This is a genomic window from Microbacterium sp. ZKA21 (assembly GCF_050434165.1).
GTDB lineage: Bacteria > Actinomycetota > Actinomycetes > Actinomycetales > Microbacteriaceae > Microbacterium.
The window spans coordinates 228,576-286,246 of record NZ_JBNPVV010000002.1; the positions used below are offsets into that span (position 1 = coordinate 228,576).

45 protein-coding genes (2 of these 45 cut by a window edge) are annotated in these 57,671 nt (G+C 69.6%); 25 read left to right on the top strand and 20 right to left on the bottom strand.

From position 1 onward, the window contains the following. The 4 genes in view from M2317_RS05340 to M2317_RS05355 are tightly spaced (at most 1 nt apart) and all read right to left on the bottom strand, a layout consistent with a single transcriptional unit that may run on beyond the window. On the bottom strand, positions 1–1,191 hold the 5' portion of the coding sequence (locus M2317_RS05340) for an extracellular solute-binding protein (protein WP_429458035.1). The gene continues 327 nt to the left of window position 1, outside the view; 1,191 of the gene's 1,518 nt are visible here — the first part of the coding sequence; it begins with the start codon at positions 1,189–1,191; its stop codon lies beyond the left edge, outside the window. A 1-nt stretch (position 1,192) separates the two neighbouring features. Continuing rightward, positions 1,193–2,719, bottom strand: coding sequence for an extracellular solute-binding protein (locus M2317_RS05345; RefSeq protein WP_429458036.1), 1,527 nt, complete (start codon positions 2,717–2,719; stop codon positions 1,193–1,195). Next, complete coding sequence (locus M2317_RS05350; RefSeq protein WP_429458038.1) at positions 2,716–3,405, bottom strand: YesL family protein; 690 nt, start codon at positions 3,403–3,405, stop codon at positions 2,716–2,718. The genes M2317_RS05345 and M2317_RS05350 overlap by 4 nt, the downstream gene beginning before the upstream one ends. Further along, a complete protein-coding gene (locus tag M2317_RS05355) occupies positions 3,405–4,388 on the bottom strand; it encodes an ABC transporter permease (protein ID WP_429458040.1) in 984 nt (327 codons plus the stop codon). The genes M2317_RS05350 and M2317_RS05355 overlap by 1 nt, the downstream gene beginning before the upstream one ends. A gap of 231 nt (positions 4,389–4,619) precedes the next feature. On the opposite strand from M2317_RS05355, the gene M2317_RS05360 reads away from it, so the two are divergent. From M2317_RS05360 to M2317_RS05375, 4 genes are all read left to right on the top strand, one after another. After that, positions 4,620–5,360: a copper homeostasis protein CutC gene (locus M2317_RS05360; RefSeq protein ID WP_429458043.1), complete on the top strand. Its 741-nt coding sequence runs from the start codon at positions 4,620–4,622 to the stop codon at positions 5,358–5,360. 45 nt (positions 5,361–5,405) lie between these two features. Continuing rightward, positions 5,406–6,284 (top strand): alpha/beta fold hydrolase, encoded by an 879-nt coding sequence (locus tag M2317_RS05365; RefSeq protein WP_429458046.1) that lies wholly within the window; start codon positions 5,406–5,408, stop codon positions 6,282–6,284. 37 nt (positions 6,285–6,321) lie between these two features. After that, entirely contained in the window at positions 6,322–7,371 is a 1,050-nt protein-coding gene (locus M2317_RS05370) for a lipoate--protein ligase family protein (RefSeq protein WP_429458048.1), read from the top strand. A 65-nt stretch (positions 7,372–7,436) separates the two neighbouring features. Further along, positions 7,437–8,348, top strand: a complete 912-nt coding sequence (locus tag M2317_RS05375) for a DNA-methyltransferase (RefSeq protein ID WP_429458713.1) — start codon at positions 7,437–7,439, stop codon at positions 8,346–8,348. On the opposite strand, the gene aztA is transcribed toward M2317_RS05375, so the two are convergent. Next, positions 8,335–9,009: a zinc ABC transporter ATP-binding protein AztA gene (gene aztA / locus M2317_RS05380; RefSeq protein ID WP_429458051.1), complete on the bottom strand. Its 675-nt coding sequence runs from the start codon at positions 9,007–9,009 to the stop codon at positions 8,335–8,337. The genes M2317_RS05375 and aztA overlap by 14 nt on opposite strands. Positions 9,010–9,063: 54 nt before the next feature. Between aztA and aztB the strand changes: the two genes are divergently transcribed. From aztB to aztD, 4 genes are all read left to right on the top strand, one after another. Continuing rightward, positions 9,064–9,918: a zinc ABC transporter permease AztB gene (gene aztB, locus M2317_RS05385; RefSeq protein ID WP_429458053.1), complete on the top strand. Its 855-nt coding sequence runs from the start codon at positions 9,064–9,066 to the stop codon at positions 9,916–9,918. Beyond that, positions 9,915–11,120: a hypothetical protein gene (locus M2317_RS05390; RefSeq protein WP_429458054.1), complete on the top strand. Its 1,206-nt coding sequence runs from the start codon at positions 9,915–9,917 to the stop codon at positions 11,118–11,120. The genes aztB and M2317_RS05390 overlap by 4 nt, the downstream gene beginning before the upstream one ends. Next, on the top strand, positions 11,117–12,025 hold the full coding sequence (locus tag M2317_RS05395; protein ID WP_429458056.1) for a metal ABC transporter solute-binding protein, Zn/Mn family: 909 nt from the start codon (positions 11,117–11,119) through the stop codon (positions 12,023–12,025). Before M2317_RS05390 ends, M2317_RS05395 begins: the two co-directional genes overlap by 4 nt. A 71-nt stretch (positions 12,026–12,096) precedes the next feature. Further along, positions 12,097–13,287, top strand: a complete 1,191-nt coding sequence (gene aztD / locus M2317_RS05400; protein WP_429458059.1) for a zinc metallochaperone AztD — start codon at positions 12,097–12,099, stop codon at positions 13,285–13,287. A gap of 1 nt (position 13,288) precedes the next feature. Here aztD and M2317_RS05405 read toward each other — a convergent pair whose 3' ends face one another. Then, complete coding sequence (locus tag M2317_RS05405; RefSeq protein ID WP_429458061.1) at positions 13,289–14,755, bottom strand: carboxylesterase/lipase family protein; 1,467 nt, start codon at positions 14,753–14,755, stop codon at positions 13,289–13,291. Continuing rightward, the gene (locus tag M2317_RS05410) at positions 14,752–15,342 is read right to left on the bottom strand and encodes a TetR/AcrR family transcriptional regulator (RefSeq protein ID WP_429458063.1); all 591 of its coding nucleotides are present in this window, start codon (positions 15,340–15,342) and stop codon (positions 14,752–14,754) included. Before M2317_RS05410 ends, M2317_RS05405 begins: the two co-directional genes overlap by 4 nt. 124 nt (positions 15,343–15,466) lie before the next feature. On the opposite strand from M2317_RS05410, the gene M2317_RS05415 reads away from it, so the two are divergent. The 4 genes from M2317_RS05415 to M2317_RS05430 all read left to right on the top strand — a co-directional run bounded on the left by M2317_RS05415 (position 15,467) and on the right by M2317_RS05430 (position 21,356). Then, on the top strand, positions 15,467–17,731 hold the full coding sequence (locus tag M2317_RS05415) for a glycoside hydrolase family 3 C-terminal domain-containing protein (RefSeq protein WP_429458066.1): 2,265 nt from the start codon (positions 15,467–15,469) through the stop codon (positions 17,729–17,731). A gap of 96 nt (positions 17,732–17,827) precedes the next feature. Continuing rightward, a complete protein-coding gene (locus M2317_RS05420; protein ID WP_429458068.1) occupies positions 17,828–18,976 on the top strand; it encodes an ROK family transcriptional regulator in 1,149 nt (382 codons plus the stop codon). Then, positions 18,973–19,905 (top strand): ChbG/HpnK family deacetylase, encoded by a 933-nt coding sequence (locus tag M2317_RS05425; RefSeq protein WP_429458071.1) that lies wholly within the window; start codon positions 18,973–18,975, stop codon positions 19,903–19,905. Before M2317_RS05420 ends, M2317_RS05425 begins: the two co-directional genes overlap by 4 nt. 98 nt (positions 19,906–20,003) lie before the next feature. Beyond that, the gene (locus M2317_RS05430; protein ID WP_429458074.1) at positions 20,004–21,356 is read left to right on the top strand and encodes an MFS transporter; all 1,353 of its coding nucleotides are present in this window, start codon (positions 20,004–20,006) and stop codon (positions 21,354–21,356) included. 107 nt (positions 21,357–21,463) lie between these two features. On the opposite strand, the gene galE is transcribed toward M2317_RS05430, so the two are convergent. The 3 genes from galE to galT form a co-directional block, all read right to left on the bottom strand. Next, positions 21,464–22,441: a UDP-glucose 4-epimerase GalE gene (gene galE / locus M2317_RS05435; protein ID WP_429458076.1), complete on the bottom strand. Its 978-nt coding sequence runs from the start codon at positions 22,439–22,441 to the stop codon at positions 21,464–21,466. Between the two features lie 137 nt (positions 22,442–22,578). Then, positions 22,579–23,760, bottom strand: coding sequence for a galactokinase (gene galK / locus M2317_RS05440; RefSeq protein ID WP_429458078.1), 1,182 nt, complete (start codon positions 23,758–23,760; stop codon positions 22,579–22,581). 22 nt (positions 23,761–23,782) lie between these two features. After that, entirely contained in the window at positions 23,783–24,961 is a 1,179-nt protein-coding gene (gene galT / locus M2317_RS05445; RefSeq protein ID WP_429458715.1) for a galactose-1-phosphate uridylyltransferase, read from the bottom strand. Positions 24,962–25,027: 66 nt separating this feature from the next. Here galT and M2317_RS05450 point away from each other — a divergent pair, with 66 nt between their 5' ends. Next, positions 25,028–26,041, top strand: a complete 1,014-nt coding sequence (locus tag M2317_RS05450) for a LacI family DNA-binding transcriptional regulator (protein WP_429458080.1) — start codon at positions 25,028–25,030, stop codon at positions 26,039–26,041. A 113-nt stretch (positions 26,042–26,154) separates the two neighbouring features. On the opposite strand, the gene M2317_RS05455 is transcribed toward M2317_RS05450, so the two are convergent. The 8 genes from M2317_RS05455 to M2317_RS05490 form a co-directional block, all read right to left on the bottom strand. Next, positions 26,155–28,428: a beta-galactosidase gene (locus M2317_RS05455; protein ID WP_429458082.1), complete on the bottom strand. Its 2,274-nt coding sequence runs from the start codon at positions 28,426–28,428 to the stop codon at positions 26,155–26,157. A 97-nt stretch (positions 28,429–28,525) separates the two neighbouring features. Beyond that, positions 28,526–29,812 (bottom strand): ABC transporter substrate-binding protein, encoded by a 1,287-nt coding sequence (locus M2317_RS05460; protein ID WP_429458084.1) that lies wholly within the window; start codon positions 29,810–29,812, stop codon positions 28,526–28,528. 44 nt (positions 29,813–29,856) lie between these two features. Further along, positions 29,857–31,932, bottom strand: coding sequence for a beta-galactosidase (locus tag M2317_RS05465; protein ID WP_429458087.1), 2,076 nt, complete (start codon positions 31,930–31,932; stop codon positions 29,857–29,859). A gap of 32 nt (positions 31,933–31,964) precedes the next feature. After that, complete coding sequence (locus M2317_RS05470; protein ID WP_429458089.1) at positions 31,965–32,630, bottom strand: DUF624 domain-containing protein; 666 nt, start codon at positions 32,628–32,630, stop codon at positions 31,965–31,967. Between the two features lie 3 nt (positions 32,631–32,633). Beyond that, complete coding sequence (locus M2317_RS05475) at positions 32,634–33,569, bottom strand: carbohydrate ABC transporter permease (protein ID WP_429458092.1); 936 nt, start codon at positions 33,567–33,569, stop codon at positions 32,634–32,636. Further along, positions 33,566–34,561 carry a carbohydrate ABC transporter permease gene (locus M2317_RS05480; RefSeq protein WP_429458094.1) on the bottom strand — a complete coding sequence of 332 codons (996 nt, stop codon included), beginning with the start codon at positions 34,559–34,561 and terminating at the stop codon, positions 33,566–33,568. Before M2317_RS05480 ends, M2317_RS05475 begins: the two co-directional genes overlap by 4 nt. A 79-nt stretch (positions 34,562–34,640) precedes the next feature. Further along, positions 34,641–35,936, bottom strand: a complete 1,296-nt coding sequence (locus M2317_RS05485) for an ABC transporter substrate-binding protein (RefSeq protein WP_429458097.1) — start codon at positions 35,934–35,936, stop codon at positions 34,641–34,643. 307 nt (positions 35,937–36,243) lie between these two features. Beyond that, positions 36,244–37,245, bottom strand: a complete 1,002-nt coding sequence (locus M2317_RS05490) for a LacI family DNA-binding transcriptional regulator (protein WP_429458100.1) — start codon at positions 37,243–37,245, stop codon at positions 36,244–36,246. Positions 37,246–37,349: 104 nt separating this feature from the next. On the opposite strand from M2317_RS05490, the gene M2317_RS05495 reads away from it, so the two are divergent. The 3 genes from M2317_RS05495 to M2317_RS05505 are packed head-to-tail and all read left to right on the top strand — an operon-like array spanning position 37,350 to position 40,808. Continuing rightward, entirely contained in the window at positions 37,350–38,870 is a 1,521-nt protein-coding gene (locus tag M2317_RS05495) for an alpha-N-arabinofuranosidase (protein ID WP_429458102.1), read from the top strand. Next, positions 38,867–39,865 (top strand): glycoside hydrolase family 43 protein, encoded by a 999-nt coding sequence (locus M2317_RS05500; protein WP_429458105.1) that lies wholly within the window; start codon positions 38,867–38,869, stop codon positions 39,863–39,865. The genes M2317_RS05495 and M2317_RS05500 overlap by 4 nt, the downstream gene beginning before the upstream one ends. After that, positions 39,858–40,808 carry a glycoside hydrolase family 43 protein gene (locus M2317_RS05505; protein WP_429458108.1) on the top strand — a complete coding sequence of 317 codons (951 nt, stop codon included), beginning with the start codon at positions 39,858–39,860 and terminating at the stop codon, positions 40,806–40,808. The genes M2317_RS05500 and M2317_RS05505 overlap by 8 nt, the downstream gene beginning before the upstream one ends. Positions 40,809–40,910: 102 nt before the next feature. Here M2317_RS05505 and M2317_RS05510 read toward each other — a convergent pair whose 3' ends face one another. Further along, a complete protein-coding gene (locus tag M2317_RS05510; protein ID WP_429458110.1) occupies positions 40,911–41,927 on the bottom strand; it encodes a LacI family DNA-binding transcriptional regulator in 1,017 nt (338 codons plus the stop codon). Between the two features lie 197 nt (positions 41,928–42,124). Between M2317_RS05510 and M2317_RS05515 the strand changes: the two genes are divergently transcribed. From M2317_RS05515 to M2317_RS05555, 9 genes are all read left to right on the top strand, one after another. After that, positions 42,125–48,427 carry a fibronectin type III domain-containing protein gene (locus tag M2317_RS05515; protein ID WP_429458112.1) on the top strand — a complete coding sequence of 2,101 codons (6,303 nt, stop codon included), beginning with the start codon at positions 42,125–42,127 and terminating at the stop codon, positions 48,425–48,427. Between the two features lie 92 nt (positions 48,428–48,519). Then, complete coding sequence (locus M2317_RS05520) at positions 48,520–48,939, top strand: DUF4383 domain-containing protein (RefSeq protein ID WP_429458114.1); 420 nt, start codon at positions 48,520–48,522, stop codon at positions 48,937–48,939. A gap of 25 nt (positions 48,940–48,964) precedes the next feature. Then, on the top strand, positions 48,965–49,534 hold the full coding sequence (locus M2317_RS05525) for a hypothetical protein (RefSeq protein WP_429458115.1): 570 nt from the start codon (positions 48,965–48,967) through the stop codon (positions 49,532–49,534). Between the two features lie 166 nt (positions 49,535–49,700). Beyond that, complete coding sequence (locus tag M2317_RS05530) at positions 49,701–50,861, top strand: Gfo/Idh/MocA family protein (protein ID WP_429458116.1); 1,161 nt, start codon at positions 49,701–49,703, stop codon at positions 50,859–50,861. Beyond that, positions 50,861–52,030: a dihydrodipicolinate synthase family protein gene (locus tag M2317_RS05535; protein ID WP_429458118.1), complete on the top strand. Its 1,170-nt coding sequence runs from the start codon at positions 50,861–50,863 to the stop codon at positions 52,028–52,030. The genes M2317_RS05530 and M2317_RS05535 overlap by 1 nt, the downstream gene beginning before the upstream one ends. Next, the gene (locus tag M2317_RS05540; protein ID WP_429458120.1) at positions 52,027–52,884 is read left to right on the top strand and encodes a sugar phosphate isomerase/epimerase family protein; all 858 of its coding nucleotides are present in this window, start codon (positions 52,027–52,029) and stop codon (positions 52,882–52,884) included. Before M2317_RS05535 ends, M2317_RS05540 begins: the two co-directional genes overlap by 4 nt. Positions 52,885–52,961: 77 nt before the next feature. Beyond that, a complete protein-coding gene (locus M2317_RS05545) occupies positions 52,962–53,720 on the top strand; it encodes a sugar phosphate isomerase/epimerase family protein (RefSeq protein ID WP_429458122.1) in 759 nt (252 codons plus the stop codon). Between the two features lie 21 nt (positions 53,721–53,741). Beyond that, positions 53,742–54,764 (top strand): LacI family DNA-binding transcriptional regulator, encoded by a 1,023-nt coding sequence (locus tag M2317_RS05550; protein WP_429458123.1) that lies wholly within the window; start codon positions 53,742–53,744, stop codon positions 54,762–54,764. 524 nt (positions 54,765–55,288) lie between these two features. Next, a complete protein-coding gene (locus M2317_RS05555; protein WP_429458717.1) occupies positions 55,289–56,383 on the top strand; it encodes a glycerate kinase in 1,095 nt (364 codons plus the stop codon). 317 nt (positions 56,384–56,700) lie between these two features. Here M2317_RS05555 and pgm read toward each other — a convergent pair whose 3' ends face one another. Next, a protein-coding gene (pgm, locus tag M2317_RS05560) for a phosphoglucomutase (alpha-D-glucose-1,6-bisphosphate-dependent) (protein WP_429458125.1) crosses the window boundary here: on the bottom strand, positions 56,701–57,671 show its 3' portion. 673 nt of this gene lie beyond the right edge of the window; only the last 971 of its 1,644 coding nucleotides appear in the window; the start codon falls outside the window, past its right edge — the gene reads right to left on this strand; the stop codon is at positions 56,701–56,703.

Consider the following 57,671-nt stretch of genomic DNA (forward strand, 5'->3'; position numbering starts at 1 on the left):
CCACTTGGGCTGGTCGGCGATCGTCACGACGCCGTCGGCGTCGACCGTGTAGTGCTCGTCTTCGATGCCGTTCGTCATGAGCGTGAACGCCTCTTCATCGAGCAGCTTGTCGATGAATGCGAGCATGCCTCGGAGCTCGTCCTCCGTCTCGACCTGGCTCTTCGACATGGCCAGCCAGCCGCCGAAGCCGCCGTTGGTGTCGGAGATGATGCGTCGCGGCACATCCTCGAAGGTGATGTCGTTGATCAGCGCCCATGACATCGGCGTGTTCGGGTCGGAGCTCACTGCGAGGTTCATGTAGCCCTTCGGCTCGAACAGTCCGGTCACGACGATGCCGCCCTTGCCCTGGGCGATCGCGTCGATCTGGTTCTGCTTCTGCATCGTGACGAACTCGCCGTTGACCGCGCCCTGCTCGTACAGGCCGCGGTACCACTCCATGGCCTGTTTGAACTCGTCGGTCTGGAAGGTCGGGATGACCTCGTCGTCCTCGACGACGAAGTTGTTCCCTGCGCCGAAGTAGCCGGCGAGGCTCTTGAACCCGAGCTTGAAGCTCTCCAGGCGGTCGAGGAATCCCGTGGTGTCATCCTTGCCGTTGCCGTCCGGGTCCTGCGTCGCGAAGGCCACAGCGACCTCGCCGAGCTCTTCGATCGTGTGCGGGACGTCCAGGCCGAGGTTGTCCAGCCAGTCCTGACGGACGATCACGCCGTACCGCGCGATCGGCTTCTGGAACGGCACACCGTAGAGGTGCCCGTCCACGCGAGCGGACGCGATCGTCTGGTCGTCGATCTTGGACAGGTTCGGGTAATCGTCGAGGTACGGTTCGACGTCCCAGAACTGGCCGGACTTCAGCGCCTGGCGCACCGAGGTGTTCGAGATGTTGGTCAGTGATGTGATGTCGGCGAGCGAGTCCGACGCCAGTGCGGCATTGATCTTCTCGTCGGCGGAGGCGGCAGGAACCCATTGGAAGTCCAGTTCGGCTCCGGTGGTCTCCTCCAAAGCGGTCTGGATGGGGCCGTCCGCGTCCGGAGTCGTCGGCGTGTGCAGAATCGCCATCCAGGAGATCTCCTCGGGGATCTCGGCGGCTCCACCACCGTCGGCGGATGCGTCGCCCGATGCGCCGCATCCGACGAGCGCGAGTGCGACGACGGCAGCCGAGGCGGTGGCGAGCGTCAGTCGGGAACGGTTGCGCATCTCAGTTGTTCTCCGCGTAGGAGGCGCTGAGCTCTTCGATGATGGTGTCGAGGCCCTGGCCGTCGAGCTTCTCGATCGCGTCCTCGTAGCCGGCCATGTCGAGCTGGCCGACCATGTACTTGTTGTACGCGTCGTTGGCGGCCTGCTGGATCGTGGACCAGCTCTGGTCGAACGCGTCGGACGACAGCGGTGCAGAGGGATCGACCACCGCGAACTCGGCGTTCTCGGCCATCTTCTCGTTGCCCTCGTCGACGTACGGCGTGGAGCTCTTGAACGTCGTCACGATGTCGGACGGCCGGGACGAGTTGTACGGCTGCACCTCCTGCTCCCACTTCGGCTGATCGCTGATCGTCACGACGCCGTCGGCGTCGATCGTGTAGTGCTCGTCCTCGATGCCGTTGGTCATCAGGGCGAACGCCTCTTCATCGAGCAGCTTGTCGATGAACGCGAGGATGCCCTTCAGTTCGGCCTCGTCCTTGACCTCGCTGGTCGACATGGCCAGCCAGCCGCCGAAGCCGCCGTTGGTGTCGGAGATGATGCGTCGCGGCACGTCCTCGAAGGTGATGTCGTTGATCAGCGCCCAGGCCATCGGGGTGTTCGGGTCGGCGCTCGTGGCCAGGTTCATGTAGTTCTTGGCCTCGAACAGACCCGTCACGATGATGCCGCCCTTGCCCTGGGCGATGGCATCCTGCTGGTTCTGCTTCTGCATGGTGACGAACTCGCCGTTGATCGCGCCCTGCTCGTACAGGCCGCGGTACCACTCCATGGCCTCCTTGAACTCGTCGGTCTGGAAGGTCGGGATGACCTTGTCGTCCTCGACGACGAAGTTGTTGCCAGCGCCGAAGTAGCCCGCCAGCGTCTTGAATCCGAGCTTGAAGCTCTCCAGACGGTCGATGAAACCCGTGGTGTCGTTCTGGCCGTTGCCGTCGGGGTCCTGAGTGGCGAAGGCCACGGCGACTTCGCTGAGCTCTTCGATCGTGTGCGGGGTCTCGAGCCCGAGGTTGTCGAGCCAGTCCTGACGCACGAGGACGCCGTAGCGGGCGATGGGCTTCTGCACCGGAACGCCGTACAGGTGACCGTCGACGCGTGCCGAGGCGATCGTCTTCTCGTCGATCTTGGAGAGATTCTCGTAGTCCTTCAGGTACGGTTCGACGTCCCAGAACTGGCCGGACTTCAGAGCCTGGCGGACAGAGGTGTTCGTGGTGTTCGACAGCGAGGTGATGTCGGCGAGCGAGTCCGACGCCAGTGCGGCGTTGATCTTCTCATCCTTGGAGGCATCCGGCACCCACTGGAAGTTGATCTCGGTGCCCGTGTACTCCGCGAGCGCGGTCGCGATCGGCCCGTCGGCCTCGGGCGTGGTGGGGGTGTGGAGCATCGCCATCCAGGTGATGCTCTCCGGGGCGGTGACTTCTCCGCTGCTGCCTTCGTTGCTGTTCGCGGGTGCGTCGGACGCTCCGCACGCGGTGAGCGCGAGCGATGCGATGGCGACGGAAGCGACGGCGATTCCGAGCCTTGAGTGATTCCTCATTCTGATGTTCCTCTCGCAAGGTGGAGACGGGCCGGCGCGGTCGCGCGGGCCCTGGGGGGTGAGGTCTGAGTGGCGGTGCCGTCGGCATCCGCGGCGAGCTGCCCGAAGACGATGCGCGTGACGAAGCCGATGGCGGCCGCCGGGATGCCGATGCCGAACAGCACCAGCAGTGGAAGGGCGAACGTCGTCAGCAGCCACACCGTGACGCCGACCGCGGTGGCCGCGAGGATCGTCCAGTGCAGGGAGCCGACGCCGAGCATGAGCGCGGCGGCGATCTGGCGGTGGAGGCCGCGGACGTCGGTCGCGGCCATCACGGGGAAGACGTAGCCCGCGATGACGGCGATCACGGCCAGGGCGGCGACGTTGCCGAACTGCAGCAGCCACGTCGAGGCGGCGAAGATGTTGGTGATGACGATCGCCGCAGCAGCACTGAGGATCCAGCCCATCGCCGCCGAACGCCAGTAGTGCGTGCGCAGGTGGCCGATGAAGGCGCGCGTGACCGGCGGCGTCTCGCCGAACCGGAACCAGCGGTCGATGTAGGCCGCCACGGCGTAGGACGCAGGGCCGATGCCGAACACCACGAGGCCGAGCAGAGTCGTCGCCATCCACAGCAGGTTCAGGTAGGCGATCCGGTACACGCCGCGCAGGAACAGGTTGATGCGCATGAAGCCCTCGAACGAGAACATCAGAACACGCCTTCCTCGCCGAACTTCTTCGCCAGCCGGTTGGCCATGATCACGAGGACGAGACCGACCAGGCCCTTGAAGAGGCCGACGGCGGTGGCGTAGCTGAGCTGCCCGTTCTGGATACCGGCCGTGTACACGTAGGTGTCGAAGATCTCGCCGACCTCGCGGTTGAGCGAGTTCAGCATGAGGAACATGTGCTCGAAGCCGAGCTCGAGGAAGTCGCCGATCGACAGGATGAACATGACGATGATGGTGGGGCGGATCGCCGGCAGCGTGATGTGCCAGGTCTGCCGCCAGCGGCCTGCGCCATCGATCTCAGCGGCTTCGTACAGCTGAAGGTCGACGGCGGTCATCGCCGCGAGGTAGATGATCGTTCCCCAGCCGGCGCTCTTCCAGATCTCCTGGACCGTGTAGAGGGGCCGCAGCCAGTTCGGATCCGTCAGGAAGGGCACCTCGTCGAAGCCCCAGGAGACGAGCAGGTTGTTGATGCCGCCGCCGTCCGTGGTCAGCAGCACGTAGAACAGCGAGACGACGATCACCCACGACATGAAGTGCGGTAGATAGATGACGGTCTGGATGCTGCGCTGGAACACCCGTGTGCGCACCTCGTTCAGAAGGAGCGCGAGGATGATCGGCACGGGGAACGCGAACACCAGCAGCAGCAGCGAGATGATCACCGTGTTGGTGAGCAGCATGATGAAGGTGTCTTCGGTGAAGAACCGGATGAAGTGCTCGAACCCGACCCAGGGGCTGCCGCCGATGCCGCGGAACGGCGAGTAGTCCTGGAAGGCGATCACCAGCCCGCCCATGGGCACGTACTTGAAGACGATGAAGTACACGATGCCGGGCAGCGCCATGAGGTACAGCGCCTTGTGCCGCCAGATCTGCTGCCACCATGGGCGAGCACGGTAGGTGGGAGGCGGTGCGTCTGTCACGTCGGGAACGTCCGGCTCCGCGGTCTGGGGAGCAGACAGCACGGTCATGCCTGCGTCCGCATCATCGCCAGTTCGGTCCACATTCGAGGCCTCTTCCTGCGCTCATCATCGAGTTCGGGTGCCGGTCGCCGCGAGAGAAAACGCTTCTTCGGTAACCGGTTTCCCGAGACTAGCACGGGACGCCGTCGGCAACAACCGTTCGTTTCGACCGTGATCGAAGCGATTGCCTACAACGTTAGAGGCGGTGCGGAAACGAGTCGGGCCGTGTGGCACGGGAGAATGGATGCCGTGACCCTCGCTCTCGAACTCGCCGTCCAGGACATCGCCGGAGTGCGCATCGCTCGGGAGGTGGGCGCCGCGCGTGTCGAGCTCACTCAGGCGCTCGCGCTCGGCGGGCTGACCCCGTCGCCTGCAACGCTCGAGCGCGCGCTCGCCGAAGCGACCGCCGGTGGTCCGGAGGTGCACGTGCTCGTGCGCCCGCGGGCTGGTGGCTTCCACTACGACGCGGACGAATTGGACGTGATCGAGCGGGACGTGCGCTTCGCCGTCTCCGCCGGTGCGGTCGGTGTCGTGGTCGGCTGCCTCGACGCGGCCGGCCGACTCGATCGGGATGCGATGGCCCGGCTGGTGGATGCCGCGGGTGGTGCCGCGGTGACGCTGCACCGCGCGATCGACGTCACGGCGGATCCCGTCACCACGATGCACACTGCCCGCGAGTTGGGGTTGACCCGGATCCTCACCTCCGGTGGCGCCTCGGCCGCGATCGACGGCATCGATGTGCTCCGTCGCCTGGTCGAGGAGGCGGCCGGTGGAATCCAGATCATGGCGGGGAGCGGAGTGGATGCGGCATCCGTCGCGGAGATCGTCGCGACCGGCGTCGATGCCGTGCACTTCTCCGCCAAGCGCACCGTCGCCGCATCCGGCGGTGTGCGCATGGGGTCGGCCGCCGACGGTGTCGGAGGCCACGAGGTCACCGACCGGCTCGCCGCCTTCGCTGTGCTCGAGGCGCTGGGGCTCTGACGAGGGGTGCGGACAGCGAGCGGTCGCGTCCGTAGACTCTCTGCCATGGCCGACCCCCGCAATGCCGCGTCCCGTACAGCCGAGTACACGGATGCCCACGGCATCACGATCGTCTACGACGTCCATCCGGCCGAGGGCGCGGCGCGCGGGGTCGTGCAGCTGCTGCACGGCGTCGGCGAGCACGCCGGCCGCTACGGCGAACTCATCGGGGCGCTGACCCGCGAGGGCTTCACCGTCTACGCCGACGATCATCGGGGGCACGGTCGTACCGGCATGCGCCAGCACGGGGACGCTGCGAAGCTCGGCCGTCTCGGCAAGGGAGGTCTGCACGCCGCGAAGAACGCGATCTGGCAGCTCACCGGCATCATCCGCGACGAGAACCCCGATTTGCCGCTCGTGCTCTTCGGTCACTCGTGGGGATCGTTCCTCGCGCAGATGCTCGTGAATGATCATCCAGAGGCGTGGGATGCCGTCGTGCTGTCCGGCTCGGCGCTGCGGACGCCGCTGATGCTCAACGCCGCGCCGCTCAACGCGCGCTGGGAGGGCGAGAACGCCACCGGCTACGAATGGCTCAGCCGGGACGCCGCGGTGTGGGAGGAGTTCGACACGGACCCGCTCACGACCAACGTGCCGCTGCTGAAGCTGTTCGGCCCGGTCGAGGCGCTCAAGCTGTACGGTCGACCGAAGAAGCGCCTGGGGCGCGACATCCCGATGCTGCTCATGGTGGGGCGAGACGACGCCGTCGGCGGTCCGCGGAGCGTGCATCGCCTCGCCGACGAGTACCGGGAGCGGTCCGGGCTCACCGACGTGACGACGCTCGTCTACCCCGACGCCCGCCACGAGATCTTCAACGAGCTGCAGCAGGGCGCCGTGCGCGCCGACCTGCTGGCCTGGCTCGACAAGCACATCCCCTCCCGCGGCTGAGCGGCACAGGTCACGCCGCCCGGCGTAGGCTGGGACCGTGCATGGTGAGTACAAGGTCCCGGGTGGAAAGCTCGTCGTCGTCGACCTCGAGGTCAAGGACGGGCGGATCGAGGGATTCCGGCTCGCCGGAGACTTCTTCCTCGAGCCCGACACCGCTCTCGACGACATCGATGCGGCCGTCAACGGCCTGATGGTGGAGTCGGATGCCACGGCGATCGCCGCAGCGGTCCGCGGTGCCCTCCCCGACGGTGCCCAGCTGCTCGGCTTCACGCCCGAAGCGGTCGGCACCGCCGTCCGGCGAGCTCTGGTCACCGCCCCCGGCTGGCAGGACTTCGACTGGGAGATCGTGCACGAGAAGGCCGTGTCCCCCCGCATGAATCTCGCGCTCGACGAGGTGCTCACCTCGCGTGTGGGCGAGGGGCGCCGCCGTCCGACGCTGCGCATCTGGGAGTGGAACGAATCCGCCGTCGTGATCGGCTCGTTCCAGTCGTACCGCAACGAGGTCGACCCTGACGGCGCCGCCCGCCACGGGTTCGACGTCGTCCGCCGCATCTCCGGCGGAGGGGCGATGCTCATGGCGGCGGGTCAGATCATCACGTACTCGCTGTACGTCCCGGCATCCCTCGTCCAAGGTCTGACGTTCGCCGACTCCTACGCCTTCCTCGACGACTGGGTGCTGCAGGCGCTGCGCTCGCTCGGCATCGACGCGACCTACCAGCCCCTCAACGACATCGCCTCACCCACGGGCAAGATCGGCGGGGCCGCCCAGAAGCGCCTCGCCAACGGCGGCGTGCTGCACCACGCGACCCTGTCGTACGACATCGACGGTCAGGTGATGACCGAGGTGCTGCGCATCGGCCGCGAGAAGCTCAGCGACAAGGGCACCACGTCGGCGGCGAAGCGCGTTGATCCGCTGCGCAGCCAGACCGGGCTCTCCCGTGCCGAGATCATCGAACGGTTCAAGGACACGTTCCGCTCGCTGACCCACGCCGAGGATGGTGCGATCACGGCCGACGAGTACGCGGATGCCGAGGCCCTCGTCGAGTCGAAGTTCTCGACCGACGCGTGGCTCCAGCGGGTTCCGTGACCCCCACGCACCCCTCGGAGAACCGCTCCGCGCTTCCCGGAGCATCCGGGGCGCGCGGCCCCTCCGTGGATCCTGCGCCGCGGCACGCCGACGCCCTCGGCTCCGTCTCGATCGTCCACGGAGACAGCCTCGACGTCGCGAAGACGCTGCCGACGGCATCCTTCGCGCTGGTCTATCTCGACCCGCCGTTCAACACCGGCCGTGCCCAGGAACGGCAGGTCGTCACGTCCCGGCGGTTCACCGAGCAGCCGGAGCTCGAGATCGAGCAGCCGGGCGAGGAAGAGGCCTCCGAGAAGGAGATCAGGCACGGCTTCCACGGGCACGCCTACGAGCGCGTCCGCGGGATGCTGCGCACGTACGACGACCGCTTCGACGACTACGGTGCGTTCCTCATGCCGAGGCTCGAGGAGGCCTGGCGGCTGCTCACCGATGACGGCACGCTCTATCTGCACCTCGACTACCGTGAGGCGCACTACGCCAAGGTCATGATGGATGCCGTCTTCGGCCGCGAGTGCTTCCTCAACGAGCTCATCTGGGCGTACGACTACGGCGGGAAGTCGCGCAGGCGCTGGCCGACCAAGCACGACACGATCCTCGTGTACGTCAAGAATCCGGGTGCGTACTACTTCGATTCGGAAGCCGTCGATCGCGAGCCGTACATGGCGCCTGGGCTCGTGACGCCCGAGAAGGCGGCGAGGGGAAAGCTCCCCACGGACGTCTGGTGGCACACGATCGTGCCCACCACAGGGCGGGAGAAGACGGGGTACCCGACCCAGAAGCCGGAAGGGATCCTCCGGCGCATCGTCCAGGCGTCGAGCCGGCCAGGCGATCGCGTGCTCGATCTCTTCGCGGGCAGCGGCACCACCGGAGCCGTCGCGGCAGTATTCGGGCGCGATGCCGTGCTCGTCGACGACAACCCCGAGGCGATCCGCGTCATGCAGACCCGGATGCCGGGCGCCGAGGTCACCTCGCTCTGACAGTTGCCGCGACCAGGCCGTCCTCGAGCTCGAGCCGGTCGTCGATCCGGCGGAACTCTCCGGGGTCGTGCGTGACGGCCACGACCGCGGCGCCGGTCGAGGCGAGAAGATCGACCGCATCCGCGATGATCGCCCTCGAGTGCGCATCCAGCGCCGCCATCGGCTCGTCCAGCAGCACGAGGTCGGCCCGCTGGACGAGCGCCTGCGCCAGCAGCGCTCGCTGACGCTGGCCGCCGGAGAGCGCCCCGATCCGGCGCCGCGTCAGGTGCGTGAGCCCGACGGTCTCGATGGCGTCGGCCATGGCGGCGCGATCCGCCTTGCGAGCCGGTCGCCAGGAGCCCAGCCGCCCCCAGGTTCCCATCGCGACCAGATCGTGCACCGTCAGCGGCAGGCGCGGCGGCAGCGGCGTCGACTGCGGGACGAGAGCGATACGGGTGCCCGGCCGGACCTCGACCGACCCCCGCTGCGGTACGACGAGCCCGGCCGCCGCGCCCAGCAGCGTCGACTTGCCCGACCCGTTCGGCCCTGAGACCACCAGCAGCCGTCCGGCGTGCGCGTCCACGTCGATGCCGCGAAGCGCCGGATGCCCCTCGTGATCGACGGCGACACCGCGCATCGACAGCATGTGGGTCGTGGGCAGGAGGAGAGATGACGAGAACACGCCTTCATTATTGCAAATGAAAATCATTCTCAATAACTGATACAGTCGCTCCCTGTGACCCTTCTCGACCCGTTCACCATCGCCTTCGTGCAGCGTGCCCTGCTCACCGGCATGCTCGTCGCCGTGATCTGCGGTGTCGTCGGCACCTGGGTGGTGCTGCGAGGCATGGCCTTCCTCGGTGAGGCCATGGCGCACGGCATGCTCCCGGGAATCGCCGTCGCGACTCTGATCGGGATCCCGGGCATCCTCGGTGCGGCCGGCAGCGCCGCCGGCATGTCCGTCGGAATCGGCGTGCTGCAGCGCCGAGGGCGGCTGTCGGCGGACACGAGCATCGGGCTGCTGTTCGTCGCGAGCCTCGCGCTCGGAGTCATCATCATCTCCGCCTCGCGCAGTTTCGCGACCGACGCCACCGCGATCCTGTTCGGCGACATCCTCGCCGCCTCCCTCGAGGACGTCGCGATGCTCGCTGCCGTCGCGATCATCACGCTCGCCGTCGCGGCGCTCGGCCACCGGGCGTTCGTCGCGCTCACGGTGGACCCTCGGCAGGCGCAGCTGCTGGGACTGCGTCCGAAGCTCGCCCACGTGCTGCTGGTCGGGCTCATCACTCTCGCCGTCGTGGCCGCCTATCAGGCGGTCGGATCCCTGCTCGTGGTCGGCATGCTGCTCGGCCCGGCGGTCGCTGCCGGTCGCTGGGCGACGCGCATCCCCACGACCATGGCGCTCGCCGCTGTCATCGGCTGCGCCGCCGTCGCGGTGGGTCTCCTCGTCTCCTGGTACGCCGGCACCGCGGCCGGAGCGACGATCGCGTTCGTCTCGATCCTCGCCGCCGGTCTCTCCGCCGCACTGCACCGGTTCGCCCGGTTCGCCACCGTCGGGCGCCGCCGCGCCCTCTCCGAAAGGACCCCATGAGACTCCGTTTCGCCGCAGCATCCGGCATCCTCCTCCTGACGCTCGCAGGGTGCGCCGCACCTGCCGCGCCGGCACCCGAACCGACGTCATCGACGACGACGGAGGGCGACGGACACGGCCGGATCGAAGGGGCTCGCGAGCTCGCGGAGCCGGCGCTGCACCTCACGACGATCGATGTCGACGGCGTCGTGCATCACCTCGATCTCCTCGACGAGGAGACGTCCGTGCTGGCCGAGATCGAGCCGGTCGAGGACGTCGTGACGGACGGTCGATACCTCTTCGGCATCCGCGAAGGATCGGTCACCGTGATCGACAGCGGGGTGTGGACGTGGAGCCACATAGACCACTTCCACTACTACGAGGCTCCCGCACAGGTGCTCGGCGAGGTCACGGGGCAGGGCGTCGCCTCGGTCGCCACCGGCGACGTCGGCATCGGCATCCGGTTCGACGACGAGGCTGTTCTCCTCGACGCCCCGGCGCTCGCCGACGGGCAGCTCGAGGAGGCCTTCCGGATTCCGGCCGCCCGCGGCGGGCTGGTCGTGCCGCTGACGTCCGGGGCTGTGATGACGGATGCCGGAGGCGGCGCATCCCCGTCGCTGCGCGTGGTCGCAGCCGACGGCAGCACGGTCGGCGACGGCATCCCGTGCGAGAACGCCAGCGGGACGATCACGACGGTCGTCGGCGTCGTGATCGGCTGCGCGGACGGAGCCGTGATGTTCACCGGTGGCGACCCCGCCGCGGTCGAGCGCATCCCGTACCCCGAGGGGGCCGCGCCCGCTGCGATGGGCTTCGCCGCACGGGAGGCGCGCGCCCGCGTGGCGGCGGTCGCCGGCAGCACAGGGGTGTGGATCCTCGACACCCGGCAGCGGTCGTGGACCATCCAGGACGTCGGGGAGCCGATCGTGCAGGCCGCCGCGATCGATGATGCGGACGGGCGGGTGCTGGCGCTCACGGCGGACGGCGCCGTGCTCGTTCTCGCGGACGGGCAGGTCGTCGCGCGCACGGAGCCGCTCGCGACGGCATCCCTTGCGGATGCCGAGGCGGCCGACGGCGTGAAGTTCGTCGTCGACCAGAACCGGGCCTATCTGAACGGCCCGATCGAGCAGACGATGTGGGAGATCGATGCCGCCGACGGCGCGCGCGTCGCCCGGACGTTCGAGACGGCCTACGCGCCGCTGCATCTCGCGGGGACCGGACGATGAGTGGGGTACGTCGTATTGCGGCCGTCGTCGCCGCTGTCGGAGTGCTCGCCGGTCTGACCGGGTGCTCCGCCTCGGCATCCGACCGTCCGAGCGTCTACGTGACCACGAACATCCTCGGTGACGTCGTGTCCGAGATCGCCGGAGACCACCTGGATGTCGTGACGCTGATGGCCCCCGGCGCCGACCCGCACTCGTTCGAGCTCTCCGCCCAGCAGGCCGCAGGCATGCGTGCCGCCGACCTCGTCGTGGCGAACGGGCTCGGGCTCGAGGAGGGCCTGACCCAGCACGTCGAGGCGGCGGCCGACGAAGGCGTCGATGTGCTCCTCGCGGGCGACCACGTCGAGACGGTCGAGTACGCCGACGGCGCGGGCCCCGACCCGCACTTCTGGACGGACCCCGTGCAGATGCTCCTCGTCGTTGATGCTCTCGAGCTGGCGCTCGCGGAACTCGCCGGCAGCGGTGCGGCCGATGTCCGTGCGGCCGCGGACGCGTATCGGACAGAGCTCGCGCAGCTCGACGACGAGATGGCGACCGCGTTCGGAGCCATCCCGGCAGAGCATCGCGCGCTCGTCACGAATCATCACGTCTTCGGTTATCTGGCCCGCCGCTTCGATGTGACGCTGCTCGGCGCCGCCATTCCGGGCGGAACGACGCTTGCCGCGCCCAGCCTCGCCGACCTGCAGGAGCTCGTCGACGCGATCGATCGGGCCGGCGTGCGGACGATCTTCGCGGAGTCGTCCTCGCCCGCCCGCCTCGTGCAGGTGCTCGCCGACGAGGCCGATCGCGAGGTGGCGGTCGTCGAACTCATCACGGAGTCCCTCGCCGCGACGGGAGAACCCGGCGACACGTACCTCGACATGATGCGCGTCAACACCGATCGCATCGCCGAAGGACTCGCCCCCTGACCCCTGCCCGACAGGGCACCCCGCCCGAGAGGGCACCCACCCCGCCCGCGAGGGCGACGAAAGGAAGAACGATGACACAGCTCACGCGAACGGCGCGCTTCGTCGCAGGCGTCGCAGGCGCCGCCCTGCTCCTCGCCGGATGCGCCGGCCAACCAGCCGCCGAGGCGCCCGCCGACGAGCCCACTAGCACGGATGCCGCGAGCACCGGTCCGCGGATCGCGGTCGCCTACGAGGGCGGGGTGCTCGTCGTCGACGGCGAGACGCTCGACGTGATCGACGACCTGCCGTCCGAGGAGTTCGTCCGCCTCAACGCGGCCGGCGACGACCGCCATGTGTTCGTGACCACCTCGGAGGGCTTCCGGCTGCTCGACGTGCGCGAGCCGGAGCTCACCGATCAGGTCGTCGAGGCCGCGGCCGCCGGTCACGTGGTGCGCCACGGGGGCAGGACCGTGCTCTACGACGACGCCACCAGCGACACGACGATCTTCGACACGGCCGCGCTCGCCGAGGCGGACGGCGTGCTGCCGGATGCCGAGGTCATCGAGGGCGTCGACGCGCACCACGGCGTCTCGGTCGTCCTCGAGGACGGCACGTTCGTGACCACGGTCGGCGATGCGAGCGGGCGCACCGGCATCCGTGCGGTGGACGCCGACGGCGCCGAGATCGCGGTGAACGACCAGTGCCCCAACGTGCACGGCGAGGGCGCGGCCGCGGACGAGGCCCTCGTGTTCGGCTGCGAGGACGGCGCGCTCGTCTACGCCGACGGTGCGATCACCAAGCTCACCTCGCCCGACGAGTTCGGCCGCATCGGCAACGCCTACGCCACCGAGCACAGCCCGCTCGTCGTGATGGACTACAAGGACGACCCGGATGCCGAGGGCTACCTGCTGACGAACCTGGCGCTCGTGAACACCGAGGCGAAGACGATCCAGAAGGTCGCGCTGCCGGACGGGATCAGCTACACCTGGCGCGGCGTCACGCGCACCGAGGACGGCGACGCCGTCATGATCGGTTCGGACGGACGCCTGCACATCATCGACCCCGCCACGGGGGAGATCACGGCATCCCACGACGCGATCGAGGCGTGGGAGAGCCCGACCGAGTGGCAGCAGCCGCACCCCGCCATCGCGACTGTCGGCGATGTCGTGTATGTGACCGATTCGGCCAACAGCACGATCGTGGCGCTCGACCCGCACACCGGCGAGGAGATCGCGTCCGGTGAGCTGCCCCATGTGCCGAACGAGATCGTCGTCGTCGGCTGAGTCAGACGAGAGCGAGCACGTCGTCGTAGGCCGTGGTCGAGACCGGCAGGCCGTCGCCACCGAACACCCTCGCCGTCCCCGGCTCGGTCCGCCACGCGGGCCAGCCGGGGGCGCCGGCGGTGACGAACGAGACCGCGGCGCCGTGCAGGTCGTCCGCGAGCGACTGCGGCGGATTCGGGCCAGCCAGGTCCGAGACGCGCTCCCGATCGAGCCCGTCGAACCAGAACGGAACGTCGAGGCAGTGGCACGACCACCCCTTCGTCGGCGACACCCAGCTGAACGCGTAGACCCAGGTCTCGGCATCCGCTGTCCGGCGGGCCTCGGCGACGCGGACGACCAGGGTGCGGAAGACGTGGTCCGTGACGAACCGGCCGACCATCGCCGCCGATCCCTTCGCACGCTGCGGCCGGTTCGCCCGCAGGTACGCGCGCCGGACGCCGCGATCGCGCAGCACACCGCGCAGCAGGGCGGCCGAGGGAACGACCCGCAGCGCGCGCGGCGCCTGGTCGGCGATCATCGTGAACTCGTCGTCTGTGGCGCCGAGCGCGAGGGGCTTGTCGGAGCCGACGCCGGATGCCAGGGCGTCCACCGCGGGGCGCATGACCAGCTCGCCGTCGATGATCGGCCCCCAGGGCAGGCCGTCCTCTATGAGGCCGGACAGCAGTCCGAGTCCCTTGCGGCCGCCGACCGCCTGGGGCTGGGTCTTGAGGATGCGCGACTCGGAGACCGAGCGGAAGCCGGCGAGCGTCGGCTCGATCTCGAGGATCCTGGCGAGGCGCTCGCCGCGTTCCTTCGCGACATCCACCGGGATGTCGGCGAGCGCCGCCGATAGCGCGAGCGCACCGTGGAACAGGTGCTGGGCGCCGGGCATGCCCAGCAGGGTCAGCACCGCACCACCGCCGGCGGACTGTCCGCCGATCGTCACCCGATCCGGGTCCCCGCCGAAGGCGGCGATGTTCTGCTGCACCCACTCGAGCCCGGCGATCCAGTCCCGCACACCGCGGTTGTGCGGGGCGCCCTCGATCCAGCCGAACCCGTCGAAACCCAGCCGATACGACAGCGTCACCGTCACGACGCCGTCGCGATTGAACCGGCTGCCGTCGTACCACGGGCTCGCCGGCGACCCCTCGGTGTACCCGCCGCCGTGGATCCAGACCAGTACCGGGAGCTTCTCGTCGGACATCGGCGTGAACACGTTGACGTTGAGGATCGCATCGCCCGGGATCGGCGGCTCGGGGATCAGCGTCTCGCCGGGGTCGCGCCGCAGCGCGGTCGCGCCGTAGGTCGTCGCGTTGCGCACGTCGGTCCACGGCTCGGGCGGTACCGGGGCGGCGAAGCGAAGCGCCCCGACGGGAGCTTCGGCGAACGGGATGCCGAGGAACGCCGCAGAGGCGTTCGGCGTCCCGGCATCCCGCCAGAATCCGCGGACCGGACCGGATGCCGTCTGCACGACGGGTGCGTCGGTCACAGTGCTCCTCCTTTCGGTCCCGGACGCAGGGTGTCCAGGAACTGCTCGATGTGCGCGGCCATGTCGAGGTCCGGATCCAGGAGCCACATCGACTGCAGGCCGTCCGACAGCGCCTGCACGCTCGTCGCGACCCATGCGGGATCCAGATCGGCGCGGATGTCACCGTCCTCCTGGGCGCGGACGACGGCGGCGCGGAAGTGCTCCTGCAGGCCCTCGGTCCGCTCGCGGAAGAACGCGTGCGCCGGATGCTCCGGATCGACCGCTTCGACGGCGAGCTGGGCGTACAGCTGAACGAGCCCTGGCACGGTCGCGTTGTGGCGGATGACGGTGAGCAGCATGTCGATGCCGGCGCCGTCGGCACCGTACGCCGTCTGATCGTGCTCGTCGCGCTTGCGGAGGATTGCGGTGAAGAGCTCTTCCTTGCTGTCGAAGTAGTGCAGCAGGCCCGCGGCGCTGAGGCCGACGGCATCCGCGAGTTCCCGGACCGAGGCGCGTCGATACCCGTGGGCGGCGACGACTTCGAGTGCTGTCGTCAGGATCTCCTCGCGCTTGGCGATCCCCTTGGCATAGGCCCCGCGTCGCGTCATGGTGCCAGCGTATCGGCGCCGCGGCATCCACGGAAGCGAAAACCGAACACTGCTTGCTTTTTGCCGTCGAGAGGACGTATCCTGACCGAGCGATCCATGGCGGAAGCGGCGAAAGGCGAACCAGATGACCGACCCTCAGGACCTCACTCTCGAAGAGAAGGCATCGCTCACCAGTGGCGCCGACTTCTGGACGACCACGGCGATCGACCGGGCCGGCGTCCCGTCGATCATGCTCACCGACGGTCCGCACGGGCTGCGCAAGCAGGCCGCCGCCAGCGACCACCTCGGGTTGAACGACAGCGTCCCCGCGACCTGCTTCCCGCCGGCCGTCGCCCTCGGATCGAGCTTCGACCCCGAGCTCGCCGAGCGCGTCGGCGTGGCGCTGGGCGTGGAGTCCGCGATCGAGGACGTCGCGGTGATCCTCGGCCCCGGCATCAACATCAAGCGCTCGCCGCTGTGCGGTCGCAACTTCGAGTACGTCTCGGAGGACCCGATCCTCGCCGGCCGGATCGGAGCCGGCCTCGTCCGCGGTATCCAGTCGCAGGGCGTCGGATCGTCGCTCAAGCACTTCGCGGCGAACAATCAGGAGGACGATCGGATGCGCTCCTCGAGCGACATCGACCCGCGTCCGCTGCACGAGATCTACCTGCGCGGCTTCGAGTACGTCGTGAAGGACGCCCAGCCGTGGACGGTCATGTGCTCGTACAACCGCATCAACGGCGTGTACGCCTCGGAGGACCCGTGGCTGCTCGGCGACGTCCTGCGCGACGACTGGGGCTTCGAAGGCCTGGTCGTGTCGGACTGGGGCGCCGTGAACGAGCGCGTCAAGGGCCTGGCCGCCGGTCTCGACCTCGAGATGCCGGCGAGCGGCGGCTTCACGGATGCCCAGATCGTCGCCGCGGTGAAGGACGGGTCCCTCGATGAGTCGGTGCTCGACACCGCAGCCGGCCGAGTGCTCGACCTGGTCGCCAAGGCGCAGGCACGTCCGACCGTCACCGGGCCCCTGGATGCTGAGGCGCACCACGCTCTCGCGCGTGAGGTCGCCGGCCGTTCGATCGTGCTGCTGCAGAACGCTCCGGTGAACGGGACGCCCGTGCTCCCGCTGGCACCGTCGGCATCGATCGCCGTGATCGGCGAGTTCGCGCGCACTCCCCGCTTCCAGGGCGGCGGGTCGTCGCACATCAACCCGACCCGCCTCGATACCGCACTGGACGCCTTCGGGGACCGCGTCTCGTTCGCGCCCGGATTCACGTTCGACGGCTCGATCGGTGGACCTGTCGAAGCGTCGGGGGATGCCGAGGCGCTCCGCGCCGAGGCGGTCGCGCTCGCGGCGGAGAACGACGTGGCCGTGCTGTTCCTGGGGCTGCCCGATGCCGACGAGTCGGAGGGCTTCGACCGGACGCACCTCGATCTGCCCGCCGTCCAGCTCGAGCTGGTGGATGCCGTGCTCGCCGTGAACCCGAAGGTCGCGGTCGTGCTGTCGAACGGATCGGTCGTGGCGCTGCCCTTCGCCGATCGGGTGCCGGCGATCGTGGAGGCGTGGTTGCTCGGCCAGGCCGGCGGCTCGGCCACGGTCGATGTCCTCACTGGCGCCGTGAACCCGTCGGCACGGCTCGCGGAGACCATCCCGCATCGTCTCGAGGACACCCCGGCGTTCGGGAGCTTCCCCGGCGCGTTCGGTCACGTCCGTTACGGCGAAGGGGTCTTCGTCGGCTACCGCTGGTACGACGCGCGGAAGATGGATGTGGCGTTCCCGTTCGGTCACGGACTGTCGTACACGACGTTCTCCTACGGGGCGCCGACGGCCACGGTCGAAGGCGACGGCGACATCCGGGTCACCGTCGCCGTGACGAACACGGGTGCCGTCGACGGCCGCGAGGTCGTGCAGGTGTATGCCGCGCCCGAGACCTCGGCCGTCGAGCGCGCCCCGCGCGAGCTCAAGGCGTTCGCCTCGGTCGCGCTCGCCGCGGGTGAGACGCGGGACGTCTCGGTCGTCATCCGTCGCGAGGATCTCGCCTACTGGGACATCCGCGTCGACCGCTTCGTCGTCGAGGGCGGCTCCTACCGGGTCGAGGTCGGCGCGTCGAGCCGCGACCTGCGCGGCGCGACGTCGGTGCAGGTCGCCGGCGACGAGGTGCGCATCCCGCTGACGGCGAACTCATCGATCGGGGAGCTGCTGGCGCACCCGGTCACAGGTCCCATCGTTCGGGAGCAGCTGGCCGGTGGTCAGGAGGCCGCGGACGGTGCGATGGATGCCGGGATCATGACCGACGAGGCGATGGCGAAGATGATGGCGTCGTTCCCCATCGGGCGGCTCGCCGGGTTCCCCGGTATGGGCATCGACCGCGAGCAGATCGAGCAGCTGATCGCGCTCGGCAACCGGTCCTAGTCGCTCGCAAGCTTCTTCAGTCGGGTATGACACAATGTGTCGAGAAGTGTGACACTTCATGACATACTCATTCTTGACGAAGCACGGGGAAGCGCAGTGACACGACCTCCAGCCGGCCCGCAGACCCTGCTGCGAAGCCTGAACGCTCGAGCGATCCTGGAGGCGCTGGCACGACGCGGCCCCCTGACCCGTGCGGAGTTGATGGGCGAGACCGGGCTGTCGCGAACCGCTGTCACGCAGGTCCTACGGATGCTGGAGAACGGGGAAGCTGTGGCATCCGCTGGGGAGGACCGTGCGACACGCGGACCCGCGGCGGCCCGGGTCGCGCTGAACCCGAGCCTCGGGTGCGCGGCCGCTGTGCACATCGACCACCACTCGGCGAGCGTCGCGATCCTGGACCCGACAGGTCGCGTCCTCGCCGAGGGGAGCGGCCCATTCCCCACCGTCGGCGACCTGGCGGATCGGGTCGACGCGCTCACCGCGCTGCTGACCGGAGTTCTCGCCCCCGCCTCGGGTGCACTGCGCGTGGCCGTCGTCGGCGTGCCGGGCATCGTCAGTCGCGACGGCGCGATCCGAGACGACGTGGGCCCGGACGGCGGGGCGTTCCGCTCTGCGCTCGAGGCCCGACTGGGGTGCGACGTGCGCATCGAGAACGACGTCAATCTCGCGGCTCTCGCCGAGCTGGCAGGCACGGCGGCGACCGGGCACGACAGCTTCGCGCTGCTGACGATCGACGACGGTCTGGGCGCCGGCATCGTGATCGACGGGATGCTGCGGCGCGGTGCCACCGGCATCGCGGGGGAGGTCATGTATCTGCCGCAGCCGGGCCTCCCGGTCGGAGCACCCGTCCTGAACGAGGTGGTGGTCGCGGATCTCGCTCTGACGAACGGGCGCGATCCGGGCGAGCCGCTGCGGACGCACCTCGAGGCGGCGCTCGCCGGCGACTCCGCCGCGATCGAGATGATGGCCGAGCTCGCCGGCCGGCTCATCCTCGTCGCGGGGAGCATCACCCTCGTCCTCGACCCCTCGGCATTCGTGCTCGCCGGCGATGCCGCGCATCCCGCTTTCGTCGGGGCGGTGCGGCAAGCGGCGGACGAGGTCGCGCACCTGCTGCCGCTGACCTTCGTGGTCTCGTCGTTCGGTCGGGAGGCGACGCTGCTCGGAGCCGTCGGCGAAGCCACCTCCGTCCTGCAGGAGAAGATCTTCTCCGGCATCCTCACCCGCACAGACAGGACCCCGCGATGACGCCGCCTCCGTCGGACCTCACCGCTCGGCTCGGACTCGCCCCCGATGCCAGAGCGATCATCCTCAACGCCGACGACTTCGGCATGTGCCATGCCGCCAACGCCGCGATCACCGAGCTGCTGGACTCCGGACATCTCGATTCGGCCACCGTCATGGTGCCGTGCGCGTGGGCGCCGGAGGCGCTCGCGTTCGCGGCCGCGCGCACGGATCTCGACGTCGGTGTGCACCTCGTGCTCACGAGCGAATGGACCGACTACCGCTGGCGGCCGCTGACCGGCACGGCGACGTCGCTCGTCGATGAGGCAGGGTACTTCCCGGCGCTCGCGCGCTCGGTCGAAGAGCAGGCGGATGCCGGCGACGTCGCCGCCGAGCTCGCCGCACAGCTGCAGGCCGCGCTGGATGCCGGAGTGGACGTCACCCATCTCGACAACCACATGGGATCCGTCTACGGACTGGCGACAGGCCGCGACTTCCTCACCGAGACTCTGGGCCTCGCCGCCGAGCACGGGCTGCCGTTCCGCCTGCCGCGCTTCGTCGACGGGACCGACCTCGAGCCATCGTTCCAGGATGCCGCGACACGCGCTGCGGCCGGCGCGGACGCCCTCGGCGTGGTGATCCCCGACCGCACCTGGACGCATCCGTTCCCGCTGGCGAACGAGGGGACCGACGACGAGGAGACGTACGAACAGGTCCGCGACGGCTTCCTCGAGCTGCTGCGCACCGTGCCTGCCGGCGTCACCGAGATCTTCCTGCATCCCATGGTCGACGGCGACGAGCTGCGTGCGGCCGTCGACTTCAGTGCGGCGAAGCGCGGATTCGAGCGACGCCTGCTCACGGATCCGCTCGTGGCCGCTACGATCGCGGAAGAACGACTCGTGCGCGTCGGCTGGCGCGCGCTGAGAGACCTGCAGCGGGGCCGGCGGAGCTGAGCACGATCGCCGATCCGCCCGCAACGGCGGCCTGATCGTCGCCTTCGCCGGCGCGGTGGGTCTCGCCGACCGAGCATCCGATCGAGGGAGCACCCGCGATGAGCCTGATCACCCGCCTCCGTGATCGGCGACTCACCGGCGCGCCAGGGCGGGCGCAGACGATCGCGTTCGGCGCATCCGGATTCCCGACGCAGCTGATGGCGCAGACCTTCTCGGCCTTCGTCGTGTACTTCTACGTCGCGCATCTCGGGGTGCCAGCCGAGTGGGTCGCTGTGGCGATGATCGCCCACGGCATCCTCAACGCCCTGCTGAATCCGCTGGTCGGCGCCGTGTCCGACCGGATGCGCACCCCGTGGGGCCGTCGGGTCCCGTGGATCGGTCTGGGGATCGTGCCGTTGGTCGTGGCGTTCGCACTGGTCTGGATGCCTCCTTCGCTCCCCGCCGCCGGTCTGATCGTGTGGTTCCTCATCGTCGCGGCGGTGTACGACATCGCCTTCGTGGTGGTGGTGCTGAACATCTCGGCGCTGTTCCCGGAGATCTTCCGCACCACGAGCGAGCGCGCCAAGGGGAACGTTCCGCGGCAGATCTTCGCGATCGTCGGCATGGTGCTCGGCACTGCCGGTGCGCCGCTGCTGTACGACGCGATCGGGTGGCCGGGTATGGCCGTCGCGCTCGGGGCGGTCTGCCTGGTCATGCTGGCGTGGTCGTTCGCGGGCGGCATGATCGAGCGTCGCGGCGAGGCGCCGGATGCCGAGGCCGCGATGGCGTGGACGGACCAGATGCGGTACACGTTCGGCAACCGCGCGTTCGTGCCGTACGTGCTGGGATCGTTGTTCGTGCAGACGGCGATCGCGGTGATCCTCGCGGCGATCCCCTTCTACGTGCGGTACTCGCTGCACGCCGCCGAGGGCGAGGGCAGCATCCTGCTCGGGGCGATCTTCGTGACGGCGATCCCGGCGATCGTGCTGTGGAGCGCGGTGGTGCGCCGCACGACCCCGCGGACGGCGCTGCTCTGGGCCGTCGCCGTCTTCGGTCTCGCGGTGCTCGCTTACCTGCTGCCCGCGACCGTACTGGGGGCCGCGCTGGTCGGCATCGCCGTGGGAGTCGGAGTGGGCGGGCTGCTGCAGCTGCTCGAGGTCGTGCTGTCGCAGATCATCGATGCGGATGCCGAGCGCACCGGTCAGCGCCGCGAAGGCGTCTACTTCGGGGTGAACGGCTTCGTCGTCCGCGGCTCGGTCGTGCTGCAGGCGATCGTCGCCGCCTGGGTGCTGAACGCCTCGGGGTTCGATGCGTCGCTCGGCGATGCGCAGCCGGGCGCCGTCGACGGCGGCATCCGGATCATGCTGGCCGTGGTGCCGATGGCGTTCACGGCGCTGGCGTGGCTGTGCTTCTGGCTCTACCCGATCCGCACGCGCGATCTCGCGCCGGAAGCGGCTCTCCCCGTCCCCTGAGGTCCGGTCGCCCCGCCCCTCGCGAGACGTACTTCGTGTGGTGAGACGTGGCTGCACCGGCCAAGTCTCACGCTGCAGCGTACGTCTCGCGGATGCGGGGCGGCGGGTCAGCCGGCGTTGCGGCGGGCCTCCCAGCCGGTGCGCACCATCTCGTCGACGGTGTAGCGCATCTTCCAGTCCAGGTCGCGGGCCGCCAGGTCGCCTGCCGCGACGATCCGGTCGGGGTCGCCGGCGCGGCGCGGCCCGATCTCGGGGGTGAAGTCGACGCCCGTGACGCGGGCCACGGCATCCATGATCTGCTTGACGCTCAGTCCGTCGCCGGAGCCGAGGTTGTACGCGGGCTCGATCGGCTCGCCGCCGGCCAGGCGCTTCGCGGCGGCGACGTGGGCGGCGGCGATGTCGCCGACGTGCACGTAGTCGCGGACGTTGGTGCCGTCCTCGGTGGCGTAGTCGTCGCCGTTGATGCGCGGCGTCTTTCCGGCCAGCAGCGCCTCGAACACGATGGGGAACAGGTTGTGCGGGCTGACGTCGTACACGGTCGGATCGGCGGATCCGACGACGTTGAAGTAGCGCAGCGAGGTGTGACGCAGCGGCGTTTCGGATGCCGCGGTCGCCGTCGCCTGGTCGCGCAGCAGCCATTCGCCGATGAGCTTGGATTCGCCGTAGGGGCTGGCGGGTGCCTTCGCCGTGTCCTCGGTGACGAGGGCCACGTCGGGGGTGCCGTAGACCGCGGCGGAGGAGGAGAACACGATGTTCGAAACGCCCGCGGCCGCCATCGCCTCGAGGACGATGCGGGTGCCCTCGACGTTCTGCGCGTACGTGTGCAGCGGACGCTGGACCGAGACGCCGGCGTACTTGTAACCGGCGACGTGGATGACGCCCTCGGCGTCGTGGTCGCGCAGCGCCTGCTCCACGAGGTCGCGGTCGAGGATCGAGCCCTGGACGAACGGGACGCCCTCGGGCACGAAGGAGGCGACTCCGCTGGAGAGGTCATCGAGGATGACCGGCTGGAGCCCGGCATCCGCAAGGGCGCGGACGACGTGCGATCCGATGTAGCCGGCGCCGCCGGTGACGATCCAACTCATGGTGCTCCTTCCGCGGCGCGAGCGCGCCTCGTTCATTCTGCCAGGGTTCGTTGTGGGGGATCCCCCGGTTCGAGTCGCTCGAATGACCCTTCGCTGGGCCGATTGCGGGTCATTCGAGCGATTCGAACGCCCGGGGGTCAGGCGTCGCGACGCGCGCCGGCCGAGGGTGTGACGGTGAACAGCGCGGGCTCCTCGAAGCCCGCGGCGGCGAACGCGGCGGTGACGACCGCGGACACGGCGGCTTCGGCATCCGCTTCGATCAGCGCGATGGCCGCACCGCCGAAACCGCCACCGGTCATGCGGGCGCCGATGGCTCCGGCGGCCAGGGCCGCCTCGACGGCCGTGTCGAGCTCGGGCACCGAGATCTCGAAGTCATCGCGCATCGACACGTGCGAGGCGACGAGCAGGTCGCCGATCGCACGGGGGCCTTCGGCGCGCAGCACGGCGACGGTATCGAGCACGCGCTGGTTCTCGGTCACGATGTGGCGCACGCGGCGGAACGTCACATCATCCATGAGCTCGGCGGCGCGCGGCAGGTCGTCGACCGAGACATCGCGCAGCGACGGCACGCCCATGATCGCGGCGCCGCGTTCGCAGGATTCCCGACGCTCGCGGTAGCCGCCGGTCGAGTGGGCGTGCTTGACGCGCGTGTCGATCACGAGGATCGCGAGCCCGGAGTCGGCGACGGCCAGCGGCACCTGCCGCGCCTCGAGCGAGCGGCAGTCCAGGAAGATCGCGGTGTCGACGCCGCCGATCATGGTCGCCATCTGGTCCATGATCCCGGTCGGCGCACCCACGGCCTCGTTCTCGGCGCGGCGGCCGATCCGGGCGAGTGCGGTCTTGTCGAGGCCCGCGGACCACAGGTCGTTCAGAGCGGATGCCGCGGCACCCTCGATCGCGGCCGAGGACGACAGCCCGGCGCCGACGGGCACGTCGGAGGCGATCGCGATGTCGACGCCGGTGCCGATGACGCCGGCATCCTGCATCGCCCAGGCGACCCCGAGCGGGTACGCGGCCCACTCCGGGACGGCGGGCTCCGCGCCGGTGGGCGTCGGGAACAGCGTGTCGAGCTCGTCGAGGGCGACCTCGACCGGCTCGGCCGCGAAGGTCGAGGCGACGCGTACGCGGCCGCGATCGTCCTCACGCCGACCGACGGCGGCGACCGTGCGGTGGGGGATCGCGAACGGCAGGACGAAGCCCTCGTTGTAGTCGGTGTGCTCGCCGATGAGGTTGACGCGGCCCGGCGCCGACCAGACGCCGTCCGGCTCGTGGCCGGTCAGGGAGACGAAGAGCTCTCGGGCGGTGGATTCAGTGGTCATGGTGTCTCCGACGGAAGGAAGGTCAGGAAGCGGGGTCCGCGACGGAGGCGATCGCTTCGCGCAGTCGCTCGGCGGACTTCTCGGGCGGGATCTCGGCCGTCCATGCCCACATGGCCGATTCGCTGCCGGCGAGGAACTTGAGCTTGTCGGCGGCGCGGCGCGGGCTGGTCAGCTGCAGGTGCAGGCGCACGCTGTCGCGTCCGACGTGCACCGGCGCCTGATGCCAGGCGGCGATGTACGGCGTGGGCGTCTCGTAGAGCGCGTCGACACCGCGGAGCAGGCGCAGGTAGAGCGGGGCGAGCTCGTCGCGCTCGGCCTCGTTCGTCTCGGCGAAGTCGGCGACGTGCCGATGCGGCATGAGGTGCACCTCGAGCGGCCAACGGGCGGCGAAGGGCACGAACGCGGTCCAGTGCTCGCCCTGCAGCACGACGCGGTCGGAGTTCTGCTCCGACTCGAGAATGCGCGCGAACAGGTCGGGGGCGGTGCGGTCGATGCTGTCGAGCACCCGCGTCGTCCGAGGGGTGACGTACGGGTACGCGTAGATCTGGCCGTGCGGATGCGGGAGGGTCACGCCGATCGCCTCGCCGCGGTTCTCGAACGGGAAGACCTGCTCGATGCCGGGGATCTGCGACAGCGCTGCCGTGCGGTCCGCCCATGCCTCGATGACCGTGCGTGCACGGGTGACGGTCTGTGTGCCGAAGGACCCGGAGTGCTCCGGGCTGAAGCACACGACTTCGCAGCGGCCGACCGATGTGCGGGCGCGCTCGAGGCCGAGGGCGGCGAGATCATCCAGCCCACGCGGTGGGTTGGCTGCTACGGGCACGCCGCCGAACCCGTCGGGAAGGGCCGGGCCGAAAGCGGGGGAGCGGTTCTCGAACACGGCGACGTCGTAGCGCGACGGGATCTCGGACGGGTTCGTCGGCGTCTGCGGGGCGAGCGGGTCGGCGTCGGCGGACGGCATCATCACACGGTTCTGCCGGTTCGCGGCGACCGTGATCCAGTCTCCGGTGAGGACGTCGAGGCGCATGGATGCGGTCTCGGGGCGCGGGTCGAGGGCGCGGGCGTCGACCGAGCGCTCGGCATCGAGGGTCGTGCCGGGATCATCGAAGTAGATGAGCTCGCGGCCGTCGGCGAGGGTCGTGGCCCGCTTGACGACGCCGGCGGCGAGTTCGGTGTTTCGCAGCTCCGTGGATTCGTGCATGTTCACGTAAACACGGTAGCGCCTGGCCGATGGTAACGTCAACACGGAGGAGTCGAGAACGGGAGGATGCCAGTGACCGAGGCGAGAGAAGCACGCACGCGCGTGCCGTCCGGACGCGTGTCGATGGCGCAGGTCGCCGCCCTCGCCGGAGTATCCGGTCAGACCGTGTCCCGCGTCGTCAACGACAGCCCGCGCGTCGACCCGGCGACCCGGTCCCGCGTCGAGCAGGCGATGGCCGAGCTCGGCTACCGCCCGCATCCCGCCGCCAGGGCCCTGCGCACCGGACGTTCGCAGACGATCGGCCTCGTCGTGACGACTCTCGCGACCGTCGGAAACTCCCGGATGCTGCAGGCCACCGCCGAGGCGGCGGAAGAACGCGGGTACGCGCTCACGGTCGTGACGGCAGCCGGCGCCGACGGCGTGAGCCGCGCGTTCCATCGTCTCGAGGATCAGGGCGTGGACGGTGCGATCGTGCTGAACGAGGCCTCGGCGCAGGTCTCGGCATCCGATCGGCCGGCAGGGCTCCGACTCGTCGTGGTGGATGCCGCCGACGACACGGGTCTCCGGACGGTGCGCAGCGATCATGCCGGCGGAGCGGCGTCGGCCACGACGCGACTGCTCGAACTCGGCCACGCGCCCGTGCACCACCTTGCGGGACCGGCGGATTCGTTCGCCGCCGCCGAACGCGAACGCGGCTGGCGCGAGACGCTGCTCGCCGCCGGTATCGAGCCGCCCGCCGTGGTCCGCGGCGACTGGTCCGCCGGCTCGGGTCATGCGGCAGCCCGATCGCTCGGCACAGCGTCAGCGGTCTTCTGCGCGAACGACCAGATGGCGCTCGGGCTGCTGCGGGCGCTCGCCGACGCCGGACACCGCGTTCCGGAGGACGTCGCGGTGATCGGATTCGACGACGTTCCGGATGCCGCGAACTACCGTCCCCCGCTCACCACGATCCGGCAGGACTTCGCCGCCCTCGCCGATCGCGCCGTGGCGGCGCTGGTGGCGGAGATCGAGGGCGGTTCCGCCGACGGCGGCGTGATCGGGACGACGCTCGTCGAGCGGAAGAGCCACGCGCTCCGCTGAGGCGCGCGCGGCGCGTGTCAGGCATCGCCGGCCCGCCGAGAGGGCAGTTCCGCACGGTGTGCGTGCGCCGCACTGTGCGCAACTGCCCTTTCGGGGCGGGCGACTCGGCCCCGTCAGCCTCGGATCTCGCGCCACAGGGCACGCTGCGACAGCACGACCGAGTCGACAGCGCACAGGGCTCCGGATGCCGCGGCGAGCCGATCCGCAGCATCCGCCGGCAGATGCACGCCGCTGTCGCGGCGCAGCGGCAGCACATGCAGCTCGACGACCGACCCGGCACGGACGCCCGCATCGCGCAGGTTCACGACGAGAGCCGAACCGTCCCAGAACCGGTCGGTCGCGGTCCTGCCGTCCACCCGCAGCTGTGCGACATCACCGGCCCAGCGCACGATCAGCACGGCGTCGTCTTCCGTACCGGGAGGAACATCGAGCGCGTACACCGCCGCATGCGCGTCGAACACCGCATCCGACGGCGCGGCCTGCCGGCCGGCACGCGAGCCGTAGTCCCCCGACGGCGTCGACGGGTGCCGCACCACCCGGGACGGCACCGGCGCCTCCATCGGCGACCCGGAGACATGCCGCCACGACAGGTCGTGCCAGGCGCCTCCGGCGTACGCGCGGACCTCCGGCCGCGGCCGCGAGGTCCGCGCGGACACCGTTCCGTCGGCATCCCACGTGAGATCATCGTCCGACACGAGCAGCCGGCGCACATCGGACGCGCCATCTGGGGTGACCTCGTCATCCGACACGAGCAGCTGGCGCGCACCTGATTCGACGACCCAGGTGCGCGCGGCATCCGCTGCCGGCAGCACCAGCACGTCGATCCCGCCGATGCGCAGAGCCGGGCCGCCGGGCGACGCGCCCCGGACGACCCCGTCGTGCGTGATCTCGACGGGGATTCCGGCATCCTCGACCAGGACGAGCGTCGGTACGTCGCCCGGCAGCACGGTCAGGGCGGATGCCGTGGCCCACGTGATCCCGGTCCCGGCGACGTCGAGCGCCAGCGGCCAGCGGGCGAGCGTACCTGCGGGGATGTCGACCGGAGTGCTCGGGAAGACGAGGGTCTCCGCGCCGAGCTCGACCTCGAACTGCGCGCCGGTGAACGTCGACAACGGCACGTGCGGTTGATGCCAGCCGATGAACGCGAAGCCGCCCCGGACGGCCCAGCGCAGCGTCTCGGCATCCTCCACGCCGGACGGCCGCACTCGCGGGAAGTGGGCGACGGCCGGCGCGACCCGGTCGCCGAACGCCGCGGCGAACGCGTGCTGCAGGCGCAGCGGGGCGTGGCTCGGAGCCGCGCGGCCCGCCTCGCCGATCGGTGCGTGGAAGTCGTAGCTCATCCGCGTCATGTCGTTCGGATAGCCGGTCGCCTGCGTCTCCTCGAGCCCTTCCGCAGGGTTCGTCCCGCCGGCGTACATGTAGTACCCCTGCCAGGCCGAGCCGCTGCCGAGCTTGACGTGCGCGATCGCGGCGACGTCGAGAGCACCGGGCCGAGGGCGGCGGTGGTAGGCGGTCGCCATGCCTCCGGCCAGTTCGCACGTCGCGGCCGGGAACCACTCCGACAGCGTCGACCGCTGCGATGCCTCCACGCCGCGGACGTCGACGCCGATGCCCGGGTCATCCCAGTCGTCGGAGAAGAAGTAGTGCGCGCGGAACGTCGGATCCCACGGCTGATCCGCATCCACCCAGAACCCGTCGCCGTAGCCGCCCCATAGCGGAAGCACCTCCTCCGCCGGCAGCTGCGCGCCGCCCCACGCGGTCGCCGTCCACAGCGGCGCGGACAGGCCGGCCTCGCGGGCCAGGCGCTTGAGCGTCAGCAGATGCCCCGGCTGGTCGTAGAGCTCGTTGTCGAGCTGGATGCCGAGCAGCCCGGAGGGCGTCGCGCGACCGCCCAGGGCCGCTCCGAGCCGCCCGAACCATTCCGTGACGAGCGCGAGGTACGCCGGATCATCGGTGCGGTGGCGCACCTCGGCATCCTGCACCCAATCCGGGAAGCCGCCGTTTCGGGCTTCGCCGTGCGCCCACGGACCGATGCGCAGCGCGGCCTCGAGACCCTCGGCGCGGGCGGCGTCGACGAAGGCCGCGACGTCGAGGTTCCCCTCGAAGGATGCCTCGCCGCGCACCGGCTCGTGGTGCAGCCACAGCACGTACGTCGACACGACCGTGATTCCGCCCGCTCGCATGAGCCGCAGTCGTTCCGTCCACCGCTCGCGCGGGACGCGGCTGTAGTGCAGCTCACCCGAGACGGGCAGCCACGGCATCCCGTCGCGCAGCAGCGCACGGCTCGTGAGGGCGAGGCCAGGGCGATGGTCGACGTCGTTCGCCATGCGGGGGCGGCGCTCGGTACGGGCGGGGCTGGTCGCATCGAGACGCAGCAGGGAAGTCATGCGGGCTCCTGACAGGGGAAGGACGGCGAAAGGGCAGCAGCGCACGGTCGCGTGCAGCGACACTGTGCACTACTGCCCTCTCGATACGGGGTCGGGCTCAGCTGCCCAGGATCACGTCCGCTTCGGCGAAGAACTGCGTCACCGCGTCATCGATCGAGACGGCACCGAGACCGATCGACTTGCCGAGGTCCCAGAAGGTCTGCTCGAGCGAGCCGAAGCCGACGACGGGGACGGGCGGTGCGTCGCCGATGCGGTCGGACGACGCCTCGATGTAGTCCGCGACCTGCTTGTCAGCGCCCTCCAGGGCCGTGCCCTCGAGCTTCGACGACGACGCAGGGAACCCGAGCGTCGTGCCGAAGATCTCACCGGCCGCCTCGCTGTTCACGACGAAGTCCAGGAAGATCGCGGCGGCCTCGGGGTGCTCGGTGTTCTCCGCGATCGCGACCTGGAGGCCAGCCTGCCGGTAGAGGTCCTTCGAGCCCTCCTTCGCGGTGGGCGGCGCGATCATCGAGATCGATGCAGCACCGGAGTCGGCGAGGTAGCCGCCGAGGAAGTTGCTCCAGCTCATCTCGCTCGCGGTGATGCCGGCGCCGAAGCCGGACTTCGGCGAGAGCTCCTCGAGCTTCTGCTGCGGCACGGTCACGCCGTCGCGGATCGTGTCGCCCGACTCCCAGAACTCGCGCAGGTCGTCCTCGGTGAAGCCCAGCTTCCCGTCGTCGGTGAACAGGTTCCCGCCGTTCGCGCGCAGCTGCAGCTCGAACAGCTGGATGCGCTGCGTGTAGTCGGTGCCTCCGTAGACGGCGCCGCCGGTGGCCTCGGTGACCGATGCCATCCACTCGTCGAACTCGTCGAACGAGGTTCCGGGCTCCGGTGCCTCGACGCCTGCCGTGGCCAGCAGGTCGTCGTTGACGAAGTTCGCCCACAGGCTGTAGCCCGTCGGCAGGGAGTACTGCACGTCGTCCAGTGCACCCGTGCCGAGCAGCGCGTCGTCGAACGTCGACATGTCGATGTAGTCCGACACCTCGGCGAGGTCGAGCAGGTTGCCCGATTCGCCGTACTGGCGCAGGTAACTGTCCGAGAACTGGAACACATCGGGCAGGCCGCCGCCGGCGGCCTCGGTCTGACGTTTCTCCCAGAAGCTCGGGAAGTCCGTGAACGACACGTTCACCGTGATGTTCGGGTACTCCTCGTTGAACGCCTCGATCAGGTCGTTGTACCGGGTCGCGCGGTCGTCGTTGCCCCAGAACGCGTAGTTGATCGTGACCTTCTCGTCCGGGTCGTACTCCTTCGCTGATCCGGAGTCGCCGCTGCCGCAGCCGGCGAGGACGAGAACTGCGCCGGTCGCCAGCGCGGCGGCGGCGAGAAGACGGCGGGGTGTGGGCATGGTGTTCTCCTGGGTCAGCGGTTGGTGGGTCGGCGTGGGTGGGTTCAGCGGTTGGTGGCGCCGGCGAACGACTCAGCACGTGCGGAGAGCGCCTCGACCGGCGAGAGGATGAAGGCGACGCCCTGCGGCTCCAGCGGCACCTGTGCGACGGCGGCGCCGGTCTCGGCATCCGTTCCGCTGACGGCGACGAGCGCCGGGTCATCGCCGTGGTTGATGAGCGTCACGAGGTCGCCGCGCCTGGCCGCCTCGACGCCGGTCGGCAGGTCGCCCACCACCGGACGGACCCCGGATGCCGAGACGAGCGCCTCCACGACGGCGGCCAGCGCGTCGTGATCGGGCTGGGTGGCCACGTACCAGGCCTCCCCGGCGCCGAAGCGGTTGCGGGTGATCGCGGCGGATCCCGCCTGCAGCCCGGTCGTGAAGGCGGCGAGGATCGTCGCACCGGTCGCGTGCACGCTCTCGGCGACGAGTCGACCCGAGTACGACGCGCCGTCGAACGAGAACGACGCCGTGCCCCTGGCGGCGGCCGCCCTTGCGGCCTGCGTCGCGTCGGCGCTCAGCGCACCGACGCCGCTGCCGCCGCTGGATTCGCCGGCGAGTGCGCCGAAGTCCTCGTACCGGAGCCCCACCACGTCGCCCAGCAGCGTCAGGAACCCGCCGGTGCGGAACTGGTCGTGCTCGTCGACGATGTCGGTGAACGGGCCGGTGACGAGCGTCCCGCCGTCCTCGACGAAGCGGGCGATCGCGGATGCTCCTTCTTCACGCAGCAGATACAGCACGGGGGCGACGACGAGGTCGTAGCCGGTTCCGGCATCCTCCGGCGCGATGATGTCGACCTGGATGCCGCGGTCGTGGAACGCGCCGTACCATTCCAGCGTCAGCGCGAGATAGTCGATCTCGGTCGGGTGGTCGCGTTCCTCGACGGCCCACCAGTTCTCCCAGTCGAACACCAGCGCGACCTGCGCATCGCGGCCGGGAGCCGGCAGGTCGCCGAGGGCTGCGAGGCGCGCGCCCAGCTCGGTGACGGCGCCCCAGGTGCGCGTGGAGGTGCCGGCGTGCGGCAGCATCGCGGAGTGGAACTTCTCGCTGCCTGCGCGGGACTGTCGCCACTGGAAGAACATGATCCCGTCGGCACCGCGGGCGATCGACTGCGCGGTTTCGGCCATCAGCACGCCGGGGCGCTTGCCGGGGTTCCCGGGGCGCCAGTTCACGGCATCCGTCGCCTGCTCCCACAGCATCCACGGCACGCCGGGCTTGAGCGACCGGATGAGGTCGCGCTGGAACGCGGCATCCCTGATCCGATGCGGATTGGCGGGGTCGGGGTAGCAGTCGTCCGCGATGACGTCCATGTGCGGGGCCCAGCGGCGGTAGTCGGCCGGCTTGAACGGACCCATGAAGTTCGTCGTGATCGGCTGGGTGGCGCCGGCCGCGAGCAGGATCTCGCGTTCGGCGAGGTAGCACTCCAGCAGCATGTCGCTCGTGAACCGGCGCCAGTCCAGCATGGACGACGGGTTGTGACTGTACGGCGCCAGACGCGGGGGGAAGATCTCGTGGAACGCGCCGTACGTCTGCGACCAGAAGCTCGTGCCCCATGCGGCGTTGAGCGCGTCGATCGTGCCGTAGCGCTTCGTCAGCCAGTCGCGGTATGCGTCGCGCGCGGCATCCGAGAAATCCATCCAGAGATGGCAACCGAACTCGTTGCCGACGTGCCACATCACCACGGCCGGATGCTGCGCGTAGCGTTCGGCCAGACGTCGGACGAGCTCGCCGGCGAGCCGCCGGTACGTCGGAGAGGACGGTGCGAAGTGCTGCCGGCTGCCCGGCCAGTAGGACGCGCCGCTCTCATCGACCGGCAGGGTCTCGGGGTACGTCGCGCTCACCCACGGGGGAGGGGATGCCGTGGCCGTCGCCAGGTTCACCTGGATGCCGCCCGCGTGCAGCTTGTCGATCACGGTGTCGAGCCACGCGAAGTCCCAGACGTCCTCGGCCGGCTGGATGCGGGACCAGGCGAAGATGCCGAGGCTGACGATGTTGACGCCGGCCTCCTGCATGAGGCGGACGTCCTCGTCCCACACCTCCTCCGGCCACTGGTCGGGGTTGTAGTCGGCTCCGTACAGCACGTCGAGCAGCTCCAGGTTCTTGCGGGATGGCGTCAGGCCTGGCGGCGCTGACGGGCGGGGACGGCGACGGCGGCGAAGGCGGCGCAGCCGAGGCCGGCGAGGATGAGGGGGGTGAGCATCCAGGTCACGATGCCGACGAGGATGGTGGCGGTGGCGAGGTAGGCGGTGCCGATCGGGTCGGTGCGGGCGTTGTGGAGGGCGGTGCTGATGGCGGTGCGCCATCCGGTTTCGGGGTTCCACGCGCTGGCGGTCATGAGCAGGACGGTTGCACCGATGACGAGTCCGGCCCATCCGACGAGGGCGATGATCTGTCCGCCGGGGAGTGCCCCGGATCCGGCGACCGTGATGTCGATGATGAGCACGACCGCGAGGACGGCGGTGGCGGTGCCGACGACGAGTCCGCCGGGGAGCAGTGATTGTCGCCAGTCCTGCCAGAAGGTGCGCGTGTGGGATTCTTCGGCGGCGACGTAGCGGCGGAGGTGCCGGATGCCGGCGGCGATGGCTGCGGGGAGGGTGATGACCGGGAGGGCGGCGATCGTGATCAGCAGTCCGGTGTAGAGCACTTCGCCGAACAGGGCGAACACGCCTTTCGCTCCGGGGTAGCGGGCCGGGGCGCGGTCGTCGAGGGTGGGGCCTGCGCCTGAGGCGTCGGCGCGTCGTGCGGCGCGGAGTCGTCTGCGGTCCGTGGTGTGCGGCACGGGTCAGCCTTTCAGGCCCTGGGTGGCGACGCCGTCGACGAGGAAGCGCTGGAAGACGAGGAAGAACGCCAGGACCGGGATGAGGGCGACGAAGGATGCGGTGACGGTCGCGCCGTAGTCGCTGGAGGAGGTCTGGTCGTTGTACAGGCGCAGCGCGATCGGCAGCGGGTAGTTCTCCGGGCTGGTGAGGTAGAGCAGGGGTCCGAGGAAGTCGTTCCACGCCCAGATGAACGCGAAGATCGCGCAGGTGATGAGGGCGGGTTTGATGAGGGGGAGGATGATGGCCCAGAAGATGCGGATGTGGCCGGCGCCGTCGATGCGGGCCGCTTCGTCCATGTCGCGGGGCATCTGCCGCATGAACTGGACGAGCAGGAACACGAAGAACGCTTCGGTGGCGAGGAACTTCGGCAGCAGCAGCGGCCAGAACGTGTCGACGAGGTCGAGCTCGTTGAAGATGATGTACTGCGGGATGATCACGACGTGGAACGGCAGCAGCAGGGTGCCGATCATCGCGGCGAACAGGATGCCGAGGCCCTTGAACTGGATGCGGGCGAAGGCGTAGGCGGCGAGGGCGCTGGAGAGCACGGTGCCGATCACGGCGCCGGCGGCGAGGATGAACGAGTTCAGGAAGAACCGCCACATCGGCACTCCGGCGATGCCCTCCATGACCTTGGCGTAGTTGTCGACGGTGGGGTTGTTGGGGAGCAGGCCCATGTTGGAGCCGAACTCGCTGTTCGGCTTGAACGTCGCGAACAGCAGCCACACGAGCGGGTACAGGACGATCGCGGTCACCACGATCAGCACGACGAACCAGATGACCGTCTGCCAGGTCCTGCGCTTGATCGGACGGCGGGCCGGGGCCTTGGGAGCCGTCTGCTGCTGGGCGAAGACCGGGGTCGTCGCGGAGGGCGATGTCGGGGTGGTGTTCGAAATGCTCATCGGTTGTCTCCGGCGTAGTGGACCCAGGAACGCTGGGTGCGGAAGAGGATGAAGGCGATGATCGCGACGACGATCAGCAGCACCCAGGCGATCGCGGCGGCGTAGCCCATCTGGCCGTCGGAGAAGCCGCGCTTGTACAGGTACAGGGTGATGAAGTTCGTCATGCCGGCGGGGCCGCCGGAGCCGTTGGAGATGATGTACGCCGACGCGAATACCTGGAACGCGCCGATCAGGCCCAGCAGCAGGTTGAAGAAGATCACCGGCGACAGCATCGGAATGGTCACGGCGCGGAACCGGTGCCAGGGACCGGCACCATCCATCTCGGCCGCCTCGTAGAGCTCCTTCGGGATCTGCTTCAACCCGGCGAGGAAGATCACCATCGTGGACCCGAACTGCCAGACAGCGAGGAGGATCATCGCGGGCAGCACGAGGTTCGGGTTTCCGATCCAGCCACCCAGATCGATACCGAAGAACGACAGCGAGTTATCGACCGGGCCGTCGTTGGCGAACATCGCCCGCCACACGATCGCCACGGACACCGACCCGCCGATCAGGGAGGGGGCGTAGAACGCGGACCGGAAGAACCCGGCGCCCTTGTCGCGGTAGTTCAGCAGCATCGCGACCGCGAGAGCCGCAGCCAGGGTGATCGGGGTGCCCACGAGCACGTAGATCAACGTGATCTGCGCGGACTGCATGAACGCCGGGTCCGTGGTGAACATCCGCACGTAGTTGTCGAACCCGATCCACTTCGGCGGGGCGAAGATGTTGTAACTCGTGAACGACAGGTACAGCGAATACGCCATCGGGATCAACGTCAACCCGAAGAACCCCACCAGCCACGGGATCAGGAACCCGTACCCCGCGACCGTCTCCCGCATCGCCCGCCGGCGCAGGCCCGGCCGATCGCCGTGCTCGGGCCGGCTGCGACGGAACAGAGACCGACTCGACGGCTTCTCGCCGGTCACGATGACACGGGTGGCTGTAGTGCTCACGGGATACTCCGATACGGGAACGAGTTCAGGGTGTGTGGGAAGTCCCGGGGCAGGCGCTCGGCCCGCCCCGGAACATGCATCACTGGTTGAGGACGACATCCATCTCGGCGAAGAACTGCGTGACAGCCTCGTCCACCGTGATCGTGCCGAAGTTCAGCTCGGTGCCGAGCTGGCGGAACTTCTCCTCCAGCGTGCCGTAGCCGACGATCGGCACCGGCGGCGCGTCGCCGAGGCGGTCGGCGATCGACTCCTCGTAGTCCTTCACCTGCTGGCTGATCGGGTCGAGCTCGGCTGCCTCGAGTGCCGTCTCGGATGCCGGCAGACCGCGGTTGGTGCCGAAGATCTCACCGGACTGGGGCGAGTTCACGAGGAAGTTCACCAGGGTCGCTGCGGCCTCGGGGTGCTCGGTGTTCGCGGCGATCGTGTGCAGCATCGACGGCTTGAGGTACAGATCCTTCGTGCCCTCCTCCGTCACCGGCGGGGCGATGAGATTGAGCTCGGTGTAGCCCTCGCCGAGGCCCGCCAGGTAGCCGGAACCGAAGTTGTCCCACGTCAGCTCGCTCGCCGTGAGGGCGCTGTCGAAGCCGCCCTTCGGGAGGACCTCTTCGACGCGCTGCTGCGGAATGCCGATGCCGTTGCGGATCGACTGACCGGACTCCCAGAACTCCGCGAGGCGGTCCTCGTCGAAGCCGGCTTCGCCGTCCTCGCTGAACAGGTTCTCGCCCTCGGAGCGCAGCTGCAGCTCGAAGTTCTGGATGCGGCCGGTGTAGTCGCCGCCGCCCCAGAACGCGCCGCCTGAGGCGTCGGTGACCTCGCCCATCCAGTCCGTGTAGTCCTCCCACGAGCCGCCCGCGAAGTTCTCGACGCCCGCGGTCTCGAGCAGGACGGGGTTGGTGAACAGCCCCCATGCGTTGGTCGACGTCGCGATGCCTGTGGTCTTGCCATCGACGACGCCGATGTCGAGGATGTTCTGCGGCAGCGGGTCGGTCTCGATGATGCTGCCCAGGTACGGTTCGAGGTCGAGCAGCAGGCCGTTCTGCGAGTACTGGCGCAGGTAGGAGTAGTCGAACTGCATGACGTCGGGGAGGTTCTTGCCCGCCGCCTCGGTCTGGCGCTTCTCCCAGAACGCCGGGAAGTCCAGGAACGAGGAGTTGACCTTGATGTTGGGGTATTCCTCGTTGAACGCGGCGATCGCCTCGTTGTACAGCTCGGCCCGGACGTCGTTGCCCCAGAACGCGAGGTCGAGGGTGACCTTCTCGTCGGGGTCGTAGGTCGCTCCGGCCTCAGGCTCGCTGCTGCTCGAGCAGCCGGCCAGGACGATGGCCGCAGTGGTGGCGAACGCGCCGACCGCGAGCACACGCTTCTTGTTGAACATCTTTGTCCTCTCTGTGAACGCCTCTGTTCGGACCACGGAACCTCGGCGTCGCGGGTGGGTCTTGCATGCGCCCCTTGGTGCAGGAAAGCGCTTACCGACAAAGTAGCTCAGATAAAAACGTTTCGCAAGCCTCGATCGTATAACGGTATTCAACGTTGTAGAACGAGTTCGAAGCGGCCCCTGTGCGGCTCCGGGTCACGAGATCCCGGATTTCGCGGTCGGGCGTTGACGTTCGTGACCCGGGGTCGAAAAGTGCGGGGGCGAGGGTGCGGTGCGGGGCCGAGAGCGCGATGGGCGGATGCCGCGGTCACGCCGTCGAGGCGCGGGCGCGCAGTTCGAACGGCGTCACGAACTCCCGAGCCTCGGCAGGTGCCGTGCCGCGGATCCGCTCCAGCAGGAACATCACGGCCGTCCGTGCGGTGACCTCGTGCGCGGGGGAGACCGAGCTCAGCCGCGGGGTGACGAACTCGCTCTCCGGCAGGTCGTCGAACCCGATCACCCGCACGTCCTCCGGCACGCGGATGCCGGCATCCGCGAAGCCCCGCAGCGCACCGATCGCGACGCCATCGGTCGGGCAGAACACGCCGTCGACCCGGGTGCCGGACGCGGCTACCCGCTGTGCGGCCCGGTACCCCTCCGCCATCGTGAAGTCCGTGACGTCGAAGAACAGTCGAGGGTCCGGAGCGATCCCGGCATCCCGCAGCGCGTGCTGATAGCCCTCGAGCCGGAGATCGCGCACGGAATCCGACAGGGCGAACCGCACGTCGAAGATCGCGATGTTCCGCGACCCCTGTGCGATCAGGTGCGCTGTCGCGGCGTACGAACCGTCCACGTTCGGCATGGCGATGTGATCGAGGGGGCCGTCGAAGATGCCCTCGCCGAGCAGGACCACCGGATAGTCGACGCGCAGCAGGCCCTTGTCCTCGGGCCCCAGGCCGACGGTCGAGAGCAGCAGTCCGTCGTGCATGCGGTTCTGCGAGAGCGTCATGGCCTCGAGCTCGCGTTCGCGCACGGCATCCGTGTGCTCGATCTCGACCCGGTAGCCCTCCTCACCGGCGATCGTGGCGACGAGGGCGGCGAGACGCGCGAAGTAGTGATCGCCGATGTTGGGCACCGCGAGGCCGAGCGTTCCGGTGCGTCCGGTGCGGAGATTCCGGGCGGCGGCGTTGACCCGGTAGTCGAGCTCTTCGACGGCGTCCAGGACCTTCTGCCGCGTCGATTCGCGCACGTGCGGGTGGCCGTTGAGGACGTTGGACACGGTCATGGGCGAGACGCCGGCGGCCTTGGCCACGTCCTGGATCGTCGTCATCCGCCCATCCTTCCGCTCCTCTTGCCCGCTCACGAATTGTATCGCTACAATTCCGGACGGGACCACCGACGATCCCGCAACCGACCACTCCTCGGAGAGACATCATGCCCAGCACCCGTGTCGTCATCGACCTCGACCTTCCCGGCGCGACGATCAGCCGCCACGTCTACGGACACTTCGCCGAGCACCTCGGCCGCTGCATCTACGGCGGCTTCTTCGTCGGCGAGGATTCGGACATCCCGAACGAGGGCGGCATCCGCCTCGACGTGGTCGAGGCGCTGCGCGAGCTGAACATCCCGAACCTGCGCTGGCCGGGCGGATGCTTCGCCGACGACTACCACTGGCGCGACGGCATCGGCCCGCGCGACGAGCGCCCCCGCATGGTCAACTCGCACTGGGGCGACGTCGTGGAGGACAACTCCTTCGGCACGCACGAGTTCATGCAGCTGTGCGAGATGCTCGGTGCCGACGCGTACGTCAACGGCAACGTGGGCTCGGGCACGGTGCGCGAGATGAGCGAGTGGATCGAGTACCTCACCCGCGCCGACGACTCCCCGATGGCGTCGCTGCGCCGTGAGAACGGCCGGGACGAGCCGTGGAAGGTGCCGTTCTTCGGCATCGGCAACGAGGCCTGGGGATGCGGCGGCAACATGCGCGCCGAGGCGTACGCCGACCTCGCCCGCCAGTACGCGACCTACGTCCGCAACCACGGCGACAACACCGTCTACCGGATCGCTGCCGGCGCGAACTCCGACGACTACGCCTGGACCGATGAGCTCATGAAGGCGCTCGGATGCCTGGGCTGCGACGGCCAGGGGTCCTCGCCGTACCAGGCTCTGTCGCTGCATTACTACACGATGAGCGGCTCGTGGGAGGCCAAGGGCTCGGCGACCGAGTTCGACGAGGACGAGTGGTACCTCACGCTGTCGCGCGCCTACCGCATCGAAGAGCTGCTGACGCGGCATTCGACGGTCATGGATCGCCACGACCCCCGGCGGCGCGTCGGCCTCGTCCTCGACGAGTGGGGCACCTGGTGGGATGTCGAACCGGGCACCAATCCCGGATTCCTGTACCAGCAGAACACCCTCCGAGACGCGCTCGTCGCGAGTGTGCACTTCGACGCGTTCCACCGTCACGCCGACCGCCTCGTGATGGCGAACATCGCGCAGACCGTCAACGTGCTGCAGGCGATGCTGCTCACCGACCCGGAGACGGGGGCTCTCGTGAAGACGCCGACGTTCCACGTGTTCGCGATGAACACGCCGCACCACGACGCGCAGGCGCTCGCCGCGCACGTCGTCGACGGCGAGACGCGCACCGAGGACGGCCGCGAGCTGCCGCTGCTGTCGGCCTCGGCATCCACCAAGGACGGCGCCGCCCTCGTGTCGCTGTCGAACCTGGACGCCGGTCAGGCGCGCACGGTCGTGCTCGACCTGCGCGGTGCCGAGATCGCAGGCTTCAGCGCCCAGGTGCTGACGGCTGCGTCCACGGCCGACCACAACACCCCGGAGAACCCGGATGCCGTGGCCCCGGCATCCCACGACGGCATCCGTCGCCACGAGCGCGGACTCGAGGTCGATCTGCCGGCGCACTCGTACGTCACCGTCACGCTGGAGCTTGCATGACCGATACCGCCTACCTCTTCGTCTACTTCACCGGCGAGACCGGTGCGGATGACGAGGCGATCCGCTTCGCCGTGACCGCCGGCGACGACCCGCTCGCGGACTGGATCGAACTCGGCGACGGGCAGCCGCTGCTGCGTTCGACGCTGGGCGAGCGCGGTCTTCGGGATCCGCACCTGATCCGGCATCCGCATGAGGACCGCTGGTTCCTCATCGCGACGGATCTGCGCATCCAAGGGCGGTCCGACGGGTTCGCGGCGGCCCAGCAGACCGGTTCGCGCGACATCATGGTGTGGGAATCGGCGGATCTGGTGACGTGGTCCGAGCAGCGGCGGCTCACGCTCGCACCGCCGGAGGCGGGCAACGCCTGGGCGCCCGAGGCGGTGTGGGATGCCGAGCGCGAGGAGTTCTTCGTCTTCTGGGCATCCGCTCTGTACCCGGCGGATGCCGCGCCCGTCGACCGCCGCATCGAGGATTCGTATCAGCGGATGTTCTACACGACGACCAGCGATTTCGTGACGGTCGGCGAACCTCGGGTGTGGATCGACGAGCCGCGGGGACCCGGCCGCGGCTTCATCGATTCGACGATCATCCGTGACGGCGGCTCGTACTACCGCTTCACCAAGGACGAGGCGACCATGCTGCCCGTGCTCGATCGCAGCAGGGACCTGCACGCGCTCGAATGGGAGCGCATCGCCGAGCGGATCGGTCACGGCCAGCCCAACCCGTGGGGTGGAACGTTCACCGAGGGCGAGGGGCCGACGGCGTTCCGCTCCGGCCGTGACGGGTACTGGTACCTCTTCATCGACCAGCCCAGCTACCACGGCGGTGCCGGGTATCTCGCGTTCCGCATCACGGATCTGGATGCCGGGGTGCTCGAATCCGTGCCGGCGTCGCTGCCGCGGAGCCCGCGTCACGGCACGGTCGTTCCGGTCACGGCGGCGGACCGCGACCGTCTCCTCGCCGCGTACGCGCCGGAGGTGCTGGCGCATGTCTGACGGGTACCTGCTCGTCCACTTCGTCGAGGATCACTCCGGGCACGGCGAGAAGATCTTCTTCTCGCTCAGCGATCGCGACGACCCGCTGCGGTGGACGAGGGCGAACGGCGGCGAGGCCGTGCTGGAATCCGCGTTCGGCACGACCGGTGTGCGCGATCCGTATCTGGTGCGCGGGCCGGAGGAGGCCTTCATCATCGCCACCGATCTGCGGGTCTGGACCGGCGCTGAGCACGATTGGGACGGCTGGACCCGCCACGGCAGCCGCTCGCTGGTGATCTGGCGCTCGACCGATCTCGTGACCTGGTCCGAGCCCTGGCTGGTCGAGGTCGCGCCCCCGACGGCCGGGATGGCCTGGGCCCCGGAGGCGATGCGCGACGCGGCGACCGGCGACTATCTCGTGTACTGGTCGAGCACGCTGTACGACGAGGCGGATGCCGAGCATGCCGGCGAGTCGTATCCACGCATCATGGCGGCGCGGACCCGGGACTTCCGCTCGTTCGGCGAGCCGTTCGTGCTCGCGGACTTCGGGCCAGGACACGGCGTGATCGATCTCACGATGGTCGTGCACGAAGGGCGGACGCACCGATTCCTGAAGTCGACGGACGAGCGGCTGCTGTTCCACGAGGTCGGGTCATCGCCTGCAGCCTCGGATTTCACGATGGTCGCATCCCGCATCGCCGACGACCTGTACGAGCACGTCGAGGCGCCGCTGATCTTCTTCGACGCGGACGCCGGATGCTGGTACCTCTGGGTCGATCAGTACTCGGACTGGCCGCAGGGCTACATCGCGCTGCGGACGACGGATCTGTCGTCGGGGGAGTGGCGCCCCGTACCCCGCGAGGAGTTCTCGTTGCCGGAGAACACGAAGCACGGCGTGGTCGTCCCGCTGCGCGAAGGCGAGTGGGACCGGCTGGCGGCCGCCTTCGGCCCCATCGTTCGTTGAGCGAGGACGACGGAGCCGACCGAGTCGAAACGGGGTGAGCGCTGTTCGGCGTGGACCGCGTTTCGTCTCGCTGCGCCCGCTCGACGAGCGAGGGCGGTGCGCTCAACGGGCGGTGGAAGTCGAGGCGCGGATCACGAGCTCGGGCTGGTAGACGACGTTCGTCAGGTCGGGGGTCTCCGTGCCGTTGATGCGGGCGATGAGGATCTCGGCGGCGGCCCGGCCCATCTCGCGCGCCGGCTGGCGGACCGAGGTCAGCGGAACCTCGGCGATCGCCGCGAACTCGATGTCGTCATAGCCGACGACCGCGATGTCCTCCGGTACGCGGATGCCGCGGGCGATGAGCCCGTGCAGCAGCCCCATCGCGAGGTGGTCGTTCGACGTGACGATGCCGTCGGGCCGGTCCTCCGGTCGACGATCGGCGAGCTCGTCGCCGAAAGCGAGACCCCGCTGCGTCGTCGCCGTACTCGTCCAGATCGGCTCGAGCGCGACGCCCGGGTGCGCGGCGACCGCGGCACGCGCGCCCTCGAGGCGCTCGCGCACCTGCCTGACCTCCTCGCGTGCACCCACGAATGCGAGGCGCTTGCGCCCCGTCCTGATCAGGTGCTCTGCCGCCAGCCGGCCACCCGCGACATCGTCCAGCGACACAGACGGCATGACGCCCGCGTCGTCGACCGCGTCGACGAGCACGACCGGAACGCCCCTCTTGCGCAGCCGCTCCTGCCAGGCATCCACCGGTCCGAACGGGCTCACCAGCGCGCCCTCGACCTGCACACGTTCGAAGAGTTCGAGGTGGTCGAGCTCCTTGGCGATGTCGTCGCTCGCGTTGCCCACCAGGATGCGCAGTCCTGCGGCGGTCGCGGCATCCTCGGCACCGGCGACCATATCGGCGAAGAACGGGTTGGCGATGTTGATGACGGTCATACCGAGCAGGCCGCTGCGTCCGACGCGCAGCTGCTGCGCCGCCTGCAGGGGAACGTAGCCGAGGCGATCGCTGGCCGCGCGCACGCGCTCGACCAGCTCATCGCTGACGCGCCCAGGGCGATTCAGCGCGTTCGAGACGGTGCTGATCGAGACTCCGGCGAGCTCGGCGACATCCCGGATGCCTACGCGCTTCACCATCGCCCTCCTTCAGACGTCTGCCTCCAGGCAATGGTATGCGCTTTCCTCCGCAGTCGGGGGAACCGGACGAGTTCGATCAAAAAACGTTTCGCACTTTTCCTTGCCTCGCGATGGCGCGGCGTGCAAGACTTCCCGACGAACGTTCGGAATGCGCTTTCCGTCCCTTCCTTTGCCGCTGACGTCAACAGGAGATCCTCGTGCCACACGTGCCCGCCCGCGCCACCGCGCTCCCCGCCTCATCCGCACGAGGGAGCAGCCGGCTCCGTTTCGGCGCAGCCGCCATCGCGACCGTCGTCGTCGGATCCGTCCTCACCGCGATGCCCGCCGCCGCAGCTCTCGCGCCGGCGGAGGACGGGAACTGGCGCTTCGACTTCGGCACCGCGACGAGCCCCGTCGCCGAGGGGCACCAGCAGGTGCTGACCACCTCGCTCCACACGCCCGAGTCCGGCTGGGGGATCACGCTCCCCGAGGGGGCGACGCTCTTCGACCGGGATCGCGGCACGGACGGCTCGCCCGCGGGCGCCATGGAGGACGACTTCGTCGCCGGCACGAACTGGGGCTTCGCGCTGGACGGCGTTCCCGAGGGCGAGTACGAGGTCACCGTCACGATCGGCGACGGGTTGAGCTCGGCATCCGGAACCAACGCGACCCTGACCCTCGAAGGCGCAACGCAGACCCGCCTCACCTCCGAGCGCGGCACGAACGCCACCGCGACCTACCCCGTCGCAGTCAGCGACGGTCAGCTCACGATCGGCTTCGCCGGCTCCGGACTCGGCGCCTACGTCAACGGACTCGTCATCGCGCCGCTGACGCCGGATGCCCCGACCGACCTCGCCGCCACACGAGTGGCGTGGAACGGTGTCGATCTCACGTGGGCGGCATCCGAGGGTGCGGCGGCCTACCGCGTGCTGCGCGCCGACGCCGCGGACGGCACCACCGGCGAATTCGCCCAGGTGGCTGAGACGACCGAGCCCGCCTACACCGACGCCTCGGTCGTCCCGGGCGCCGACTACGCCTACGCGATCGCCGCGGTGAGCGCCTACGACCGCGCGTCCGAGCGCTCCGCCGAGGTCCGCACCGGCGCCATCCCCGAGCTCGTCGCCCCCCTCGCCCCGGACGACCTCGCGATCGCCCAGGTCACCGCGGACGCCGTCGTGCTCACCTGGTCCGCTGTCCCCAACGGCGAGACCTACCTCCTCGAGCGGGCCGGCGCCGATGGCACCTGGTCCGAGGTCGCCACTCTCGAAACTCCCGGTTGCACCGACGAGATCGACACCGCGCAGGCGTGGTCGTACCGCGTGACCGCGCACAACGAGGTCGGGTCGTCCCCGGCATCCGATGTCGTCGTCTCCACGGTCTACACGGCCCCCGCGCCGCTGCCGGCTGGCGACGTCGTCACGTTCGACTTCGGCTCCGCCGCCGTCGCCGATGGCGCGCTCGGAGTCACCTCCGCGACGGCGTACGCCGCCGAGTGGGGCTACGGATTCTCGACCGCGCCGACCAGCGCGACCCCCGACGTCGACCGCGGCGGAGACGACGCGCTCCGGCGGGACTTCATCGCAGCGGCCGGTGCGACCTTCGAGGTCGACCTCGGCGCCGGTGACTACTCCGTGCAGGTCATCGCGGGCGACGCCGAGGCGGCATCCACCACGACGATCACGGCCGAGTCGATCGCCAAGGTGCAGGCGAACCCGCAGGCGGCGGGCGCCTACCTCGAGATGGCGTTCCCGATCGCGCTCGTCGACGGCCGGCTGACGCTGCAGATCGGAGGGGATGCCGCGGCCGTCAACGCCCTCACCATCACCCGCCTGCCCGCGCGCACCGCCGGTGCCATCAGCACCGCGTACATCACGGGCGACTCGACCGTTCAGACGTACGACCCGATCGCCTACGCGCCGCAGGCCGGCTGGGGGCAGATGATCGAGAAGTTCTTCGCCGACGACATCGCGTTCGCCAACCACGCGATCGGCGGCCGCTCGTCCAAGAACTTCATCACGCAGGGCCGGCTGGACGAGGTGCTCCGCGGCATCCGCCCCGGCGACTATCTGATGGTCCAGTTCGGGCACAACGACGCCACCCAGGGCGTCGACGACCGCTACGCGAGCCCGGCGGACTACAAGGAATATCTGCGCACGTACGTCGAGGGTGCACGCCAGCGCGGTGCGACCCCGATTCTCGTGACGCCGGTGTCCCGGCGGTCCTTCAACGCCGAGACCGGCGAGTTCAACGTCAGCTTCCCCGAGTACGTCGAGAAGATGACCGAGCTCGCACAGGAGGAGAACGTGCTGCTGGTCGACCTCTCGGCATCCAGCAGGGCGTATCTGAACGAGATCGGACCGGATGCCGCCAAGGCCGTGTTCCTGCACGTCGACCCGGGCGTGTTCCCGAACCGGCCGGCCGGTACCGTCGACGACACGCACTTCCAGGAGTACGGCGCCATCCAGATGGCGCGTCTGATCGCGCAGGATGTCGCGCAGCTCGACGACCCGCTGGCCGCGAAGGTCACGGACGTCGAACCGCCGGCGTCCGTGCCGGCAGCACCGCAGAACGTCGTCGCCGGTGCCATCAGCAACGGCGGAGCGACGCTGCAGTGGGATGCCTCACCCACCGCGGACATCTACAAGATCCACCGCCAGGCGGTCGCCGACCCGGAGGGCACCTGGACCCTGGTCGGCATGGTGACCCAGACGTCGTCGATCGTGCAGGGCCTCGCCGAGGGCACCGCGTACCGCTATCGGGTCGTCGCCGTGAACGGACGCGGCGAATCCGAGCCGAGCGCCGACGTGACCTTCACGACCAAGCAGGCCCTCTACAAGTACGACTTCCAGCTCGCCGGCAACCCGCTCATGGCGGGCTACACCGAGGTCACCCCTGATCTGGCCTACATCGCCGAGCGCGGCTACGGCTTCGTGAAGGCGCCCGGCGCCGCGGCCGGCCGCGACCGCGGCGCGGCCGAAGGATCGAACGACCTCATCCGGGACTTCGTGCTCCCCGGCGACAGTGCGACCTTCGCCCTCGACGTCCCGAACGGCACGTACTCGGTCAAGACGTACTCGGGCGACTGGATCGGCTCCACGAAGACGAGCTTCCGCGTCGAGGGCCGCGAGGCCGGTTCCGGCAACGCAGGCAAGGGCGGCGTGAACTCCACGCTGCGCGGGCCGTACCTCGTCACCGACGGTCAGCTGAACATCGAGGCGTACGGCGCAGCCGCCGGCACCCGCCTGAACGGCCTGGAGATCACCCCGATCCTCCTCGGGCCGACCGGCCTCGAGGTCGCCGACGTCGTCGCCGACCCCACGGCGCCGGCGATCTCGCTGGCCTGGGATGCCGAGGACGGCGTGTCCTGGAACGTCTACCGCACTTCGCCGTTCGACGCGAAGCCGGTCGGTCTCGGCACGACGGAGGAACCCGCGTACGTCGACACGACGGCACGGGTGGGACTGGACTACGACTACTACGTCACCGCGGTCGACCAGACCGGGCTCGAGTCGGTGCCGTCGCCGACCGTCACGGCATCCCTCGTCGACCCTGACGTCTCGGTGCCGTCGGCACCGACCGATCTCGCGGTCGAAGCGATCGCCAAGAACTCGGTCGAGTTCTCGTGGGCGCAGCCCCTCGGCGCGCTGTACTACCTCGTCTTCCGCTCGGAGTCGGAGGGAGAGCAGGGCGAGCTGATCGGCATCGCCGACACGAGCCGGTACACCGACACCGGGGTGCTCACGACGATCCCGTACTTCTACACGACGGTCGCCGTGAACGCGGGCGGTGCGGGTGCTGCCTCCGAGCAGCTCACGACCGAGGCCGTCACGGTGCTGCAGCGCCAGGCCGAGTACCTGGACCGGGCGCCCGCCGCCGTCGGCACTGATGAGGGAAACCTGGTGTCCTGGCGGATGCTCGGCACCGACCCGGACGACGTCGCCTTCCACATCTACCGCGACGGGAAGCGCATCACGGACGCACCCGTCACCGACTCGACGAACTTCGTCGATGAGGCCGGGACCGCGGCATCCGTCTACTTCGTGACGAAGGTGCTGGCCGGGGTCGAGACGACCGAGACCGACGAGTTCGGTGTGCAGGACGGCGCCTACCGCTCCGTGCCGCTGGACAAGCCGACGGACGCGTACACGAAGGACGGGCAGCCGTACACGTACAACGCCAACGACACGAGCGTCGGCGATGTGGACGGCGACGGTCAGTACGAGCTGATCGTGAAATGGGATCCGTCCAATGCCAAGGACAACTCGCAGAGCGGGTACACCGGCAACGTGTATCTCGACGCGTACGAGCTGGACGGCACGCGGCTGTGGCGCATCGACATGGGCGTGAACATCCGCGCCGGAGCGCACTACACGCAGTTCCAGGTGTTCGACTACGACGGCAACGGCCGCGCCGAGGTCATCATGAAGACCGGTGACGGCACGATCGACGGCGTGGGTCAGCCGATCGGCGCCGCGGGCGCCGACCATCGCAACAGCTCGGGCTACGTGCTCACCGGCCCGGAGTACCTCACGGTCTTCAACGGTGCCACGGGTGCGGCGATCGACACGATCGACTACACGCCGCCTCGGGGCGACGTCGGAGCCTGGGGCGACACGTACGGCAACCGCGTCGACCGGTTCCTCGCCGGCACCGCCTACCTGGACGGCGAGCACCCCAGCGCGATCTTCAGCCGCGGCTACTACACGCGTGCCGTGATGGCGGCGTACGACTTCGACGGGGCGAACCTGACCCAGCGGTGGGTGCTCGACTCGAACACCCCGGGCAACGAGGCCTTCTACGGACAGGGCAATCACAACCTGTCGGTGGCCGACGTCGACGGCGATGCGAAGGACGAGATCGTCTTCGGCTCGGCGACGGTCGACGACGACGGCTCGCTGCTCTACTCGACCGGGCTCGGGCACGGCGACGCGATCCACGTCTCGGATCTCGTACCGTCCAACCCCGGGCTCGAGGTCTTCGCGGCCCACGAGGAGATGCACTCGGCGCAGAACCGGGGTGCCACGATGCGCGACGCGCGCACCGGAGAGGTCCTGTGGTCGATCCCCGCGGTCAAGGACACCGGGCGTGCGGCATCCGGCGACATCGACCCCCGCCACGAGGGCGCCGAAGGCTGGGCCATCGGCGGGGATGCCGCGTGGAACTCGCCCGTCGGACAGCTCATGTCCGCGGACGGCGAGCTGATCGGAGAGCAGATCCCGGCGGCGAACTTCCTCGCCTGGTTCGACGGCGACCCGCTGCGGGAGATCGTCGACCACACCTTCGACCAGGAGGCCTATCGGGGCTATCCGACGGTGTCCAAGTGGAACTGGGAGACCGGAGAGTCCGAGGTGATCCTCGCCGATGAGGGGGCGCGCTCCAACAACGGCACGAAGGGCAACCCCAACATCCAGGCAGACCTGTACGGCGACTGGCGCGAGGAGATCGCCTGGCGGTCGGCCGATTCCAGCGAGCTGCGGATCTACTCGACCACGGACGAGACCGCCCTGCGCCTGCGGACCCTCATGCACGATCCGGTCTACCGGCTCTCGGTCGCGTGGCAGAACACCGGTTACAACCAGCCCACGCAGACGAGCTTCTTCCTGGGCGACGGGATGGCGCAGCCGGCCGCACCTCAGATCCGCGTGACGGGAGACCCCGCCGGGGCCGCCGACACGACGGCTCCGGAGGTTTCGGGCCTGCCGGAGGACGGCTCGCTTCTCGCCAGCACGTCGACGTTCACGGTCGGCGTCACGGCCTCGGATGCCGAGTCGGGCGTCCGCACGCTCGACATCGCGTTCGACGGGCGCCCGGTGGCACCCGGCGAGGAGATCGCGCTGGCGGATCTGGTCGGCCAGCACACGCTCAGCGTGAACGCGGTCAACCACGACGGCCTCGTCACGACGGCTTCGGTGCAGCTGCTCGTGTTCGACGACGAGGGGGCGACGAAGGCCCCGGCCCGTGGCGTGCTCTCCAGCGACAGCGGTCAGCGCGACGGGCTGAGCGACGGCACCTTCACGGTGTCGATGAACCTCTGGCACGGCGTCAACGGCGGAGTGTTCCGTCTCTACGAGAACGGCGAGGTGATCTCGACGAAGCTGCTCGATGCGCATTCGCCGGATGCGCAGGTGGTGACCGTGGATGTGACGGGCAAGGAGAACGGCACCTACGTCTACACCGGTGAGCTGATCAACGCGGCCGGCACCACGGCCACGACCTCGGTCACCGTCAAGGTGAAGAATGCCGCGCCTGCGGTGCCCGTGCTCTCGCATGACAACTGGGACCGCAACGGCGACTACACCGTCACCGCGAATCTCTGGTGGGGCACCAACGCGACGACGTACCGATTGAAGGAGAACGGAGTGGTGATCGACGAGCAGGCGCTCGCCGCGGCATCCCCGAACGCGCAGCAGGCGGCCACGCAGATCACGGGCAGGGCTCCGGGGAAGTACGTCTACGTGGCCGAGTTCTCGAACGCGGCCGGGGCGACGAGTTCGAAGGAGATCACCGTGACGGTCCGGTAGGCGGTCGGCCCGGCGGGCAATCCGATCGACAGACGTCTCCGAAGACTCCTGTAGATGCGGCACCGGGCCGCACAGGAACAAGGAGGTCAATCATGAGCTCTTCACCGAACCGCCTCGTCGCCACGGTGTTCGGCGCGGTGTACATCCTCGTCGGGCTGCTCGGCTTCGCCGTCACGGGAGGCGTGGGCTTCCTCGCCACCGAGGGCGGGATGCTCCTGGGCATCTTCATGGTGAACCCGCTGCACAACGTTGCGCACCTGCTCATCGGGGCGGCGCTGCTGATCGCCGGTCTCGTGTCGGCTCGTGCGGCCAAGACCGTGAACATCGTCGTCGGCGCCGCCTATCTTCTGCTCGGCATCGTGGGGTTCTTCCTCGTCGGCACGGCGCTGAACATCCTCGCGCTGAATACGTTCGACCACTTCCTGCACCTCGCGAGCGCGATCGTGCTGCTGGGCATCGGGATCGCCGCGGATCGCGCCGTCGACCGGGTGACGCTCGGTCGCACGGCCTGACGAGCGGCGCGACGTGGACAGCGCGATGATCACTTCCTCGCCGGCCTCGGCAGCGCTCCCGGCGCCGTCGTCGCGATCGGCGGCCGCATGGCCGTCGATCGCGGCATGGAGCGGTGGCCTGATCCTGCTCGCACTCGGTGCGGGCGCGCTGACAGCGGCCGAGGGGGGACCTGCGATCCGTTCGATGGGGGCTGCTCTCGTCGCGGCCGGAGCGGCGGCCATCGGATGGGGAGCCGCATCGCTGATCCTCCGGCGGACGCTCGCACCGCGCAGCGGCATCGCCGGGGCCATGGCGAGCGCCGCGATCGCGGTGGCGGCTTTCGTCCTCGATCCGGCGCGGATGGGGATCCTCGCGATCGCCCCGGCGGTCGCGATGCTCCTCGTGGTCGGCGTCGCGTGCGCGCTGGAGCTGCGCGCTGTGCGATCGCGCTCCGGTCGGGGCGGAAACGCCGAGCGCGGGCGTCTCGCCGAGATCATCGTCGGCGCCGTGCTCGCAGCGGCGATCGTGACGCCGGCGCTGTCGGCCGTCGAAGCGGGTTACCTCGCTCCGGCCGGGGGAACCGTCGTGATCCCCGACACGGGGCACCACCACTGAGTCGAGGTCGACGCGCGGAGCACCTTGCCGCGCAGCCCCGCCGGATTCGCGCATGCGAACGGCGGGGCTGCGTGCTGCTTGCATTGCGTCGGATGCCGTGGCACACTAACGGAAAGCGTTTACCCCAGCATCCCGAACCGGATGCCGACCTCACGAACGGAAAGCAATGTCACAGTCGACGACCCGCGAGATCGGGATCATCATGAACGGCGTCTCCGGACGCATGGGCTACCGGCAGCACCTGGTGCGCTCGATCCTCGCGATCCGCGATCAGGGCGGCATCGAGCTCTCCGACGGCACGCGCGTCACCGTGAAGCCGATCCTCGTCGGGCGCAGCGAGCAGAAGCTCGCCGAGCTCGCGGCTCTGCACGGCATCGAGGACTACACGACCGATCTGGACGCCGCTCTGGCGGATCCGAAGTGGGAGATCTACGCCGACTTCCTCGTGACGAAGGCGCGTGCGACGGCGATCCGCAAGGCGATCGCCGCCGGCAAGGCCATCTACACCGAGAAGCCCACCGCGGAGTCCCTGGAGGAGGCGCTCGAGCTCGCCCGCCTCGCGAAGGATGCCGGCGTGAAGACCGGTGTCGTGCACGACAAGCTGTACCTCCCGGGTCTGCAGAAGCTCAAGCGCCTGATCGACTCCGGCTTCTTCGGCCGCATCCTGTCGGTCCGCGGCGAGTTCGGCTACTGGGTCTTCGAAGGCGACTGGCAGCCGGCGCAGCGCCCGAGCTGGAACTATCGCACCGAGGACGGCGGCGGCATCATCACCGACATGTTCCCGCACTGGAACTACGTGCTCGAGAACCTGTTCGGCGACGTCAAGAGCGTGTACGCGCAGGCCGCCGTGCACATCGCCGACCGCTGGGACGAGAAGGGCGAGCACTACACCGCCACCGCCGAGGACGCCGCATACGGCATCTTCGAGCTCGAAGGCGGCATCATCGCCGAGATCAACTCCTCGTGGACGGTCCGCGTGAACCGCGACGAACTCGTCGAGTTCCAGGTCGACGGCACGCACGGCTCGGCCGTCGTCGGCCTGTTCGGCGCGAAGATCCAGCCGCGCAACGCGACGCCGAAGCCGGTCTGGAACCCCGACCTCGAGGACACCCACGACTACGACGCCGACTGGCAGAACGTGCCGACGAACGACGTGTTCCTCAACGGGTTCCGCCAGCAGTGGGAGGAGTACCTGGAGTCCTACGTGCTCGGCACCGAGTACGAGTACGACCTCCTCGCCGGCGCCCGCGGCGTGCAGTTCGCCGAGGCGGGCCTCGCGTCCAGCGCCGAGGGTCGCAAGATCGCCATCGAGCCCCTGTCCCTCTGATGTCGACGCTCCGCCTTCTTTCGGCATCCGGGGAGTTCTCGGATGCCGCGCTGAACGACTCCGGCGCCTACACGCGACCGGTCTTGCCGCTGCAGTCGCGCGTCGCCTATGCGGCCGCGCACGTCGTCCCGGTGGTCTGGGGCGAGAACACCCCCGGCCAGCCGGCCGACATCGACTGGGACTCGACGCTCGCGTTCCGGCGCAACGTGTACTCGTGGGGCCTCGGCGTCGCCGACGCCATGGACACGGCCCAGCGCAACATGGGACTGGATGCCGCGGCCACCCGCGAGCTCATCTCCCGCAGCGCCCAGGTCGCCCGTGAGGAGGGCGGCTCGGTCGTGGTCGGCGTCAACACCGATCACATCCTCGAGTCGCACATCTCGCTCGACCAGGTGATCGACGCCTACAAGGAGCAGCTGCACTTCACCGAGGAGCAGGGCGCGGGCCCGGTGCTGATGGCGTCGCGTCATCTCGCGCGGGTCGCGACGTCGGCGGACGACTACCGCCGGGTCTATCGATCCGTGCTGCAGTCGGCGACGGATCCCGTGGTGCTGCACTGGCTGGGCACGGCGTTCGACCCCGAGCTGGCCGGCTACTTCGGTGCGGACGACTGGCAGACCGCGTCGTCGGTGCTGCTGGACATCATCGCCGAGAACCCGGGCAAGGTCGCGGGTGTCAAGATGAGCCTGCTGAACGCCGAGAGCGAGATCTCGGTGCGGGAGCGGCTCCCCGAGGGCGTCCGGATGTTCACCGGCGACGACTTCAACTACGTCGGGCTGATCGGTGACTCGGGCGTCGGCGCGCGGCCGTACTCCGATGCCCTGCTCGGTGCCTTCGCCGCGATCACGCCTGTGGCCTCGGCTGCGATCCAGGCACTGGATGCCGGAGACGCCGCGGCGTACGAGCGCATCCTCGGGCCCACCGAGGAGCTCAGCCGTCAGGTCTTCGCCGCACCGACGTTCTATTACAAGACGGGTGTCGCGTTCCTCGCGTGGCTGAACGGCCACCAGCCGGCTTTCCAGATGGTCGCAGGCCTGCACTCGGCGCGGAGCCTTCCGCACCTGTCGCGGATCGTCGAGCTGGCGAACACCTCGCTCGCCCTGGAGCAGCCAGAGCTCGCGCGCGAGCGCTGGCACGGGATGCTGCGCCTGAACGGAGTCGAGCTGTGAGCCATCCGAAGCTGTCGATCAACCAGGCCACGATCAAGTACGCGAACCTCGCCGATGCGCTCAGCGCGACGGTCGAGGGCGGCGTCGAGGCGATCGGACTCTGGCGCGAACCGGTGAACGAGGTCGGTCTCGCGACCGCCGCTGAGATGCTCACCGACTCGGGGCTGCGTTTCACGACCCACTGCCGCGGCGGGTTCTTCACGCTGCCCGACGGCCCTGCACGCGTACAGGCGCTCGACGACAACCGCCGCGCGATCGAGGAGACGGCGACGCTCGCCGCCGCCGGGGCCGAGGGGTCGACCTCGATCCTCGTGCTCGTCGCCGGCGGCCTGCCCGAGGGATCGCGCGACATCGTCGGTGCCCGCGAGCGGGTGCGCGACGCGATCGGCGAGCTCGTCCCGGATGCCGCGGCCGCCGGTGTGACCCTCGCGATCGAGCCGCTGCATCCGATGTATGCGACCGACCGGTGCGTGGTCTCCACGCTCGGGCAGGCGCTCGACATCGCGGCGGACTTCGATGCGGCCGTCGTCGGGGCGACCGTGGACACGTTCCACATCTTCTGGGACCCGCAGGTGCTCGACCAGATCGCCCGCGCGGGTCGTGAGGGCCGCATCGCGACATACCAGGTGTGCGACTGGAAGACCCCGCTCGCCGCCGATGTGCTGTTGAGCCGGCACTACATGGGCGAGGGCGTGATCGATTTCGGCAGCCTCACACGCGCGGTCGTGGAAGCCGGATACACCGGCGACATCGAGGTCGAGATCTTCAATGAGGACGTCTGGGCGACCGATCCGCTCGAGGTGGTGCGCCGAACGGCCGCGGCCTTCGATGCCACGGTGGCCCCTCACCTCTAACCTGTTCGAATCGCTCGAATGCCCCTTCACCTCAGCTTTCTCGGGTCATTCGAGCGATTCGAAACCCAAGGAGAGTCATGACCATCCGCATCGGACTGTGCTCGGTCACGTTCCGCGCGTTGAGCGCCGCACAGATCGTGTCGCTCGCCGCGCAGAGCAGCCTCGAATCGATCGAGTGGGGCGGCGACGTGCACGTGCCGCCAGGCGACGCCGTGACGGCCCGTCACGTCGCCGCTCTGACCGCGGATGCCGGACTCGCCGTCGCCTCGTACGGATCGTACTTCCGTACCGGCGAGGGGGAGGACATCGCCCCGGTGCTGGACAGCGCTTCCGAGCTCGGTGCCCAGCGGATCCGCGTGTGGGCGGGGTCGGTGGACGCCGCCGACGCGACCGAGGCCGAGCACGCGGCGACGGTCGATCGGCTGCGGGCCGCTGCGGCTGCGGCATCCGATCGGGGCATCGAGCTGGCACTGGAATACCACGGCGGCACGCTCGCCAACGCGCCGGCGACGACGCTGCGGGTCCTGGACGAGGTCGATCACCAGGCCCTGCGCACCTACTGGCAGCCGACCGTCGGAGCCCCGGACGCCGTGGCGATCGACGAGTACCGGGCGATCGCCGACCGCGTCAGCGCCGTGCACGTGTTCTCCTGGTGGCCGCGCACCGAACGCCGGCCGCTGGCCGACCGGGACCTGCTGTGGCGGGAGCTGTTCGCCGCGGCATCCGCTTCGCCCCGGCCGCCGCGGGATGCGCTTCTGGAGTTCGTCCCCGACGACGATCCTGCGGTGCTCGCACGCGAGGCCGCGGCGTTGAGGGCCTACCGTGACCTCGTCTGAGCGGACAGTAGGCTCGGAATCATGACCCCAGCTCAGGACGGCCGCCCTGGCCGCGGCGCCACTCCCACGCTGCACGATGTCGCGCGCGAGGCCGGAGTCTCGCTGGCCACGGCGTCCCGTGCACTGAACGGCTCGGTCCGCAATGTCAAGGGCGAGAACCGGGAACGGGTGCAGCAGGCGGCCGCGAAGCTCGGCTATACGACGAACATCCTCGCGCAGGCGACGGTCCGGGGGACTTCGTCCGTGATCGCGCTGCTCGTCGCCGACATCGCGGACCCTTACTTCGGGCTCATCGCATCCGGTGTCGCGCGCGGTGCGGACGAGCAGGGCCTCATCGTCACGATCGCGGTGACCGAGCGCGATGCCGAGCGCGAGCTGCGGCTCGTGCGGGCGCTGCGGGGCCAGCGGCCGCAGGGCCTGATCCTCGCGGCGTCCCGTGGTGCCGAGGACACCGCGATGCACGACGAGGTCGAGGCGTTCTCGCGCCTCGGCGGCCGGGTGGTCTCGTTCGGCGGCAGCGTCGCGGACGAGCGCATCATCGAGATCGACAACGTCGCCGGCGCCCGGATGCTGGGCGAGACGATGGCCGCGCGCGGCTACCGCTCCGCCGTCGTTCTGGCCGCCGCCGAGGGCATCCGCACCTCCGACGACCGCATCTCGGGGTTCCAGGCCGGATTCGCCGCCGGCGGCGGGACCGCCGACCGGGTGTACCGTGCCGGCTTCGCGCGCGAATCGGGTGCGACGGCGATGGCCGCAGCTCTGGGGGACGGGATCGAACCGGGGACGCTGGTGTTCGGCATGAGCGACGTCGTCGCGATCGGTGCGATGGCGGCGATCCGGGATGCAGGGCGCGAGATCGGGACGGACATCGCCGTGTGCGGGTTCGACGACGTGCCGGTGAGCCTCGACGTGACGCCGCCGCTGACGACCGTGCGGGTTCCGCTGACGGAGATCGGCTATCAGGCGTTCCGTGCGACGGTCGATGAGGACTGGACGCAGACGCCGCTCGACCTCGAGGTCGTCGTGCGGGAGAGCACCCCGTGAGCGGTGCCGCTGCCGCGTTCGGTCACGCTCCCGGTGGCGTATCCGGCGCGGACGCCGCTCCGAGTGCGACCGTTCGCGAGTCGGCTCGCGCTGGGGCAGGACCGCATGCTCGGGATGCCTCCTCGAGTGCGACCGACGCCGGCTTCGGTCGCAGTCCGGGTGGGGTGCCCTGGCCGGATGCCGTCGTGAGCGCGATCATTCATGCGTCCGGTCACGCTTCGGCAGGGTTGCCTGCTCCGGATGCCGCCCGAAGCGTGACCGATCCCGAAACGTCGAGCCCCGCAGTCGGGCTGCCCGGGTCCGAAGAGGCTTCCGGTCGCAGTTCACGCTGCTTCGGCGAGCCGCTCGTTGATTCCGGTCGCAGTTCAGGCCGCTTCGCGGCTGCGGATGCGGCGCCAAGTGCGACCGGAACGCCGTCTGCCATTGCGGATGCGGCGCCAAGTGCGACCGGAACGCCGACCGCGGCTGCGAGAGCAGCAGAAAGTGCGACCCGAGCGGACCAGGCACCCCGCAGGCCCCGCCGCATCGTCATCGCACCGGACAGCTTCAAGGGTTCGATCTCCGCTGCGGATGCCGCGGCGTCCCTCGCCCAGGGGTGGGCGTCCGTCGAGCACGGAGCCGAGTTCCTGCTGCGTCCGATGGCGGACGGCGGCGAGGGTACTGTCGCGGCGTTCGAGGCCGCGGTCGACGGCGCCCAGCGGCACTCGGTGATCGTCGATGGCCCGACCGGCGAGGCGATCGAGAGCAGCTGGCTGTGGCTGCCGCCGACGCCGGACGCGCCCAGCGGCACGGCGGTCGTCGACCTCGCCTCCACCTCGGGCATCGAACTGCTGGACGAACTGCGCCCGTGGGATGCCGACACCACCGGGTTCGGCCAGGCGATCGCCGCTGCGCTGGATGCCGGGGTCTCGCGCCTCGTGCTCGGAATCGGCTCCAGCGCGTCGACGGACGGCGGTATCGGACTGCTCACCGCGCTCGGTGCCCGCTTCCTCGACGGCGATGGGCAGCAGGTCGCCCCGGGCGCCGCAGGGCTCTGCGATGTGGTCTCCGTCGACCGGGTCGGTCTGTGGCCCGCCTCCGACGTGCGCGTGCTGACCGATGTCACGAACCCGCTCACCGGACCGCGCGGCGCCGCCGCCGTTTTCGGGCCGCAGAAGGGCCTGACGGATCCCGGCGACATCCGGACGGTGGATGCCGCGCTGGCGCGTCTCGCGCAGCTGATGCACCTGGACCCGGAGCATCCGGGCACGGGTGCTGCGGGCGGCGCCGGTGCGGCGCTGGTCGCGTGGGGCGCAGCGCTGACCCCAGGCGCGGATGCCGTTGCGGAGCTGATCGACCTCGCCGGCGCGATCGCCGACGCCGACGTCGTCATCACGGGCGAGGGGTCGTTCGACGGTCAGTCCGGAGACGGCAAGGTCCCCTCGTTCGTCGCGGACCTCGCAGCGGATGCCGGGGTGCCAGCGCTGCTCGTCGCCGGCCGCATCACGTCGGATGCCGATACGGCGGCGTTCGCGGCATCCGCATCGTTGACGGACCTGGCGGGCTCCGGCGAGTCCGCTCAGGGCGATGCCGCCCAATGGCTGCGCGCGGCGGGCGCCGCCCTGGCACGCGCGCTCTGACCCGCCGCGACTGCTCGCGAGACTTGCGGTGCAGGGTGACGCTTGGCCTGCCTGCGCAAGTGTCGCCGCACAACGTACGTCTCGCGGCTGGGGGTGTTGCGCGGTCCGCGTGACTTGCGTTGCAGGGTGACGCTTGGCTTGCCTGCGCAAGTGTCGCCGCACAACGTACGTCTCGCGGCTGGGGGCGTTGCCAGGTCCGTGAGACTTGCGTTGCAGGGTGACGCTTGGCTTGCCTGCGCAAGTGTCGCCGCACAACGTACGTCTCGCGGGGCGCCGCGGAGCACCGCCGCGGGGCCGGGCGGAGCGCGACCGGCGCGTCAGCCGCCGAGGGCTGCGCTGACGACGGCGCGCGCCTCCTCCTGCACCTGGGCGAGATGGTCCGCCCCGAGCAGGCTCTCGGCGTACAGCTTGTAGACGTCCTCGGTGCCGGAGGGGCGCGCGGCGAACCACGCGTGCTCGGTCTGCACCTTCAGCCCGCCGATCGCGGCGCCGTTGCCCGGCGCGTGCGACAGCTTCGCGGTGATCGGCTCTCCGGCGAGGGACCCGGCGGCCACGGCATCCGGAGCCAGCTTGCCCAGCGCGGCCTTCTGCGCCGGGGTCGCTGGGGCGTCCACGCGCTGGTAGGCCGAGGCGCCGAACGCCTCCTCCAACTCGCGGTAGCGCTCGGACGGCGTCTTGCCCGTCACAGCGATGATCTCCGCCGCGAGCAGGCAGAGCAGAATGCCGTCCTTGTCCGTCGACCAGACCGAACCGTCCTTGCGCAGGAACGACGCACCGGCCGACTCCTCGCCGCCGAATGCGACGGAGCCGTCGAGTAATCCGGGGACGAACCACTTGAACCCGACCGGAACCTCCAGCAGGCGGCGGCCGAGGGACTCGGCGACGCGGTCGATGATCATCGACGACACCAGGGTCTTGCCGATCGCGGCATCCCGTGGCCACTCGGAGCGGTGCGAGAACAGGTAGTCGATCGCGACGGCGAGGTAGTGGTTCGGATTCATGAGTCCGGCATCCGGAGTCACGATGCCGTGGCGGTCGGCATCCGCGTCGTTGCCGGTGAGCACGTCGAAGTCGGCGCGGCGGGCGACCAGCGAGGCCATCGCCGAGGGGGAGGACGGATCCATCCGGATCTTCTCGTCCCAGTCCAGCGTCATGAAGCGCCAGGTCGGATCGACCTCGGGGTTCACGACCGTGAGGTCGAGTTCGTAGACCTGCTTGATGTGCGCCCAATAGTCCACCGACGCTCCGCCGAGCGGGTCCGCGCCGATGCGGACGCCCGCGTTCTTGA

Excerpts from the sequence above, each read along its gene's own strand:
- M2317_RS05355 (WP_429458040.1), bottom strand. The coding sequence starts at position 4,388 with ATGACCGTGCTGTCTGCTCCCCAGACCGCGGAGCCGGACGTTCCCGAC.
- M2317_RS05475 (WP_429458092.1), bottom strand. The coding sequence starts at position 33,569 with ATGAGCATTTCGAACACCACCCCGACATCGCCCTCCGCGACGACCCCG.
- M2317_RS05395 (WP_429458056.1), top strand. The coding sequence starts at position 11,117 with ATGAGTGGGGTACGTCGTATTGCGGCCGTCGTCGCCGCTGTCGGAGTG.
- M2317_RS05425 (WP_429458071.1), top strand. The coding sequence starts at position 18,973 with ATGACGCCGCCTCCGTCGGACCTCACCGCTCGGCTCGGACTCGCCCCC.
- M2317_RS05410 (WP_429458063.1), bottom strand. The coding sequence starts at position 15,342 with ATGACGCGACGCGGGGCCTATGCCAAGGGGATCGCCAAGCGCGAGGAG.
- M2317_RS05345 (WP_429458036.1), bottom strand. The coding sequence starts at position 2,719 with ATGAGGAATCACTCAAGGCTCGGAATCGCCGTCGCTTCCGTCGCCATC.
- M2317_RS05520 (WP_429458114.1), top strand. The coding sequence starts at position 48,520 with ATGAGCTCTTCACCGAACCGCCTCGTCGCCACGGTGTTCGGCGCGGTG.
- galE (WP_429458076.1), bottom strand. The coding sequence starts at position 22,441 with ATGAGTTGGATCGTCACCGGCGGCGCCGGCTACATCGGATCGCACGTC.
- M2317_RS05390 (WP_429458054.1), top strand. The coding sequence starts at position 9,915 with ATGAGACTCCGTTTCGCCGCAGCATCCGGCATCCTCCTCCTGACGCTC.
- M2317_RS05430 (WP_429458074.1), top strand. The coding sequence starts at position 20,004 with ATGAGCCTGATCACCCGCCTCCGTGATCGGCGACTCACCGGCGCGCCA.
- M2317_RS05365 (WP_429458046.1), top strand. The coding sequence starts at position 5,406 with ATGGCCGACCCCCGCAATGCCGCGTCCCGTACAGCCGAGTACACGGAT.
- M2317_RS05490 (WP_429458100.1), bottom strand. The coding sequence starts at position 37,245 with ATGACGACGATCCAGGACGTGGCCAAGGCCGCCGGCGTCTCGCCCATG.
- M2317_RS05450 (WP_429458080.1), top strand. The coding sequence starts at position 25,028 with ATGCCAGTGACCGAGGCGAGAGAAGCACGCACGCGCGTGCCGTCCGGA.
- M2317_RS05495 (WP_429458102.1), top strand. The coding sequence starts at position 37,350 with ATGCCCAGCACCCGTGTCGTCATCGACCTCGACCTTCCCGGCGCGACG.
- M2317_RS05455 (WP_429458082.1), bottom strand. The coding sequence starts at position 28,428 with ATGACTTCCCTGCTGCGTCTCGATGCGACCAGCCCCGCCCGTACCGAG.
- M2317_RS05485 (WP_429458097.1), bottom strand. The coding sequence starts at position 35,936 with ATGTTCAACAAGAAGCGTGTGCTCGCGGTCGGCGCGTTCGCCACCACT.
- galT (WP_429458715.1), bottom strand. The coding sequence starts at position 24,961 with ATGCACGAATCCACGGAGCTGCGAAACACCGAACTCGCCGCCGGCGTC.
- M2317_RS05460 (WP_429458084.1), bottom strand. The coding sequence starts at position 29,812 with ATGCCCACACCCCGCCGTCTTCTCGCCGCCGCCGCGCTGGCGACCGGC.
- M2317_RS05530 (WP_429458116.1), top strand. The coding sequence starts at position 49,701 with ATGTCACAGTCGACGACCCGCGAGATCGGGATCATCATGAACGGCGTC.
- galK (WP_429458078.1), bottom strand. The coding sequence starts at position 23,760 with ATGACCACTGAATCCACCGCCCGAGAGCTCTTCGTCTCCCTGACCGGC.
- M2317_RS05550 (WP_429458123.1), top strand. The coding sequence starts at position 53,742 with ATGACCCCAGCTCAGGACGGCCGCCCTGGCCGCGGCGCCACTCCCACG.
- M2317_RS05500 (WP_429458105.1), top strand. The coding sequence starts at position 38,867 with ATGACCGATACCGCCTACCTCTTCGTCTACTTCACCGGCGAGACCGGT.
- M2317_RS05535 (WP_429458118.1), top strand. The coding sequence starts at position 50,861 with ATGTCGACGCTCCGCCTTCTTTCGGCATCCGGGGAGTTCTCGGATGCC.
- aztD (WP_429458059.1), top strand. The coding sequence starts at position 12,097 with ATGACACAGCTCACGCGAACGGCGCGCTTCGTCGCAGGCGTCGCAGGC.
- M2317_RS05505 (WP_429458108.1), top strand. The coding sequence starts at position 39,858 with ATGTCTGACGGGTACCTGCTCGTCCACTTCGTCGAGGATCACTCCGGG.
- M2317_RS05545 (WP_429458122.1), top strand. The coding sequence starts at position 52,962 with ATGACCATCCGCATCGGACTGTGCTCGGTCACGTTCCGCGCGTTGAGC.
- M2317_RS05350 (WP_429458038.1), bottom strand. The coding sequence starts at position 3,405 with ATGTTCTCGTTCGAGGGCTTCATGCGCATCAACCTGTTCCTGCGCGGC.
- M2317_RS05525 (WP_429458115.1), top strand. The coding sequence starts at position 48,965 with ATGATCACTTCCTCGCCGGCCTCGGCAGCGCTCCCGGCGCCGTCGTCG.
- M2317_RS05360 (WP_429458043.1), top strand. The coding sequence starts at position 4,620 with ATGGATGCCGTGACCCTCGCTCTCGAACTCGCCGTCCAGGACATCGCC.
- M2317_RS05510 (WP_429458110.1), bottom strand. The coding sequence starts at position 41,927 with ATGGTGAAGCGCGTAGGCATCCGGGATGTCGCCGAGCTCGCCGGAGTC.
- M2317_RS05415 (WP_429458066.1), top strand. The coding sequence starts at position 15,467 with ATGACCGACCCTCAGGACCTCACTCTCGAAGAGAAGGCATCGCTCACC.